Origin of the sequence: Paenibacillus nanchangensis (genome assembly GCF_046543445.1) — a bacterium.
Classification (GTDB): domain Bacteria; phylum Bacillota; class Bacilli; order Paenibacillales; family Paenibacillaceae; genus Paenibacillus_AQ; species Paenibacillus_AQ nanchangensis.
This window is the reverse complement of record NZ_JBHOFD010000037.1, coordinates 1-57,671: the sequence shown is the minus strand read 5'-3', so window position 1 is coordinate 57,671 and position 57,671 is coordinate 1. Positions and strand designations below refer to the sequence as shown.

49 protein-coding genes (1 of these 49 running past the window's edge) are annotated in these 57,671 nt (G+C 54.8%); 17 read left to right on the top strand and 32 right to left on the bottom strand.

Annotated features, from left to right (window positions below; genetic code table 11):
• The 4 genes from rhaD to ACE6ED_RS24310 all read right to left on the bottom strand — a co-directional run.
• Positions 1 to 705, bottom strand: the 5' portion of a protein-coding gene (rhaD, locus tag ACE6ED_RS24325; protein WP_410830020.1) for a rhamnulose-1-phosphate aldolase. It extends 144 nt beyond the left edge of the window; 705 of the gene's 849 nt are visible here — the first part of the coding sequence; the start codon lies at positions 703 to 705; the stop codon falls past the left edge of the window.
• 600 nt (positions 706 to 1,305) lie between these two features.
• On the bottom strand, positions 1,306 to 2,562 hold the full coding sequence (gene rhaA, locus ACE6ED_RS24320; RefSeq protein WP_410830019.1) for an L-rhamnose isomerase: 1,257 nt from the start codon (positions 2,560 to 2,562) through the stop codon (positions 1,306 to 1,308).
• A 16-nt stretch (positions 2,563 to 2,578) separates the two neighbouring features.
• Positions 2,579 to 4,048: a rhamnulokinase gene (rhaB, locus tag ACE6ED_RS24315; protein ID WP_410830018.1), complete on the bottom strand. Its 1,470-nt coding sequence runs from the start codon at positions 4,046 to 4,048 to the stop codon at positions 2,579 to 2,581.
• A gap of 126 nt (positions 4,049 to 4,174) precedes the next feature.
• The gene (locus ACE6ED_RS24310) at positions 4,175 to 5,326 is read right to left on the bottom strand and encodes an iron-containing alcohol dehydrogenase (RefSeq protein ID WP_410830017.1); all 1,152 of its coding nucleotides are present in this window, start codon (positions 5,324 to 5,326) and stop codon (positions 4,175 to 4,177) included.
• 352 nt (positions 5,327 to 5,678) lie between these two features.
• Between ACE6ED_RS24310 and ACE6ED_RS24305 the strand changes: the two genes are divergently transcribed.
• From ACE6ED_RS24305 to ACE6ED_RS24295, 3 genes are all read left to right on the top strand, one after another.
• On the top strand, positions 5,679 to 6,434 hold the full coding sequence (locus ACE6ED_RS24305; protein ID WP_410830016.1) for a DeoR/GlpR family DNA-binding transcription regulator: 756 nt from the start codon (positions 5,679 to 5,681) through the stop codon (positions 6,432 to 6,434).
• Between the two features lie 22 nt (positions 6,435 to 6,456).
• Positions 6,457 to 7,335: an aminoglycoside 6-adenylyltransferase gene (locus tag ACE6ED_RS24300; RefSeq protein WP_410830015.1), complete on the top strand. Its 879-nt coding sequence runs from the start codon at positions 6,457 to 6,459 to the stop codon at positions 7,333 to 7,335.
• A gap of 1,021 nt (positions 7,336 to 8,356) precedes the next feature.
• The gene (locus ACE6ED_RS24295; protein ID WP_410830014.1) at positions 8,357 to 8,650 is read left to right on the top strand and encodes a hypothetical protein; all 294 of its coding nucleotides are present in this window, start codon (positions 8,357 to 8,359) and stop codon (positions 8,648 to 8,650) included.
• A gap of 370 nt (positions 8,651 to 9,020) precedes the next feature.
• Here ACE6ED_RS24295 and ACE6ED_RS24290 read toward each other — a convergent pair whose 3' ends face one another.
• From ACE6ED_RS24290 to fucU, 4 genes are all read right to left on the bottom strand, one after another.
• Positions 9,021 to 9,680, bottom strand: coding sequence for a class II aldolase/adducin family protein (locus ACE6ED_RS24290; protein ID WP_410830013.1), 660 nt, complete (start codon positions 9,678 to 9,680; stop codon positions 9,021 to 9,023).
• Between the two features lie 76 nt (positions 9,681 to 9,756).
• On the bottom strand, positions 9,757 to 11,259 hold the full coding sequence (locus ACE6ED_RS24285; protein ID WP_410830012.1) for a rhamnulokinase: 1,503 nt from the start codon (positions 11,257 to 11,259) through the stop codon (positions 9,757 to 9,759).
• A 21-nt stretch (positions 11,260 to 11,280) separates the two neighbouring features.
• Positions 11,281 to 13,071, bottom strand: coding sequence for an L-fucose isomerase (locus ACE6ED_RS24280; RefSeq protein ID WP_410830011.1), 1,791 nt, complete (start codon positions 13,069 to 13,071; stop codon positions 11,281 to 11,283).
• A 60-nt stretch (positions 13,072 to 13,131) separates the two neighbouring features.
• Positions 13,132 to 13,551 carry an L-fucose mutarotase gene (gene fucU, locus ACE6ED_RS24275; protein ID WP_410830025.1) on the bottom strand — a complete coding sequence of 140 codons (420 nt, stop codon included), beginning with the start codon at positions 13,549 to 13,551 and terminating at the stop codon, positions 13,132 to 13,134.
• 155 nt (positions 13,552 to 13,706) lie between these two features.
• Between fucU and ACE6ED_RS24270 the strand changes: the two genes are divergently transcribed.
• The 3 genes from ACE6ED_RS24270 (at position 13,707) to ACE6ED_RS24260 (ending at position 15,457) form a co-directional block, all read left to right on the top strand.
• The gene (locus tag ACE6ED_RS24270; protein ID WP_410830010.1) at positions 13,707 to 14,729 is read left to right on the top strand and encodes a LacI family DNA-binding transcriptional regulator; all 1,023 of its coding nucleotides are present in this window, start codon (positions 13,707 to 13,709) and stop codon (positions 14,727 to 14,729) included.
• 144 nt (positions 14,730 to 14,873) lie between these two features.
• Complete coding sequence (gene ytxJ, locus ACE6ED_RS24265; protein WP_410830009.1) at positions 14,874 to 15,200, top strand: bacillithiol system redox-active protein YtxJ; 327 nt, start codon at positions 14,874 to 14,876, stop codon at positions 15,198 to 15,200.
• A complete protein-coding gene (locus ACE6ED_RS24260) occupies positions 15,197 to 15,457 on the top strand; it encodes a glutaredoxin family protein (protein WP_410830008.1) in 261 nt (86 codons plus the stop codon). Before ytxJ ends, ACE6ED_RS24260 begins: the two co-directional genes overlap by 4 nt.
• A 137-nt stretch (positions 15,458 to 15,594) precedes the next feature.
• Here ACE6ED_RS24260 and ACE6ED_RS24255 read toward each other — a convergent pair whose 3' ends face one another.
• Both ACE6ED_RS24255 and ACE6ED_RS24250 read right to left on the bottom strand, forming a co-directional pair.
• Positions 15,595 to 16,296, bottom strand: a complete 702-nt coding sequence (locus ACE6ED_RS24255) for a Crp/Fnr family transcriptional regulator (RefSeq protein WP_410830007.1) — start codon at positions 16,294 to 16,296, stop codon at positions 15,595 to 15,597.
• Between the two features lie 182 nt (positions 16,297 to 16,478).
• Positions 16,479 to 17,264, bottom strand: coding sequence for an ABC transporter ATP-binding protein (locus tag ACE6ED_RS24250; RefSeq protein WP_410830006.1), 786 nt, complete (start codon positions 17,262 to 17,264; stop codon positions 16,479 to 16,481).
• 333 nt (positions 17,265 to 17,597) lie between these two features.
• Here ACE6ED_RS24250 and ACE6ED_RS24245 point away from each other — a divergent pair, with 333 nt between their 5' ends.
• Positions 17,598 to 18,962 (top strand): MATE family efflux transporter, encoded by a 1,365-nt coding sequence (locus tag ACE6ED_RS24245; RefSeq protein ID WP_410830005.1) that lies wholly within the window; start codon positions 17,598 to 17,600, stop codon positions 18,960 to 18,962.
• A 130-nt stretch (positions 18,963 to 19,092) separates the two neighbouring features.
• Here ACE6ED_RS24245 and ACE6ED_RS24240 read toward each other — a convergent pair whose 3' ends face one another.
• The 5 genes from ACE6ED_RS24240 to ACE6ED_RS24220 all read right to left on the bottom strand — a co-directional run bounded on the left by ACE6ED_RS24240 (position 19,093) and on the right by ACE6ED_RS24220 (position 24,036).
• A complete protein-coding gene (locus tag ACE6ED_RS24240) occupies positions 19,093 to 19,503 on the bottom strand; it encodes a bacteriohemerythrin (protein ID WP_410830004.1) in 411 nt (136 codons plus the stop codon).
• Positions 19,504 to 19,723: 220 nt separating this feature from the next.
• Positions 19,724 to 21,334 carry a sensor domain-containing diguanylate cyclase gene (locus ACE6ED_RS24235; RefSeq protein ID WP_410830003.1) on the bottom strand — a complete coding sequence of 537 codons (1,611 nt, stop codon included), beginning with the start codon at positions 21,332 to 21,334 and terminating at the stop codon, positions 19,724 to 19,726.
• 326 nt (positions 21,335 to 21,660) lie between these two features.
• A complete protein-coding gene (locus ACE6ED_RS24230) occupies positions 21,661 to 22,158 on the bottom strand; it encodes a hypothetical protein (protein WP_410830002.1) in 498 nt (165 codons plus the stop codon).
• 134 nt (positions 22,159 to 22,292) lie between these two features.
• Positions 22,293 to 22,796: a signal peptidase I gene (gene lepB / locus ACE6ED_RS24225; protein ID WP_410830001.1), complete on the bottom strand. Its 504-nt coding sequence runs from the start codon at positions 22,794 to 22,796 to the stop codon at positions 22,293 to 22,295.
• A gap of 346 nt (positions 22,797 to 23,142) precedes the next feature.
• On the bottom strand, positions 23,143 to 24,036 hold the full coding sequence (locus ACE6ED_RS24220) for a glycerophosphodiester phosphodiesterase (protein WP_410830000.1): 894 nt from the start codon (positions 24,034 to 24,036) through the stop codon (positions 23,143 to 23,145).
• Between the two features lie 178 nt (positions 24,037 to 24,214).
• On the opposite strand from ACE6ED_RS24220, the gene ACE6ED_RS24215 reads away from it, so the two are divergent.
• On the top strand, positions 24,215 to 25,138 hold the full coding sequence (locus tag ACE6ED_RS24215; RefSeq protein WP_410829999.1) for an AEC family transporter: 924 nt from the start codon (positions 24,215 to 24,217) through the stop codon (positions 25,136 to 25,138).
• Positions 25,139 to 25,313: 175 nt separating this feature from the next.
• Here ACE6ED_RS24215 and ACE6ED_RS24210 read toward each other — a convergent pair whose 3' ends face one another.
• From ACE6ED_RS24210 to ACE6ED_RS24190, 5 genes are all read right to left on the bottom strand, one after another.
• The gene (locus tag ACE6ED_RS24210) at positions 25,314 to 26,297 is read right to left on the bottom strand and encodes a diacylglycerol kinase catalytic domain-containing protein (protein ID WP_410829998.1); all 984 of its coding nucleotides are present in this window, start codon (positions 26,295 to 26,297) and stop codon (positions 25,314 to 25,316) included.
• A complete protein-coding gene (locus tag ACE6ED_RS24205) occupies positions 26,294 to 27,343 on the bottom strand; it encodes an SPFH domain-containing protein (RefSeq protein ID WP_410829997.1) in 1,050 nt (349 codons plus the stop codon). Before ACE6ED_RS24205 ends, ACE6ED_RS24210 begins: the two co-directional genes overlap by 4 nt.
• Positions 27,344 to 27,606: 263 nt before the next feature.
• Complete coding sequence (locus ACE6ED_RS24200; RefSeq protein ID WP_410829996.1) at positions 27,607 to 28,347, bottom strand: GTP pyrophosphokinase; 741 nt, start codon at positions 28,345 to 28,347, stop codon at positions 27,607 to 27,609.
• Positions 28,348 to 28,597: 250 nt separating this feature from the next.
• A complete protein-coding gene (locus ACE6ED_RS24195) occupies positions 28,598 to 29,632 on the bottom strand; it encodes an HD-GYP domain-containing protein (protein ID WP_410829995.1) in 1,035 nt (344 codons plus the stop codon).
• A 547-nt stretch (positions 29,633 to 30,179) separates the two neighbouring features.
• On the bottom strand, positions 30,180 to 31,913 hold the full coding sequence (locus ACE6ED_RS24190) for a methyl-accepting chemotaxis protein (RefSeq protein WP_410829994.1): 1,734 nt from the start codon (positions 31,911 to 31,913) through the stop codon (positions 30,180 to 30,182).
• A gap of 261 nt (positions 31,914 to 32,174) precedes the next feature.
• Here ACE6ED_RS24190 and ACE6ED_RS24185 point away from each other — a divergent pair, with 261 nt between their 5' ends.
• From ACE6ED_RS24185 to ACE6ED_RS24175, 3 genes are all read left to right on the top strand, one after another.
• Positions 32,175 to 32,960, top strand: a complete 786-nt coding sequence (locus ACE6ED_RS24185) for an ABC transporter ATP-binding protein (RefSeq protein WP_410829993.1) — start codon at positions 32,175 to 32,177, stop codon at positions 32,958 to 32,960.
• Positions 32,961 to 32,962: 2 nt separating this feature from the next.
• On the top strand, positions 32,963 to 34,648 hold the full coding sequence (locus ACE6ED_RS24180; RefSeq protein WP_410829992.1) for a hypothetical protein: 1,686 nt from the start codon (positions 32,963 to 32,965) through the stop codon (positions 34,646 to 34,648).
• Between the two features lie 435 nt (positions 34,649 to 35,083).
• Positions 35,084 to 35,914, top strand: coding sequence for a hypothetical protein (locus ACE6ED_RS24175; RefSeq protein WP_410829991.1), 831 nt, complete (start codon positions 35,084 to 35,086; stop codon positions 35,912 to 35,914).
• A 103-nt stretch (positions 35,915 to 36,017) separates the two neighbouring features.
• Here ACE6ED_RS24175 and ACE6ED_RS24170 read toward each other — a convergent pair whose 3' ends face one another.
• The 6 genes from ACE6ED_RS24170 to ACE6ED_RS24145 all read right to left on the bottom strand — a co-directional run bounded on the left by ACE6ED_RS24170 (position 36,018) and on the right by ACE6ED_RS24145 (position 39,793).
• Positions 36,018 to 36,200 carry a hypothetical protein gene (locus ACE6ED_RS24170; protein ID WP_410829990.1) on the bottom strand — a complete coding sequence of 61 codons (183 nt, stop codon included), beginning with the start codon at positions 36,198 to 36,200 and terminating at the stop codon, positions 36,018 to 36,020.
• A gap of 110 nt (positions 36,201 to 36,310) precedes the next feature.
• Positions 36,311 to 36,508: a hypothetical protein gene (locus tag ACE6ED_RS24165; RefSeq protein WP_410829989.1), complete on the bottom strand. Its 198-nt coding sequence runs from the start codon at positions 36,506 to 36,508 to the stop codon at positions 36,311 to 36,313.
• 323 nt (positions 36,509 to 36,831) lie between these two features.
• Complete coding sequence (locus tag ACE6ED_RS24160; RefSeq protein ID WP_410829988.1) at positions 36,832 to 37,494, bottom strand: HAD family hydrolase; 663 nt, start codon at positions 37,492 to 37,494, stop codon at positions 36,832 to 36,834.
• 3 nt (positions 37,495 to 37,497) lie between these two features.
• Positions 37,498 to 37,695, bottom strand: coding sequence for a DUF4177 domain-containing protein (locus tag ACE6ED_RS24155; RefSeq protein ID WP_410829987.1), 198 nt, complete (start codon positions 37,693 to 37,695; stop codon positions 37,498 to 37,500).
• 291 nt (positions 37,696 to 37,986) lie between these two features.
• Complete coding sequence (locus ACE6ED_RS24150) at positions 37,987 to 38,850, bottom strand: cation diffusion facilitator family transporter (protein ID WP_410829986.1); 864 nt, start codon at positions 38,848 to 38,850, stop codon at positions 37,987 to 37,989.
• 166 nt (positions 38,851 to 39,016) lie between these two features.
• Positions 39,017 to 39,793 (bottom strand): SIR2 family protein, encoded by a 777-nt coding sequence (locus tag ACE6ED_RS24145; RefSeq protein ID WP_410829985.1) that lies wholly within the window; start codon positions 39,791 to 39,793, stop codon positions 39,017 to 39,019.
• A 203-nt stretch (positions 39,794 to 39,996) separates the two neighbouring features.
• Here ACE6ED_RS24145 and ACE6ED_RS24140 point away from each other — a divergent pair, with 203 nt between their 5' ends.
• The 4 genes from ACE6ED_RS24140 to ACE6ED_RS24125 all read left to right on the top strand — a co-directional run bounded on the left by ACE6ED_RS24140 (position 39,997) and on the right by ACE6ED_RS24125 (position 43,535).
• Positions 39,997 to 40,482 (top strand): DUF6803 family protein, encoded by a 486-nt coding sequence (locus ACE6ED_RS24140; RefSeq protein ID WP_410829984.1) that lies wholly within the window; start codon positions 39,997 to 39,999, stop codon positions 40,480 to 40,482.
• 222 nt (positions 40,483 to 40,704) lie between these two features.
• The gene (locus ACE6ED_RS24135) at positions 40,705 to 41,592 is read left to right on the top strand and encodes an ABC transporter ATP-binding protein (RefSeq protein ID WP_410829983.1); all 888 of its coding nucleotides are present in this window, start codon (positions 40,705 to 40,707) and stop codon (positions 41,590 to 41,592) included.
• Positions 41,589 to 43,295 (top strand): hypothetical protein, encoded by a 1,707-nt coding sequence (locus tag ACE6ED_RS24130; RefSeq protein WP_410829982.1) that lies wholly within the window; start codon positions 41,589 to 41,591, stop codon positions 43,293 to 43,295. The genes ACE6ED_RS24135 and ACE6ED_RS24130 overlap by 4 nt, the downstream gene beginning before the upstream one ends.
• 69 nt (positions 43,296 to 43,364) lie before the next feature.
• Positions 43,365 to 43,535 carry a hypothetical protein gene (locus ACE6ED_RS24125; protein ID WP_410829981.1) on the top strand — a complete coding sequence of 57 codons (171 nt, stop codon included), beginning with the start codon at positions 43,365 to 43,367 and terminating at the stop codon, positions 43,533 to 43,535.
• Positions 43,536 to 43,705: 170 nt separating this feature from the next.
• Here the strand turns inward: ACE6ED_RS24125 and ACE6ED_RS24120 are convergent, their stop codons facing one another.
• The 6 genes from ACE6ED_RS24120 to ACE6ED_RS24095 form a co-directional block, all read right to left on the bottom strand.
• Complete coding sequence (locus ACE6ED_RS24120; RefSeq protein WP_458782640.1) at positions 43,706 to 46,081, bottom strand: glycosyl hydrolase family 95 catalytic domain-containing protein; 2,376 nt, start codon at positions 46,079 to 46,081, stop codon at positions 43,706 to 43,708.
• Positions 46,082 to 46,234: 153 nt separating this feature from the next.
• Positions 46,235 to 47,734 carry an extracellular solute-binding protein gene (locus ACE6ED_RS24115; protein ID WP_410829979.1) on the bottom strand — a complete coding sequence of 500 codons (1,500 nt, stop codon included), beginning with the start codon at positions 47,732 to 47,734 and terminating at the stop codon, positions 46,235 to 46,237.
• A 135-nt stretch (positions 47,735 to 47,869) separates the two neighbouring features.
• Positions 47,870 to 48,742 carry a carbohydrate ABC transporter permease gene (locus ACE6ED_RS24110; protein ID WP_410829978.1) on the bottom strand — a complete coding sequence of 291 codons (873 nt, stop codon included), beginning with the start codon at positions 48,740 to 48,742 and terminating at the stop codon, positions 47,870 to 47,872.
• Positions 48,743 to 48,769: 27 nt separating this feature from the next.
• The gene (locus ACE6ED_RS24105) at positions 48,770 to 49,741 is read right to left on the bottom strand and encodes an ABC transporter permease (protein WP_410829977.1); all 972 of its coding nucleotides are present in this window, start codon (positions 49,739 to 49,741) and stop codon (positions 48,770 to 48,772) included.
• A gap of 416 nt (positions 49,742 to 50,157) precedes the next feature.
• A complete protein-coding gene (locus ACE6ED_RS24100) occupies positions 50,158 to 52,500 on the bottom strand; it encodes a helix-turn-helix domain-containing protein (RefSeq protein ID WP_410829976.1) in 2,343 nt (780 codons plus the stop codon).
• 130 nt (positions 52,501 to 52,630) lie between these two features.
• Positions 52,631 to 54,187, bottom strand: coding sequence for a glycoside hydrolase family 43 protein (locus ACE6ED_RS24095; RefSeq protein WP_410829975.1), 1,557 nt, complete (start codon positions 54,185 to 54,187; stop codon positions 52,631 to 52,633).
• Between the two features lie 811 nt (positions 54,188 to 54,998).
• Here ACE6ED_RS24095 and ACE6ED_RS24090 point away from each other — a divergent pair.
• Both ACE6ED_RS24090 and ACE6ED_RS24085 read left to right on the top strand, forming a co-directional pair.
• Positions 54,999 to 56,306 (top strand): hemolysin family protein, encoded by a 1,308-nt coding sequence (locus ACE6ED_RS24090; RefSeq protein WP_410829974.1) that lies wholly within the window; start codon positions 54,999 to 55,001, stop codon positions 56,304 to 56,306.
• 127 nt (positions 56,307 to 56,433) lie between these two features.
• Positions 56,434 to 57,510, top strand: a complete 1,077-nt coding sequence (locus ACE6ED_RS24085) for a hemolysin family protein (RefSeq protein WP_410829973.1) — start codon at positions 56,434 to 56,436, stop codon at positions 57,508 to 57,510.
• Positions 57,511 to 57,671: the final 161 nt, after the last annotated feature.

Here is a 57,671-nt window from a genome sequence, read left to right as displayed (position 1 = left end):
CAGACCAAACGTCTCCTCCATGCTGGAGCCTGTGCCGAAAATCCCGTGCTGCGGCCAAATGACGACGCGGTGATCCTTCATCTTTTTAGCCGTTTCCCGCCCGATTTCGCTGCTTCCCGGGACCATCCACGGCAGCACACCGACACCGTCGGGGAAAACAACCAGGCATTCGGTGCACATTTCCCACAGCGTTTTTGTGAACTTGCGCTCATCCAGATCGTGAATGAACGTCATGGCGATTACGTTGGTGGCATGTGTATGAATCACGATACGGTGAGACGGATCCACTTTGAGGCGTTCCATATGGCTCATAAAATGCGAAGCCAGCTCGCTGGTCGGCACCGCGCCGTCGCGGAGGCCCCACAGCACTTCAACACTTTCGCCGTTCTCCGAGACCCGCAGCACGCCAAGGTTCGCTTCCGGATCCGTGATCACGTTGCGGAAGTATTTGCCCGAACCGGTCACGATAAAATACCGTCCCGCCAGCTCCTGCACAGGGAATGTCAGCTTGATCGTCCGGAGCGGCCCTTCGGGTTTAATGTATTTGGTTACCTCTGCTTCTTCCAAAATGCAGCTGATATTGCCGCCATTACGTTCATCCCAGCCGAGCTTCCACATATGATGCGTGATTTCCTTCATCTCTTGGATGAAAGGAGCTTCCTCTTGCGAAATATAACCTTTGGTTTGGATAATTGATGCGCTCATCGCCGTTTCTCTCCTTATCTAATGCGCAGCTGCTTTTCCCCGGTTCAATGCCCTCGGTTATTAAGTGCAAGCTGCGGTACGGTTTATATAGACTGAACTTGTGAAGGACAGGTTAGACGGAGCTGGCACTGCGGCGAATTTAGACTTCCGGCCCGCTGTTATTTTCGGAGTTCAATGATGTTCAGTATAGTCTGAACTTAAAATGTCCAGGTAGAGCGGGGCTGTCACTGCGGCAATTCGGGACTTCCGGTTGCTGTTATTTTCGGAGTCCTTGATTGGTATTCTTGATTTAGCGGGGGAACTCCGAAAATAAAGGCAATCGCGTTCGCTCCTCCATCTCCAAATTCCCTCCGTGCCATCCCCGCCATTCTGTACTTCAACCGCTCAGTCTGTTAGAACGTAATACTCCGGAAATACAGGCAACTTCGCTCCTACAGCTCCAAATTCCCTCCGTGCGGCTCCTCTATTCTGTCATTCAATGATCTAGTCTGTTTAACTCCTATCCTTGCCTTGCAGATGCTTGCAGTATGGCGCTGAGAGGCTTGCAAAGCCGGGAAAAGTCAGACCAAAACCGGGTCAATCCCGTCCTTCACTTCCAAATCAGCGCTTGGCCAGTACATCCCGTTCATAGGCTTTAACTTCATCCAGCCACTGCTCGCGCACCGGCATTCCCTGCGACGCACAATAATAATCCCAGATTGCGCCAAACGGATACGACTTGAACTCTTCGGTCAACGCCAGCCGCGACGTATAATCCCCGTCCAGCTCCGCCTTCCGGAGCAGATCCACCGGCTCTAACATGGCGCGCAGCAGCGCCTTGATTGTATTGCGCGTGCCGATGACCCAAGCGGCTACATGATTGATGCTGCCGTCAAAAAAGTCCAGGCCAATGCTTGTTCTCGGCAGCAGATTGCCGCGTACCAGCTCACGCGCAATTTCCAGCAGCTCATCGTCCATCGTCACGACATGATCGCTGTCCCAGCGCACCGGGCGGCTGACATGCAGCAGCAGATGCTTGCTGAACATCAGCACGGAAGACAGCTTATTCGAAATAACTTCGGTCGGATGGAAATGTCCGGCGTCCAGACAAATCGCTTTGCCCCGCGTCAGGCCGTATCCCATATAAAATTCATGTGAGCCGACCACGTAACTTTCGGAGCCAATGCCGAACAGCTTGCTTTCGACCGCGTCAATGTTGTATTTCTCGTCGATTTGCTCGCTGAACACTTCGTCCAGCGCGTCGCGCAGCCGCTCACGCGGAGTAAGCCGGTCTACCGGCGTGTCCTTGTAGCCGTCCGGCACCCACACGTTGGTCACGCAGGGCTGCCCCAGCTCCCGGCCAAAATGCTCCGCAATCCGGCGGGAGGCTTTGGCATGGCGGATCCAGAACTGGCGGATTTCCTCGTTCGGATGGCTGAGCGTAAACCCGTCGGCCGCTTTTGGATGGGAGAAGCAGGTCGGGTTGAAGTCAAGTCCAAGTCCATTGGCTTTAGCCCAGTCCACCCAAGGCTGAAAATGCCGCGGCTCCAGCTCATCCAAATCTACCGTTTCGTCCGTGTCGGCGTAGATTGCATGCAGATTCACTTTATGTTTGCCGGGAATAAGCGACAGCGCTTTGTCCAGATCCCGCCGCAGTTCGTCCGGCGTACGCGCGCGTCCGGGGTAGCTGCCGGTTACGGCAATGCCGCCGCTGAGCTCTTTGTCCCGGAACAGGAAGCCGCGCACGTCGTCCCCCTGCCAGCAGTGGACGGAAATCTTGATTTCCGAAAGCCGCTTCAGCACCTCATCCACCTGGATGCCGTGCTGCTCGTATAGTTTTTTTGCTTCGTTGTAGCTGTTCTGTACCGATTGATCCATGATGGAACCCTCCCGATTAATGAATTGTTGATTCCGTTTGCTGCAGCCTCTCCCAACGTTTCAGCGCATCTTCCAGTCCCTGAACCGCAGCCGGTGTGTAAGACCGGATATCAAACGAATCCGCAATGACCGCTCTAGCTCCGTCCAGGTCGGCGAACTCGCCCGAGCTGATCATCTGGACGGCCAGATTGCCGAGCGCCGTTGATTCCGTCGGTCCGGCAAGCACCTCGATGCCGGTGACATCCGCCGTCAGCTGGCACAGAAACGTGTTGTTGGCTCCGCCGCCGACGATCTGCAGCACATCGTAAGTGGCGCCGGTCAGCGACTCCAGCTCACGCAGATAGCTGCGGTACGAAAGCGCCAGGCTGTCAAATACACACCGGGCAAGCCGCCCGATCGTATCGGGCGCAGGTTCGTTGGTCTCCGCGCATGCTGCCCGGATTTCGTCGATCATATTGTCCGGATTCATGAACCGGGGATGATTGCAGGGAATCAGGCTGCGGAAGGGTTGTTCCCGCTCCGCCATGGCGGCCAGTTCCGCATAGCTGTACCGTTCTCCGTCTAACCGGCGTACTTCCTGAATGAGCCACATCCCCATGATGTTTTTCAGGAAACGGTAGGTCCCGTATACGCCCCATTCGTTGGTGTAGTTCGCTTGTCTCGCCGCTTCTCCGGTGACCGGCGCCGTACGCTCCACACCCAGCAGCGACCAGGTTCCGCTGCTGAGGTACGCCCAGGAACGGCCTTTGCGCACCGGCACGCCCGCTACCGCGGAAGCTGTGTCATGTGTCGGCACACTGACCAGCTCGCATTCGGGAAGGTTATGGAGCTTCACCAGCGATTCGCGGATCGGGCCAAGGGAATGCCCAGGCTCAACAAGCGGCGCAAACTGCTCTCTCTTCAGCCCAAGCAGCGCCAGCAGATCTTCGTCGAACTCCCGCGTGCCGAGGTTCAGCAGCTGCGTGGTCGAAGCGTTCGTTACTTCATTCATCTTTTTGCCGGTCAAGAGATAATACAGATAATCCGGCACCAGGAGGATGGTTTCCGCCCGGGACAATTCGTCCCGGTCATGCACATACAGCTGATACAGCGTGTTGAAGGTTAACTGCTGAATTCCCGTCTTCTCGTACAAAACAGCCGGGTCCATCTGCCGCGCGACTTCTTCCGGCGCATGATCGGTGCGGCGGTCGCGGTACGCATAAACATCGCGGATGCGGGCGCCTGTGCGATCAAGCAGCACATAATCGACCGCCCATGTGTCGATCCCCAGCGTACAGCGCTCAATGCCCTGAGCTTTTGCTTTGCGCAGCCCGTGCAGGATATGATCGAACAAGTTGTCGATGTCCCAGTAGCAGGACCCGTCTTTTTCCGTAAAACCGTTGCTGAAGCGGTAGATCTCCTCAAGCGAGAGGACTCCCTGCTGCAGGGTGCCCAGAACTAGCCGCCCGCTGGAGGCGCCGATATCGACGGCAATATGATGATTCATAAGGGAAGCTCCTCTCTTCTAGGATGGGTGATGCCGCTTGAAGCTGGCTTAAACTCCAGTCATAACTGCCAAGACACGGGCGGCACCCCGCCGCCTGCACCTGGCTAATGAATTTGGATTAGAGGACTACAGGATTTTCTTGAACAGCTCAATCACTTCTTCTTTTGTCGGGATAAACGGATTGCCGGGCGCGCAGGCGTCTTTCATCGAGTTTTCGGCGAGCAGATCCAGGTCGACTTCCTGAACGCCCAGCTCCGACAGCTTCGCCGGGATGCCGACTTCCTTGGACAGGTTCTTGAGCGCTTCGATTACGAAATCCGCACACTCTTTGTTGCTTTTACCTTTCTCTTCAAAACCGATGGCTTTGGCAATCGCCCGGAATTTGCCGGGAACATGCTTCGCGTTCTCCTCTTCCACATACGGCAGCAGCATGGCGTTGCAGACACCGTGCGGCAGATCGTATACGCCGCCGAGCTGATGCGCCATAGCGTGCACATAACCGAGTCCGGCATTGTTGAATGCCAGGCCGCCAAGGAAAATGGCATATACCATCTGCTCACGGGCTTCAATGTCATGTCCGTTTTTGACCGCGCGGGGCAGATAATTGAAGATCAGCTCCACCGCCGCCAGGGCGGTCGCATCAGTTACCGGGTACGCGCCGGGGGTGACCAGCGCTTCAATCGCATGGGTCAACGCATCCATGCCGGTGGCGGCGGTCAAGTCGGCAGGCTTGTCGACCATCAGTTCAGGGTCGTTGACCGAGATGGAAGCCAGGCTATTTTTGTCAACCATCACCATCTTGACTTTGCGCTCTTCGTCGGTGATGACATAGTTAATCGTAATTTCCGCGGACGTGCCCGCCGTCGTATTCACCGCAACAATCGGCAGCGATTTATGCGCCGATTTATGCACGCCTTCATACTCCTTGATGTGGCCGCCGTTGGTCGCGATGATGCCAATTGCCTTGGCGGTATCCTGCGGCGAACCTCCGCCGATCGAAACCAGGCCGTCGCAGCCGTTTGCCTTCAGGAAGTCCACGCCGTCGTGCACATTTTTACAGGTCGGGTTCGGCTTCACTTCATCGTAAACCACATAATCAAGTTCCGCTTCTTCCAGCACCTTCAGCACCTTGCCCGCAATTCCGCTCTTCATCAGGAATTTGTCGGTTACGACCAGCGCCTTCTTGAGCCCAAGCTCACGGACATAAGGAACGATCTCCGCAAGACAACCTTTGCCCATAATATTTACCGGGGGAACATAATACACATGCGCACTCATTTGACCAGCCTCCACACAAAATAAAATTTCGCGCATCACTTTAGCGGCAGAACGCCATCTTTCCGGTAAGCGCCTCTCGCGGTCGGGCTGGCCTCCGTACCCGCGGCGGCCGCCCCGATCCCCCATGATATGCGCTTTCACAGGGTTTACTCTTTCATCCTAGCCGCACGAATCTTTGTTGTCAACGAAATAAACGTTATTTATGTTGTTTTTGTTTGTTTTTAGTCTGGTTTGTGAATTTTTCTTCAATGTTTGTGTCTCTCTCCGTCCCTTATTGCAGACCCCGTCTCCTATTGGCTACAATGGAATTGAATGACTCCTCCATGTAATGGAAACGAAAAAAGGTGAACTTATGCTGGCAGCCGAAAGACGCAAAAAAATCATCGATCTCGCCCATCAAGACAAAAAAGTGCTGGTGTCCGATCTGGCCCGCATGTTTGAGGTCACCGAAGAGACGATCCGCCGGGACCTTGAGAAGCTGGAGAAAGACGGCATCGTCAGCCGGACCTACGGCGGCGCCATGCTGAACCGGCATACAAACGAGGACCTGCCTTTTGTCACGCGCAACGCCATCAACACTGAGATTAAACGCAATATCGCGCTTAAGGCGCTGGACTTGATCAAAGACGGGGACACCCTGATGGTTGATCCAAGCTCGACCGCTTTCGAATTTCTGAAAATGCTGGGCAGCAAAGCCAACTTGACCGTCATTACGAACTCCATCAACATTTTGCATGAGTTTGCGAATTCGAATATGAATATCATCTCCACCGGCGGGTCGCTGCGCTACCGCTCCCTGTCACTTGTCGGCCCCGTGTCCCATGAGACAATTCAACGCTATCATGTGGATACCGCCGTGATCGGTTGCAAGGGCATCGATCTTAATAAGGGTGTCACCGACTCCAATGAGCCGGAATGCGAGCTGAAAAAATATATGCTGCGCCAGGCGGATAAAGTGATTTTGCTTGCCGACCACACCAAATTCGATAAAACCGCTTTTGCCAAACTGACCGAACTCAGCGGCATCGATTATTTGATCACGGACCGCAAACCGCCTGCGCCATGGCTGGACCGGCTGGAGAAGCTGAACATCGAAATACTGTATTAGAACTGGGAAAGGAGCGGGTAGGGTGCAAATTTGGGACGACTTGCTGGAGAAGGTTCTACGTTATGCGGAGGCTGATGGGCGGGTCCGGATGGTTGCGCTTGAAGGGTCTCGTACAAATCCGAATATTACGCCGGACAGGTATCAGGACCTGGACATCGTTTTTTTTGTAGAGGATCTGGAATCGTTCAAGCAAGACGACGGGTGGCTGAATGTGTTCGGAGAACGCCTGATGATGCAAAAGCCCGAAGATATGGAGCTGTTTCCGCCAGACCTGGAGAACGGCGTATTTTCTTATCTGATGCTGTTTAAGGACGAAACAAAACTTGATTTGAACCTGGTTCCCCTGGCGGAGACGGAAGCCTATATCGCGGATAGCGACGGCCTGTTTCGCATTCTGCTGGATAAGGACGGCCGGGCCAGCCAGCTTGGGCTTCCCCCATCGACCGACCGCGCTTATTGGATCAAACAGCCGACCGCTCGAATGGTGGAGGACTGCTGCAATGAATTTTGGTTCACCTCGACTTATGTGGCCAAGGGGCTGGCGAGACATGAATTTTTGTACGCGGTGGATCACCTGCACGGCATTATGCGTCCAAACCTGCTGCGGATGATGGCTTGGAGAGTTGGAGCGGAGCACGGTTTCACGTTCAGCTTGGGCAAAAACTACAAATTTCTGCCCCGTTACCTTCCTGCGGATACATGGGCAGCGCTGCAATCCACCTATGCATGCGGAGGGGAGCAGGAGATGTGGCGTTCGCTGTTCACGTGTATGACGCTTTTTCGCGAAGCGGCTGTGGCCGTTGCGGAACACTTGGGCTGTGAACTGCCGGATTACGCTGAAGGTGTCGCCTCTTATATCGGAACGCTTTACCGCCGAACGGGCCAGGAGGCTTCTCGATGAGATTTGACAATAAGATTTGACAATAAGATCTGACCATGAGATTTGACGATAAAATTAGTGATATGATTAGGGTGTGTACGCAAACTGTAAATTAAGGAACTAAGGGTCAGTCAAACGATTCCGTAATGGGTTACGAAATGCTATCAACCCTGGATCTACACCTGTTTATTGTCAGATCGATCTCCATTATACATAACGCTTTGGAACGAATCCCCTTCCTGTGACACACCCGCAGCGGGTTACCACAGAACCGCGATACAGAGGTCTTTCCGGACCCAGAGGACGTTATTTCTGAAATTCTTGGGCTTTTGGTATGCCTTGCGGACTCAAGGGCCGTTATTCGTACCGAAAACATCCAAACTATGGATTCTCCGCGTAAATAGGCGCATCTGAGTCCGTAACTTTGCCAAAACACGGAATAGTCAGCAAATAGGGTCCTCTGAGTCCGTCAACTTGTACCTACGCTTTGATTTCACACCTGGACAATCACTCGATTCCGTAATGGGTTACGAAATGCCTTCAACCCTGGATCTACAGAACCACGAAGTGTTGGCCGGTCGGTCTTACGACACCGGTGTAATTCTTGCCTTGCTAAAAAAACAAAACGCAACTCCCGTCATTCCGAGCAAGCGAAACCGGTATAAGAATCGAGCTTACGACAAGGATACTTATAGAGAACGGTATTTAATCGAATGCTTTTTTAATAAAATAGAATCGGCGCTTGCCAACCCGCTATGAAAAAACAGCCAGCATGTTCAAGGCTTTTTTGACGTTGATTTCGATGAGGTTATGGCTGAAATAAGTTTGCGTACAGACTCTAGGCGATAACTTTTGACGAAACCATTTAATGTTGGCCCTTCATGCAGGCCGGCTGGTTTTTCAGCCGCTAAGCGGCTGTCTGGGTTTTACCCTATTAAGGAGGGGATCACAATGGCATTTTTTCAATCAGCGGACAGATTTCGGAAGGATAGCGTCTAATCGTCCCATAAACCGCGTGGTTCCTTTCTTAGGAGGGTATGGAATGCAAATATTTCAAATTGTACCGATGAATGATTACGCTCAAAGCCAGATTGACCGGATCGCCGCGCTGGAACAGCGGTGTAAGTCGGCCGACAAATCGGGGCTGCGGATCGGCGTGGCCAACCTGAAGCCTGGAGGAGACGAAGCGTTTCTCTGCTATTATGGGCAGGAGCTGATCGGCTGTCTCGCCTGGTCTACTTCGGATGGCGAAGAAGCGAATGTGAATGCCATGGGCATATTCTTGCCCGGACAGTTGGGCTGCTGCTTGAACGAAGTTGTCCCCTTATCCGGTTGAGCGTGGTAACAGAAAATACTCGGGCTTTACGACTGTACCTGTCGGCCGGGTTTAAGACAGTTGGCGAATTTCAGTATTACACGGAGTCGGTCGGTACGCTGCGATATAAAAAAAGCGTGAAGTAATGAAGACGCCGGCACGCTGGCATGAAAGCAAATTCCCGGTTTCCAATCGGAATAACAGTACGGGGCAACCTCTTTGGGGAACCTAATAAAGCCCGCTGCCTAACCGGCACGAACGCCAACAGACCGGCCAGGAAATCCTTGGCCGGTCTGTTTTTCTTTTATGGAATGTTTAAGAGCTGGCCGTCTTTCCGGCTAACCTGCTCTGAACATCGCTGTTAAACTTTGAGGCCCCATCAAAGGACACTTTACTTCATATTTTGCAGCAGCTGAACCCGGTACGCTTCACTCTCCAGCCCCTGGATTTCCTTATACTCTTCTTCAGTCAGTCTTCTTGGCGTGCCGACGGACTTTGCGATCAGATAAATTTTGCTGCTCTCCTCCATCACCTCTGTCCGGTAATAGGCTTCGCGGAGGTTTTTGCCCGTCGTCACCAGACCATGATTCTTGAGCAGGATGGAATTGTACCGGTCGGCCTGCTCCGCCACCAGATTCGCCAGCTTGTCGGTTGTCGGAACGACATACGGCACAAAGGCCACTTCTCCGACCAGCGCCGCCTGATCCGGGAACAGCATCGGCAGCTCATTGTCCACTAGCGTCAGCGCAATACAATATGCCGGATGTGTGTGAACGATAGCGGTAATGTCAGGGTTGACCCGGTAGCAGAACAGATGCATCAGCACCTCGGACGACGGCCGGAAACTGGAATCCAGAATCTCCCCAGTCGAAATCCGGACCGGTACCCACTGCTCCGGTTCGATGTCTTCCAGAGCAAATCCGCTTGGCGACAAAAACATCGTATCTTCATATCTGGCGCTGATATTCCCGCCGGGTCCCACCACAAGCCCTTTTGCCACAGTCTTGCGGGCGTATTTGGTTAATTCCTCTCTTGTTTGCTGTTCGGACATGTTCCCCACTCCTTTAGTTCAATCCAGCGTATGGTTTGATTCACTTCAATTCAGTCCTATATCGGCTGACCTCAACTTAGCCATCAATACCGCACACTTTGCGGTACTTCGCGTAAGCCGCGTCCCAACCCTCACCGCCGGCCGGCGAATAAATGTCCGGCGGGAAGGAGCCGCGGACCACCTGCCGGATTTCGGCGGTGCCGCTTACTTCGCCGTGCGCCAGCGCCTGCATCATGACATTGCCGATTGCGGTCGCTTCCGCCGGGCCGGCTACGACCGTCCGGCCGCAGATATCGGCGGTCAGCCTGCAGAGCAGCTTGTTGTGGATGCCGCCGCCGACCATATGCACCGCGCCAGCCTTCCGGCCCGTCAGCGCTTCCGTCTCTTCCAGCGTCTGGCGGAACTTCATCGCCAGACTCTCCACTACGCAGCGCACCAGCGCGCCGCGTCCTTCCGGAACCGGCTGCCCGGTTCTCCGGCAGTACTCCGCGATTCGCTGCGGCATCCGTCCCGGCGGAAGGAACACCGGATCTTCCGTGTCGATGTAGCTGATCCTTCCGCTCTCCGCCGCAGCGAACTCCTGCATCTCCGCATAGCCGATGCTGACGCCTTCAAGCTCCCACTGCCGTTTGCATTCCTGCAGCAGCCACAGTCCCATGATATTTTTCTGAAGCCGGATGCCGCCGTCCGCGGCGCCTTCATTCGTAAAACCCCAGGCTAGGCTGCGGCTGTCGATAACCGGCCGATCCGTCTCGACACCCATCAGCGACCAGGTGCCGCAGCTGATATAGACGCTGCCCGTCTCCTGCGAAGGAAGCGACAGGACAGCGGACGCCGTGTCGTGGGATGCAGCCGCAATGACCTTAAACCGGCCGGTGCCAAGCTCATCCGCGATGTCCGCCCGAAGGAGTCCTCCGGCCGTTCCCGGCAGGACGACCTCACCCAGCACGGAGGCCGGAATCCCCAGCTTTGCCAGCAAATCATTGTCCCATGAACGGCTGCCGGCACGCAGCAGACCGGTCGTGCTGGCAATGGTGTATTCTGTTGTCCGGTCACCCGACAAGTAATACCGGAACAAGTCGGGCGTGAGCAGCAGCTGGACAGCCGAGCCGGCCGCCGCCGCTTCCGCCAGGCGCTCACGGGCGGCGAAGAGCTGAAACACCGTATTGAAGGAGGCGGGGATAACGCCCGACCTCCGGTACAGCTCCTCTTCGCCAACTGTCTCCAGCAGCTCCTTCATCGCCGCTTCATTTCGCGGATCCCGGTAATGGACCGGGTTGCCGAGCAGCTCCCCCGATCCGTTCACCAGCCCGTAGTCGACACCCCAGGTGTCGACGGCGATGGAGGCCGGATCCTGTCCGGCCAGCCTCCGGTGCGCATGAATGCCGCGCTTCAGCTCGTGAAACAAGCGGAGAAAGTCCCAGTGAAGCGTGCCCCCAAGCTGTACCGGCTCGTTCGCAAAACGGTGAACTTCCTCAAGCGCAAGCTTCGATCCGTCGAAGCTGCCGAGCATCGTCCGTCCGCTGCTGGCGCCAAAATCCACGGCCAGCATGTGTATAGACCGGTTTCCCGTTCCCATAGTCATCCCCTGCCCGCCGGTTTATTTGTACAACGGTCCAAAGTTATGGCATGCGCGGAAATCGGCGGCTTCCGCATCGTTTGTGCCAAACGAACCCCAGACGCGGGGGCGGAAAATCCGGCTTTCATCCACGTTGTGCATCGACACCGGAATACGCAGCATCGAGGCCAGCGTAATCAGGTCCGCGCCGATGTGTCCGTAAGAAATCGAGCCATGGTTAGAGCCCCAGTTATTCATCACCGAATAGACATCGGTGAACGCGCCGCGATGGGTCAGCACAGGTGCAAACCAGGTTGTCGGCCAGGTCGGATCGGTCCGCTTGTCGAGCGTATCGTGCACCTCCTGCGGCAGATCAACTGTGTAGCCTTCGGCGAGCTGAAGCACCGGTCCCAGGCCTTTGACCAGGTTAATCCGGGACATTGTCACCGGCATTCCGCCGCGGGTCAGGAAATCCGAAGAAAAGCCGCCGCCGCGGAAGTACTCAACCGAAGCCGGGCGCCACGAGGTCGCCTGCAGGCATTTGTCCGCTTCCTCCTGTGTAATCTCCCAAAACGGCTTCATCACCGGCTTGCCGTCTTTTGACTGTTCGCCCGTTCCGTCCAGCGCCGCCGAGCCCGAATTGATCAAATGCAGAATGCCGCTCGCCGCCTGGCCTTCCAAGGTGTGCCCCGTGACCCGCTTCACCGCGTCCGGGCTCCAGTAGGTTCGGACATCCGCGAAAATCTGCGCCGTATTGGTAAGCAAATAACCAAACAGCATCGCCACGCCGTTCAGGCTGTCGTTTTCAGTGGCGACCAAGTAAGGCGCACGAATACCGTTCCAGTCAAAAGAGGAGTTCAGCACCGCTTCAAGGAAGTCGCCATTCGGAAAATGGTCCGTCCATTGGCGTTGACCTTGGAAGCCGGATACAATCGCATTATGGCCGCCCGCCTCTTCGCCAAATCCAAGTTCTTTCAGCTTCGGATTGCCAACCATGAGATCGCGGACGATCAACGTCATTTTGGCGACCGTCTCCCAGTTCCGGTCCTTGGTCTCCCGGCTCTGCTGCAGACGTTCCGGGTTGTTGTCCGGGCCTTCCTTACAGTTCTCCTTCACCCACGCAAGCGCCAGCTTCAGTTCTTCCGGATCATAGATTTCCTCTTCGATGCGCCGGACCAGCTCCGACATATCGACATATTCATTCCGCATGCCCAGGTAATTCTGGAACAGCTCCTCGTTGACTACGGAACCCGCGATGCCCATCGAAACCGAACCGACGGACAAATACGATTTGCCCCGCATGTAAGCGGCTGCAAGGCCGGCCCGGGCGAATCCGATCAGCTTCGCGCGGACATCCGCCGGGATGGCCGTATTATCGGAATCCTGCACGTCTTCGCCGTAAATGCCAAAAGCCGGAATCCCCTTCTGCGCATGGCCCGACAGGACCGCCGCCAGATAAACCGCGCCCGGGCGTTCGGTGCCGTTAAAACCCCAGATCGCTTTTGGCGTATGCGGGTCCATGTCCATCGTTTCCGTTCCGTAACACCAGCATGGCGTTACGGTGATGGACACGCCAACGCCCTCCTTCGCGAACTTCGAGGCACAGTCCGCCGCTTCGGCCACTCCGCCAATCGTGCTGTCCGCGATGACGCATTCAACCGGTTCGCCGTTTGGATATCTCAGCTCGGCGCTCAGCAGCTCGGCGACCGCCTTCGCCATGTTCATCGTCTGGTCTTCAAGGGATTCGCGTACCCCCATACGGCGTCCGTCGATTGTCGGGCGGATTCCGATCTTGGGAAAACCTTGTTTCCATCTTACGTCCTGATTTGTCATGGATTGATTCCTCCGTTTATGAAAGTTATCGATAACTCCAAACTTGCAGCAGTACCCCTGTCACACAACGCCTTTCGTCAAAATCAGATTTGCGTACAGCGCCTTCTCTCCCGTAGCAACAACGGCATAAGCCGCCTTGGCCCGCTCATAGAATTGAAAGCGTTCTACATTCTCGATGCGAAAATCGCCCTGCTTCCCGATCAGCTCCCTGTACACGTCCCAGATCGGCGTTTCTACGTTATCGCCAGGAACAACCGCCATCAGTGCGGCGGGACTGTTGCTGTAAGTATCAAGCGGGAACAGGGTAAGCACGGCTTCGAGCAGCTCCGGCATCCCGTGCCCGTCACAGCGGATCAGCCGCCTGGCATGGCTTGCCGCCGGGAAGTTGCCGTCCGCCAAAACAATCTCGTCCCCATGCCCCATCTCCGCCAGCACCTTCAGCAGCTCAGGCGACAGAATCGGGGGAATCCCTTTCAGCACCATCCATCAACTCTTTTCTTAAATTAGTGTTACCGATAACTCAAAATTAACAGTCTGGACTCTTGCTGTCAATCCTTTTCTTAAGATACAATGGAGAACAATGACGAGCGGCAAACGCTCAGGACCGCAGTAGAGAGCAGAAAGGGGGATGCGCGGTGGTCACCATTTACGACATAGCGGAGAAAGCCAACGTGTCCGCCATGACCGTCTCCAGAGTTATCAATAACACAGGCAGGATCAGCGACGCGACGCGCAAACGGGTCAAGAAGGTCATGGAAGAATTGAATTATGTGCCAAATTCGATGGCCCGAAGCCTGGTGCTGCAGAAGACAAAGATGCTGTCCCTGCTGATTACCGATATTACCAACCCGTTTTATACAACGCTGGCCCGGGGAGCCGAGGATATCGCTAAACAGGCCGGCTACAAGCTGCTGTTCGGCAACAGCGATGAAGATTACGCCAAGGAAAAAGATTACGTCGACATGATCCTTTCCACCCGGGTAGACGGGGTGCTGTTTTCCCCGGCGGGCGACCGTTCGGCGGAGCATCTGCAACTGCTGCAAAATCACGGCATTCCGTTTGTGCTGCTGGACCGCGAAATCCCCGGCATGGACAGCGACCTTGTGCTCGGCGACAGCCGGGACGGCGCCCGGCGGCTGGTGGAGCATCTGATCGGACTGGGCCACAAGCGGATCGCCTTGATGGGCGGCGCGCCGGACGCTTCCACCGCGCGGCTCCGCCATGCCGGCTACCGCGAAGCGCACCTGCTGGCGAATGTGCCGCTGGATGAAGAGCTGGTGATCCATCACGGGTACCGGGAGCTCCAGGATGCATCGGCGCTTGATACGCTGCTGGACCGGCCCGAGCCGCCAACCGCTATTTTTGCGGCAAACAACCTGCTGGCGGTTGGCGTGATCCGGCGGCTGCGGGAACGAGGACTGGACGTTCCGCGCGACATGTCGGTCGTCTGCTTCGATGACCTCGGACCGGCGGAGGCAATTAACCCGTTCCTCACGGTCGCTGCCCAGCCCGCTTACCAGTTCGGGCAGCTTGGCATGCGCCTTCTGATCGAACGGATTGAAGGCGGCCAGCCGCAGCATTCTTTGCAGCCGCTGCGCCGGATCATTTTGCCGTCCGAGCTGCTGATCCGGGCATCGACGGCACCGCCCCGGGTTTGAGCCGCAGGTTTGAGCGGCAGTCTGTCAGGCCGACGGCAGGCGGCGCGCTTTAGCCGCTTCCCCAGCCTGAATTGCATTAAATTTAATCTATGCTACAATCAAGATTACAAGTAACCAGTAACTATAAATAGGAAGGTGATTTGAATGTCCATCCAACAGCTCCACTCCGAACAGGATTTGGAACAATATTTGTCCCAGCCCGGCAAAAAGCTGCTGTTCAAGCACAGCACGACCTGCCCGATCAGCGCCAAGGCTTACGAAGAATTCCAGGCTTACGCCCGCGACAATGATACGCCGGCAGCAATCGTTCATGTGATTGAAGACCGTCCGCTGTCCAACAAAATCGCGGAGGATTTTGGCATCAAGCATGAGTCCCCGCAAATTTTCCTGGTGGAAAACGGCGATGTGCGCTGGAACGCTTCGCACTGGAAAATCACGCAATCCGCGATCAAAGGGGCCGTCAGCGAATGAGCGCGCAGGTTATCGTCTACTCCACTGACGGCTGCAGCGACTGCAGCCGGGTCAAACAAATGCTGGCGAGCGAAGGCATTCCGTACGAGGTGCGTGATGTCATGGCCAGCGCTGCATATCAGGAGGAAGTCGAAAAGCTCGGTTTTATGGGCATCCCTGTTACTGTTGCCGGCGGCCGGGCGGTCAAGGGCTACCAGCCTGACGAGCTGCGGCAGCTGCTTAAAGAAGCCGGTTTGACGCCGGCTGCGGGCAATTAAGCCAGCACGTATGCCAACCTCCAACCGGAGGATTGCCAATACGGGTTTACCGGAATCCGTTATATAATCTGAAAAAGGCAGCTATCGCCGTGGGAAACGGCGGCAGCTGCCTTTTGTGCAAAGAATCCCGAACTCCGCTATTCATACATATTGCCGCTTGCTAAATCCGTCAGCCGCGCTTCATCCAGCACAATCAGCCTGCCCCGCCTGCGTTCGATAATGCCCTCTTCCGCGAACCTGCGGACGACACGGTTCAGATGCCTGTAGCTGGTGCCGAGCATTTCCGCCGTCTCTGTCATGCTGGAGGTGGACAGCTCCTCCCGCCGCTTCCCGCCTTCATTATCCGTCATCAGCGACAGCAGATAGCTGGCGAACCGGTTCTCGACCGGATACAGCAGATTGATTGCGGAAGACTGGCCCAAGGTGTAGAGCTTGTGACTCAGCTCCCCCACCAGGAAGCGCAGGAACGCCGGATTGCTCTCCATTTCGCCGAGCAGCAGCTTCCGGCCGGCATGCAGCAGCAGGCAGTCGCCGACGGCTTCCACCTGATTTTTTACCGGATATTCGTTCATCAGCTCCACATCCCCGATCACGGACACCGGCCGGGCAAAACGCATCAGCATCGACTTGCCGTTGGGCAGCAGGGTATGAATTTTCAGCTTGCCTTCAACCAGCACCAGCAGGCCGTCAAGCCGGTCGCCGACGCTGCACAGCGTCTCGCCGTGCGTATAACGGCGCAGCTCCATCGCTTCCAGCACTTCGCGGCTGAAAATGCCGCTTAGCCGGCCGCCGGACTTGGACCACTGCTGCACGGCCTCCTGTGTCTGGATAATCTGCATTGTCTACCCGCCTCCTGTCCACCAGTTTACCTGAAAAGCGGAGCAACGCAAAACCTATTGCTGCGCAGCCGCTCCCCAGCACAGACCAGCCCCTATGGCCTTCCTCGTTCTCCCGAGATACGTATAGGTGTGCGGACACAACTGAGCTTCAAGAAGAGCCACAGGGAACAGAGTACAAGGAATCAATGATCAGGTACTGACAGCCAAAACCGGTCCTTCTGGCGGCTCGCCTGCACCGGCGTTTCAAAGAAATCGGACAGCATTCCGCTGCTAAGCACCTCTGCCGATGGTCCCTGGGCAAACACCTGACCGCGCCGGAGCAGCAGCGTATGGCTGAAAACCGGCAAAATTTCTTCAATATGATGCGTAACGAACAGCAGCGTTGGGGCATCTTCGCCTTCCGCCAATTTGGCCACGCTGGACAGCAGCGCTTCCCGGGACAAAAAATCCAGCCCGTTGCACGCTTCGTCGAGAATAAGCAGCTTCGGCCGGGCCATCAGGGCCCGTGCGATCAGCAGCTTTTGTTTTTCCCCCTGCGAACAGGTCTGGTAGGCCCGTCCCGCCAGGTGCCCGGCGCCCAGTTCAGTCATCAGCCTCTGCGCTTTTTCCTGGTCCTCCTCGCCGACTTTGACGTAAAGACCGATGGAGGCGTGTTTGCCGCTGATTACAACCGATTCCGCCAGCTCGCTTGGACGAATCCGTTCCTGAAGCGATGAGCTGACCCAGCCGATCGACTTGCGCAGCTCGCGCAGATCCACTGTTCCAAACGGATGTCCCAGCACGGAGACCGACCCGTTCGTCGGCCATATGTACCCGTTGATCATATTCAAAATCGTCGTTTTGCCTGAACCGTTTAGTCCAAGCAGCGCCCAATGTTCTCCGCTCCGCACCCGCCAGTTAATGTCCGACAGGATGGTTTTGCTGTCCCTTCTCCAGGAAACGCCGTTCATCTCAATAACCTGTTCCATTCCGGTAACCCCTCTCTGAACCTCCAGGCACAGCTGCCGCCGGGGAGCCTGCCATGGTGGTGTAAAATTGCTTTATTCAGCAATATAGCACGATCCGCCCGCCCAGACCACCCCCCGTCCAAAAATCAAAATCCTGCGATATTTTAAGAGAGTGCGCTTAAAAAGTGTAAGACAAACCGGGGAAACGTGCGGTACAATGAGCAGGATGCTTATTGAGCGAACCCTATCAACAAGGAGGAACGCCAGTAACGCCCGGGATTTATGCCACATCTTCAATCTCCTCCGGGCGCCAATGCGTGTAACGTCACCATGAACTCAGAATCTGCTTCAACGATGAAAAAAATGACCGTCTTCGCCATCACCTGGCCGATCTTCATCGAAATGCTGTTCCACATTCTGATGGGAACCGTCGATACGTTTATGCTCAGCCATATTTCGGACGAAGTCGTCTCCGCGGTGGGTATTTCCCGCCAGCTGATCGAATTCTCCATCATTTTGTTTAATCTGCTGGGTTTGGGTGTTGGCGTGGTCATCGCCCAGTTCCTCGGCGCAGGGCAAAAAGAAACCGTCAGCCGCACCGCGGCCTCCGCACTGACCTTCAACCTCGTGTTTGGACTGGCGATCAGCCTGCTGTTTATCGTCAGCCGCGACACGCTGCTGAGATTCTACGAGGTGCCGGAGCGGGTGCATGAAGACGCGGCCGTCTACATGATGCTGGTCGGCGGCTCCCTGTTCCTTGAAGCGCTGATGCTGACCGCAGGACCCGTAATCCGGGCGCACGGCCATACCCGGGACACCATGTTTGTCGGGATCGGCATGAACGTGCTGCATCTCATCGGCAACGCGCTGCTGATTTACGGCTGGTTCGGTCTGCCGCAGCTTGGCATTTTGGGCGCGGCCATCAGCACAATTATCAGCCGGATTATCGCGTGCATTGCGATTTTTATTCTGCTTTACCGGCGTGTGGAAGCGCCGATCCGCCCGGTCTATTATCTGCAGCTGAAATGGAGAGAGCTGCGGGCCATTTTGAAAATCGGCATTCCGTCCGGGTTGGAATGGCTGTCCTACCACTTCAGCAACATGGTGGTCACCCGGTTCGTCAGCATGATGGGGCTAACCGCCGTTACCGCTCACGTGTATGCGAACAGCATCGTCTACTTTTTTATGCTGTTCGGCATGGCCATTGGGGAAGGCACGGAGATTATCGTCGCCCGGCAGATCGGCTCGGGGCAAAAGGAAAAAGCCTACCGCCAGCTGCTGACCAGTCTGCGGTGGGCGCTGCTGATTACGATCGGCGCGCTGCTTGTCGGCAATCTGTTCCGGCAGCAGCTGTTCGACCTGTTCACCGACGATCCCGCCGTCATCGCGACCGGCGCCTCCATCCTGCTGCTCTGTATCGCACTGGAGCCGGGCCGCGTCTTCAATCACGTGGTGATCAACTCGCTCCGGGCGGCGGGCGACGTACAGTTCCCGCTGATGATGGCGATCATCTCCATGTGGGGAATTAAGGCGCCGCTGGCTTATTTTCTGGGCATCCATATGGGTTACGGCGTGCTTGGTGTCTGGATCGCCCATGCCGCCGACGAGTGGGTGCGCGGAGTCTTTCATTACTTCCGCTGGCGGGGGCGCAAATGGCAGCAGAAGTCGCTGCTGTCGCCCGACTCACTGCGGAGCGACACCTTGTCTGCGGGGTCTTGACGCCGGCGTGCGGCAGGTATACTCTGATGTGTCTAGCCTGGCAGGATACGATCTGACCGGGAATCACAAAACCAGCCCTTTACCGGAGTTCCCGGTCAAGGGCTGGTTCATTTCTGCGCGTAAATGGGGGTTAAGCCGAAGCGTCTTTCCGCGAAATACACTCCCCGATCAGCTTATCGCAGCGGGTGATATGCTCCGTCAGCCAGTCGGTCAACGTCCGGTTCAGCTTCATCGTAGACAGCACGCTTGTCCCCTTGGTCTTCACCGTCTCTTCGATCTCCAGCACCGTCCGCACAAAATCCGCATGAATCTTGCGGTGCGCGTTCAGTTCGGGAAAGTCGATGCTCTCCATCAGCGCCTCTTCGTTACCGAAATGCTCGATCGTATACTCTTTCAAAAAACCGAGCGTCTCCATAATTTTGTCCCGTCCCTGCTGGTTGACGCATGCTTCAAAAAACTCGTTTAATTTCGCAAGAAGCTGCCGGTGCTGGCAATCAATACTCTCGACCCCAATGTCATAAGAATCCCGCCATGCGATCATTCTGACTTCCACTTCCTTTATCTTCAGCTTGCACACAGTTGAACTCATTGTCGGATAAAGGAAGAACAATGACAGTTAACAACGTCACAGGAGGCGAAATGACTTACGTATTCGGACCTGGTCGTCTCAATGAAGCGAGGGCACAGGATAGGCTGCGCCATCCACTGCGGTCCATTTGGACTTCCGGCCGCTGTTGGTTTCGGATTTCCTGATAGCCATCTTAATCCGGCTTGTCCGCACCCCCGGCCGGATCGTCCGCAATCCTCGTCCGGTTGCGGCCAAGCTCCTTCGCCTGGTAGAGCGCCTGATCAGCCTTGGCGATCAGTTCTTCCGGAGTCAGGGCGTGGTCCGGGTAAGCGGCGATGCCTAGCGAAACCGTAACTTTGAACGGATAACCGGTGCCATGATTCTCCACCGCCAGCCGGATCCGCTCCGCCACGGTATAGGCAGCCTTAACTGACGCCCCTGCAAGCAAAATAATAAACTCCTCTCCGCCGAACCGGCAGCAGATATCGCCCGGTCTGACGGAAGCGGACAATACCTCCGCCGTCTCGCGCAGCACTGTATCGCCCGCCTGGTGGCCAAGGGTATCATTAACCAGCTTGAACCGGTCAATATCGGCGGCAAGCACGGAAAAAGGCCGGCCGGCGGCGGCCCAGCCCGCAAGCTGCTGCTCCAGCACTCTCCGGTTCACAAGACCGGTGAGCGGATCAGTGCTTGCATCCCGCTTAAGTTCGTCCGTCTGTTTGCGCATCTGTTCGAGCGCCGAATACACCGTCCTGGTCAGCAGATCCGCTTCGCGGTTCCAATGCGGACGGGCAGCGGGCAGCGACATTTCGTCTGAAGCCACGCTGCCCGCCAGATCGGCCAGGAAGACAAACGGACGGGCCAGCCGCCTGGCCACCATGGTGACCGCAATCAGCAAAATCCCGGACGGAATCAGCATATAGATGAGGATCTTTTGCAAATTCTTAAACAATTGTTCCTGAACGACCCGCAGCGGCGTGACAACGACGACTCCCCAACCGTTTGCGGCAACCCGGGAATAACCTGCGATCATCGGAATCCCCCGGGTATTGACCATACGTTCCTTGCCGCTGCTGCCGCGGATAAGCTTATGTACGACGGGATTGCGGCTGACATCCTCCCCAATCCGGTTTTTGTCAGGATGATACAGCAGATAGCCATCCGAATCGACCACATAATAATAGGAATCCGGATTGGCGGCATTGTTCCCAAAAATCATATTAATCACATTCATCTCCTGCAGGTAAAGCGTTCCGCCTACTATGCCTTGGTAGGTCCCGTCCGCACTGTAAAGCGGATGGCTCATGAATACCAGCAGTTTTCCCGTGACCGGTGAATAATACGGTTTGGAAATGAAAGGCTCCTTAATATTCAAAGCCTGCCGTAAATCCGGCGAAACCGGCTTTGGTGACGATGTAGCGATTGAAGCGGGCGCCAAATACCGCAGCTTAGCATCCTCGCTGATAATTGAAACCGAGTTAAAATAATTACTGCTGCTGCGCATCAGCTCCAAGTAACCTTCAATGGCTTCCGGCTGCTGCGACAAACGAGGATATTCGGCGGCTACATACTCCAGACTGTCTTTCATGGAGTGGAACAAGGTTGCCATCGTCTGGCTCATTCTTTCGGCGCTGGCATAATTCTGGACGAGATTCGTATAGATTAACGAGCGTTTCTCGGATTGATAAGAAGCGATCAGCACAATGGTCAGTGTTAGGATCACCGCCAGTGTAACGAGTCCGGTCAGAAGGGTGGTCAAACTGACCTTTTTGCGGTTGGCAGGGTTCGGTGAATGCTTCGACATGATGCACCCCTTTAAGGTGGAGCCTTTGGCTTATGCCATTACCCATATTATTTGTAGAGATTGATTGTTGACTATAGATTGGATGACATCTCACATAGACATTACAAGTATTATATACAAAAAAACAAACACGCGCTAAATGTCCGGCCCGCGCGTCATACGTCTGCCCACCTCTGAAAACATCTCATTCAGCAATTAATCAATAAATAGTAACAAGCCCGACTTTCAGTGCACGCCTAACTTCGCACTAGAAAACCGGGCCGGAAATACTTAATGGAGTTATAGGTGAAATATTTTGTCGGCTGGCCAGTGGCGGCAAAAGGCACTCACGGACGCCGCTCCTCCGGCAAAATCCGGTGGCCTTCCACGACAAAAGCGGCCGTCTCGGGGGTCAGCGGCTCAAGCGCGGGCACAAAGTCGCTTTCGGTCCGGTCGAGCGTTACCTCAGCCACGACGATCCCTTGTTTGACGAAGACCAGCTTCTGCTGCGTAGCGTCCTTCAGCGGATCATTTCCCAGGCGCAGCCGCTCGGCCACGTAAGCCGCAAACGACCGGCTTGTCGTCCACCTGCGGCCTACCTTTTGTTCCATTTGTCCTCTTGTTGTATAAGGCTGGAATACATAGAGATGGTCCCATTCAAACGGGGTGATGTCCCGCATGCGCAGTACCGGCCCCTCGCTCAATGCTCCCAGCAGCCGGCGGTACAGCACAGGGCCGGATTCATTCCCGATCCGGACGGACCGGTAATCCGCATAAGCCAAGACAGAAATAAGGGCAAGAAGGGCTGCCGCGGAGATCATGATCGTTTTGATGCCGCGTTTCATCCATTTCTCCTCCGGTCCGGACAATAGATCTGTGATCCATTCTCTATATTCGGCCCGGATTCGTCATAGACCTTCTTTTATCGACAAATTTCCTGATCCCTTTTCCCTGTCCGCTGCCCGCATCTTCCAGACGGTCAATACAGCAAATGAGTCGGCAGCTCGAATAACACCTTCCCGACTAAACGCTCCTCCGGGATAAACGGGTCCGGCCATAAATGGGCGTCATAGCTCACGTTCCGGTTGTCCCCTAAAAAGAAATAATGCCGTTCCGGTACGGTCACGGGGCCAAAATTGTAAGTCATCGGCTCCGGTATGTAGCTTTCCTCCACAGGTTGGTCATTCCGGTACAACTGTCCGTTCTTGATCTCGACCGTATCGCCCGGCAGGCCGATCAGCCGCTTTACGAACCGTTTTCCCTCCTCGCCGCTGACCGTCGGCCGGAAGACGACAATATCGCCGTGCTTCAGTTTGGTCAGCCAAAGCATTTTCTCCACGATAACCCGGTCATGAACCTGGATGGTCGGCAGCATCGACTCGGTCGGAACGCTCATTGCCTCGGCTACATAAGCCCGGATTCCGAGGTTCAGCACAAACGCGATCCCTAACACCGGTATCCATTGCCTGATCCACTTCTTCATTCCTTTTCCTCCTCATTCTTACACGAACCTGGCGGCGGTGCGGTGTACGGCGATTACCAGCCCGGTGCGGGAGGCGGGGCCATCACCTCGGCGGTGTGTGTTTTCGGACGCGGCTCGCGCGAGGTGGGTATCCCCGTACATCGGCGCAGATGCGCTTCCGGCAGCTCGGCGATGTTCGTTTCCGGCCGCACCTGCGGGATGTGTTTCCGGCACATCGACTATTCGCTTGCGGCCCCAATCCTTTTTTTCCGGCGTGCCGCTTACTCGTTAGCGGCCTCAATTACATTGTTTCCGGTTCGCCTCTTACTTGTTAGCGGCCTCAATTACATTGTTTCCGGTTCGCCGCTTACTCGTTAGCGGCCTCAATCACTTCCGTCAGCCGGTCGGGATAATCGGTGTGAACCCCGTCCACTCCCCAGCCTACCGCTTTCGCCATGTTCACCTGATAGTTTACGGTATAAGCATACACCAACAGGCCGGCGGATTTCACCTTTTCCACGTACTCCCGGTTCAGCCGCTGAAAGTTCGAAGCAATTCCTGTCCCGTACCGGGCGAACTCCGCCAGCTCCCTGTCGGAAATATTCGCCTGGTTGTTGTGCCAGATCAGCAGAAACAGCGGAATTTTGTCACTCAGCGTGTGGATGGTGCGCAAGCTGTCCTTACTGAATGATTGAACCGCCACCCGGTCTTCCAGACGATATTCCTTGGCCAGTTCAACCAGCCTAGCCTCCAGTCCCGGCGATGCCGCCGGCTCCTTCGTCTCCAGCATGTAGTGGACCTCGTCACCAAATTCCTCGAACACTTCCCGTAAAGTTGGCACTTTTTCTCCCGCATACTCCTCGCGGGCATACATCGGGTGTTTTTTGTTAAACCAGGCTCCTGCATCAAGCTTCTTGAGCTGCTCCAGGGTCATCCGGTTCACCCGTCCCCGTCCGTTTGTGGTCCGGTTCACTGTCTCGTCATGCATCAGCACGATTTCGCCGTCTCTTGTAAGCTGCAGATCCATCTCCAAATAATTTGCGCCCATCCGCTGGGCCAGCCGGAAGGAAGCAAGCGTATTCTCGGGGGCATATGCCGAGGCGCCGCGGTGGCCTACCGCAGCAATCTCGGGACCGGAGTTAAACAAACCGGCCAGCGACAGCCCGCCGCCTGCAATTTGCAGGGACAAGGCAAGGATTAACCCTCCTATCAGGGCATGCAAGGTGTAGAAATATAGGGCAGAAACTTCTTTTTTGGCCATGGCGGTGCCTCCTGTCTTCATTCTCTCGTCTCTCTCCGCCTATCGCCTAAAGTCCGGCAAACCGGAAACGGCGTATCTCGTGAAGATCATCCTGATTCTATCAAAACGCAGATTATGATATAATGGCCGGGTAAAAAACCATTTTCTCCATTATGATAACAGAAAGCGGGTCCGGGTGATGATAGTAGATATTTTGATCCAAGTGGTGCTGCCCGTATTCATTTTGATAGGCGCCGGCTCGCTGCTGCAGCGGCTGTTTAAGCTTGACCTCTATACTTTAGCCAAAATCAATTTTTATTATATTACCCCGGCGGCCGTCTTTATGAGCTTGTACCAGTCGGAAATGTCCTCCGGACTGCTGGGCACGATCGTTTTGTTTTATGCGCTGTATATCACCATCCTCTACGGCTTCTCCTTTGCCGTAACCCGTCTGCTTAAATACAAGTCGGGGATGAGGGCCGCTTTTACGAACAGCGTGCTGCTGGATAATGCGGGAAACTACGGGATGCCGGTCAACGAATTGGCTTTCCGCGGCGATCCGCTTGCCGCCTCACTGCAGGCTTTAATTATGTCGCTTCAGAGCCTGCTGACCTTCACCTACGGCGTCATTTCGATCCAGCGGGCGAAGCTGAGCGGGCGTTACAGCGTGGTGCTGATCGGTTTTCTCAAAATGCCTGTGCCTTATGCCCTTGCGCTGGGCCTGCTGATGCGGGCGCTGGATGTGCCGCTGCCCGGTTTTTTTGCCCAGCCGCTGACTTACGCGCAGCAGTCGATGGTAGCAGTGGCGCTGCTTACGCTGGGCGCGCAGATCATCAAGTACCCTCTGCGGCTGTACAGGCTGGACATCTACCTCAGCATGATCCTGCGGCTGCTTGTCGCTCCGGCCATCGGCATCGGCTTGGTGCTGGCGCTTGGATTATCGGGTATACCCGCCCAGGCGCTGATTATCGCATCCGGCATGCCGACTGGCGTCAATGCCTCTATTTTAGCCGAGGAATATAATAACGAGCCGGACTTCGCCGCCCAGACCGTCCTCGTCTCCACCCTGCTGAATGTGATTACAATTACTGGACTAATTACGCTGGCCCGTACATTTGCTTAAAACGATCTGGTCTCTTACATCAAAAAACAATAAGCCGGCGTGCAAGGAGCTGCTCCCTGCCCGCCGGCTTAAACGTATACATGCCCGATATGAATGTCCGAACGCCTTGGTGTTTTGCTGCGCACTAAAGACTTATCTCAGACACCGCCCTTATTCTGAATGGGCAAGTCCCCCTTTATACGACCAGCCGGCCCCGCTTGTCTGCCGGACCAATCCAGGCCTCGACGCCGGCGTTGAATTCCAGATAATCGCTTTCCACCCCGTCGCTAAAAATCACGCCGTCCTCCGGCATTTGCGAGACGATCCGCAGGGGACGGCGGGCATCAACGCTGCCGAACACCATCGACGCGCCGGTCGTCTGCGTGGGAAAAGGCTCCCGGACCGAATACAGCAGTTCCGGCGCGTCCCATGGAAGCATAAAGCCGCCGGGCGAGGCCGGACTGTGCTGCGTACCGCGGCCTTCCGGGTTTCCGCCTGCCGCCGCTAGCCGCTGTGAGCCGCGCACGATCCCGGCCGCACCTGCAAGCACGCTGCGCAGCCACCCGGTCGAGCCCAGCCCGGTCGAGACGATCACGCCGCTGGAGGACTGTCTTTCGCCCGTGTCCGCCTGCTTCAGCTCATAGCGGGCGGACACGTGGGTGCGGCGGCCGACAAACAGATCGTTAACGCCGTACAGCACCTGCCCGTCATTCAAACGAGCCATCGCCAGCGTGACTTCCCGAACCGTCCGCCGCTGTTGCAGCACGTCCCGCACGATAACGGGCAAATCCTTGACGGTGAAGGGCAGCAGCACCCCTTCGTACCGCAGCGGATCGGGATTAATGCCGATCAGCGGCTGCGCATTCAGATACTTCAATGTATTTGCAACCAGGCCGTCCTGGCCGACCACCACCACCGTATCCCCCGCCCCAAAAATAAAATTCGGCACATGCGTCCGGTCCAGCACCTGCACGCGGCCCGCCGCTTCCAGGCTCTGCACCGCAGCCTTAAGCGAGCTGCGGTACTGCTCGTCTTCGGCGGCGTATTCCTCAAAATCCGCGCCCAGCCGCTCGATGTAGAACTTCGCCTGCTGCACCGTATTATAGCGGACAATCAGCTCTTCCAGCCGGGTTTTCCGTTTCACGACAATCAGCTTGCGGTCTGAATTACGCTGGGTCATCGAGCCCCGCCTCCCCGGCCGTTCACCGCTTGCGCGGGAGCATTCATCAGACCCTGCAGCAGGTCGGGCGTAATGTTCAGCTGCCCGATTTTGCCCGCATTTTCAGCAAGCTCCTGGAAAGCGATCGCAATCAGCTTATCCGGCTGCATGCCCAGGTTGGCCATCGACTGCAGCACGTTCGGCTCAACTTCACGCAGTGCACCCATCACGGCGGTAAGCTCATACGCTTTTGCATCGGCCCGTGCCCGTTCGTTGGCGGCGGCCAGTTCAACCAGCTGCTGTTTCTTTTCCTCAAGCTCCGTGTCGAAGCGAAGCTGTTCTTCCTTCATCTCGTTTTGCTTCCGTTTTACCGTCCGTTCCGCTTCCAGCTGGGTTTCGCGGATTTGCTTCTTTTTCGTCTCCACGGCAATTTCGGTGTTCAGCTCGTTTTCCCGGACTTTGCGCTCCTGTTCGATCGAGGCGTTGCGGCGGATGTAAAGCGCATCGTCCGCGCTGCGCAGAATTTCCTCCCTCGCCTCCGCTTCCAGCGCCCGCAGCGTCTCCTTGTTCGGCAGCACCGCCAGGATGGACAGTCCAAGCAGCTCAATCCCCAGCGCCGTAATTTCGGGGTGGGAGCCGATCTGGGCGGTGGTTCCCTGAGCCAGCCGTTCGGTCGACTGCAGCGCCTCTCTTAGCGGCATGCGTTCCAGCTGTTTTTTGACGAGCACCTTCGTAATATTGATCACCCGCTGGGCCAGCTTGCCCGGGTCTTCCGACAGATAGGCGTTTTTCTTCAAATTGTACGTATAGTTCATGATGCGGGTAATCGTCTTGTAATCCACAATCCGGTAGGTCAGCTGTCCCTGCACGGTTACGGTCTGATAATCGCTTGTCATTTCTTCGAACATGAAGGGTACGTCAATCGAAGACACCGGAACAACAACCACCGAAGTAGTCGGCTCATAGTAATAAAACGACAACCCGATGCCTTCCTTGACCACTTTCCCATTTTTCATTTTCATCACATATTCACTTGGTTGAAACTTCACGTATCGAATACCAAACATCGCGATCCCGTCCTCTCTCTGCGGCTTGTTGCCCCTCGGCTGGTCTGCCATGGTATCCTGGAGCAGAAGCTGCATTACTTATTAACAATTTGTTATTAAGTAAAAGATAACACAGATTTTTCTTTTTATCAATATGTTATTAACAAAATATAAAAAAGAAGCCGGTGTCCGGATTTCTCCGTGACTCCTGCTTCTGCGGTTTCAGCGCCTGAGACGCTGCCATTCCTGCACCGAAAGAGACTGCCAGTGTTTATGCCTGACGCCTATGCTTCATTCAGCAGTTTGATAAAATGGGCCGGCAGATTAAACTGCTGGTTGCCCATAATAATCCGGCGCAGTTCTTCGATCGAATCGTCCTCGTCTTCGTCTTTGATCTCGCGGATTTCGTGATGCAGCCGCTCCATCTGCCGGTCGAGCGCCGCCGCCGAGTCAGCAGCCATCTTCAGCTCCCGGGTCAGCCGCTCGGGGACGGTTTTGTTGTACTTATAAAAAATTTTGTGCTCCAGACTGGCCCAAAAATCCATCGCGATCGTCCGGATCTGCACTTCCACCCCAACCCGCTCCGTGCGGTCCGACATAAAGACAGGGACCTCCACCAGCAGATGCAGGCTCTGGTAGCCGTTTGGCTTCGGATTCGCAATATAATCCTTTACTTCCAGGACGGTCAGATCGTCCTGCTGCTGCAGCATCTCGCTAATCCGGTAAATATCGGACAGGAATGAGCAGGTAATCCGCAGGCCGGCGATATCGCGGATATTCGCGCGGATGCTGGCGATGCTGGGTTCGATTTGCTTGCGAAGCATTTTATTCATTATGCTCTCCGGCGATTTCAGCCGGGATTTCGTATGTTCGATTGGGCTGTAGTCGTGCAGGGTCTGAAATTCCTGCTTCAGGATTCCGATTTTGGTCTCCATTTCTTCAAGTGCAAACTTGTAGGTCATCATAAAACGGGTGAGTTCGTCGCGCAGCTGTTTCAACTGCCCCAGCTGAATTTGTGCGTTCATTTCCAATTCTCCTTGTCTCTTCTGAGCTTGCTTATCCCGAAATTCTACGTTTTCCGCTTCGTCCAGGTTCCCGAAAATTCTGTGAACAAGTTTGAACACAACCAGTAATTCCATCTAAAAGAAGCTCTTGAGAGTCACGGAACGGACCCTGGTACTGGACGGGCCGCTTCCTTGACGAATTAAAAAACCGGCGCCTTGGGTTAGCAAGACGCCGGCCGTTTACGCCTTAAAATGATAACAGAAACTCCGGTTAAATATACATTTCCTCAATCACCAGATCCCGTTCTTTGGATAAATCGCGGAAGCTTGTCTCCACTTTGACCAGCGGCTTAAAAATATCCAGCGGATTGTTCATGATGATTGTGCCGGTTTCTCCATTGCTGAGCTGCACGCTTTTCCCGATAAAATTCGGCATCAGATGGTTGATCAGCGCCTGCACCGCATTGCCGTTCAGCTGGCCAAAACTCATATCGCGCACCTGGCGCAAAACGGACAGGTAACTTGATTTCTGCCGCTGGCTGTTCGAGGTGCTGAGTCCGATAAATACGTTCGCCACGCTGACAATTTCGGTGTACGGATGAATTTCGGACCGGCCGCAGCCCCGGGGATATCCCGAACCGTCGCCAAATTCATGGTGCTGCAGCGCGACTTTTGCCGTAATCTCATCATTCAGCGAGCGGCGGATAATCCCGTAACCGTATTCGGGATGCCGTCTCATCTCTTCCTGTTCTTCCGCAGTAAGCTCGCCTTCCTTATTCAGGATCGAGGCGGGCAGCTGGCTTTTACCGATGTCATGCAGGTAGCCGGCTTTGCTGATTTCGTATTGCTCCTTTTTGGAGTGGCCGAGCCAACCCGCAAGGTAGTAGGACAACAAGCCGACCTGCAGCGAGTGGTTATAAGCGTCCACGTTATCGCGCTCCAGCATCAGCAGCAGCGTCACGACATCCTTTTGCCCTTCCAGACTCTCCAAAAGCGGCTGCAGGGTATCGTTCACCATGGAAGCCGTGAATTTGCCCTGCGTCAGCGACTCCAGAAAAATCGACTCATATCCCTGAACCGCCAGATCAAGCACAGCCTGGAGATTGCCTTCGACTTTAAAAAACGCCGGATGCTCCGAGCCGCCGGAACGTTCAATATCCACATAGTCGATGCTGTGGCGGATCAGCAGGGCGATTTCCTCCTTCTGCAGACTAGTCCCGCGAGGGAGAATATGCAGACCTACGCGGTTAAACGTATCTGTAGTGAGACAATCGCCAAGTTTGAGATCCGTAACATGAACCTTCATGAACCAGCACCTTCTTTATGTAAAAATTTTGATAATCGGGACTTTTCCAATTAAATGGGATAATTTCCCTATCGAGTTACCTGAATCATACCTAATATTTCATGTCGTAACAATAAGTTTAAAGTCGCATGACCCGCGTCCCGATGCATCTTTGGGCGTCCGCCTTTGGATGCAGTAACATGTCCGGCTGCCGTTTGCTTTTAAGGCTTTTAGAACAGCTTACGCTTAAGGAATTGGTGTGGTTCTCACTGTAACTTAGCGCGCATCTGCATACCTATCGTGAGCCATGTTCCCTGGTTGAATACCACGTTCACCGCGGGCGGAATGCCTTGCAGGCATACAAAGGCAGGCAATCAGGGAAGGAGCGGGAAGAAGGTTTTGCCCTTTTTCGCCACATCTTGTCAATAATCCCGGCCCCCTCCTTCTCCCCCACCCAGATCCATGCGCAAACGCGAAAGTTTGGATGAGAATCCGTCCAACAATTTTTATTTATAAAAACCTGCCTGCGAGGCCACATTCGCCTGTTCTAATCTGTGTTGCCCTTTGATTACACTCTAAATTTCGAGGTCAGCTCCTCCAGGTCCCCGGACATTCGTTTCAAGCCATCGGCCGCATCGGAGATGGAGGCGAGCGACTGCAGCTGCTGCTCCGATGAACCCGCAATTTCCTGCACGCCTTGAGCGGCGGTCTGCGCCGTTGTTGCCAGCTCGGTTACGGAAGCATATACCTCCTCCGAGCTTGCCGACATTTCCTGGGTTACAGCGGACATTTCCTCCGTCTGGGCGGTAACCGTCCGGATCACTCCGCTGATTTTAGAAAAAGCCGCGTCGGTTCCGCTTGTGAGCTCCCGGCCTTCGTTCACTTCACGCAGCCCCGCGTTCATCAGGCGGACCGTCTCCTCCGTCTCGTGCCGGATGAGCGACAGCACTTCGGCGATCCGGCCGGCAGCCTGCGCCGACTGATCCGCCAGCTTGCGGACCTCCCCGGCGACGACGGAAAATCCGCGTCCTGCCTCGCCGGCCCGGGCCGCCTCAATCGCCGCATTCAGCGCCAGCAGATCTGTCTGCGATGCGATTCCCGTAATCAGCCCTGTCATCTCTTCGATCTGCGCCGATCTCGACTCCAGCGCGTGGACCTTGTCAGCCGATTGATGGACCGTTTCGCTGATCGTAGACATCTGGCGTACAAGCCGCTGGATGGATTCCATGCCTTGACCCGCTTCCCGCTGCATTTCTCTTGCGGATTCCGACACTTCATAGGCCGTCTCGGCAAAGCTCTGGATTCCCTTCGACATCTCTTCCATCACCCGGGCGCTTTCGGAAGCCGACTGCTCCTGGGAAGCGGCTACGGCCGCAATCGATCGAATCGTCTCGTTAATTGCCTGGTGCGCCTCAATGTTGTTAGCGACCGTGTCCGCGAGGCCCTGCGACGAAGAGGAAGCCGTCGCCGCTTTGTCCTGCACGCCCGAAATCATCCTGCGCAGCTCCTCCGCCATCGCGGCAAATTTGCGGTTCAGAACGCCAAAATCATCGCTGCGGTCCGTACGGAGCGATACGGACAGGTTGCCTTCGCTTACCTCGTCAATCGCCCGGAACAGGTCTTTTACCGGAGCAAGCGTGCGGCGTGTGGCCAGGAACTGGAAGGCGAGCAGAACCGCCAGTACCGGCGCCAGAATGAGCAGTGAGCGAATCCAAATTTTGCGGATGTTGTCATTCAGGATATCGGCATCCACATCCATCCCCATGGCAGCCACCACTTCCCCGCTGCTCCCAATGATAGGCCGTATAACGCTGACCCATGTCCCGTAGTCGTCGGTGTAAGCTTTTGTCTTGGACGGGGTCCGGTTTTGGACAGCATCATTAATCGCCGTCTGAATCGTCTCCGGATTTTCGTATAGCGTCCCGGGCGTCAAACCCTGCTCGCTTAAATGGGTTGGTGTGGCGAGCACCAGACTTTTGCCTTCCACTGGTTTTGGTCCAAAGAGATACACCTGAGCGACATTGGGATTATTGGCGGATACGGAGTTCAGCGCCTCCACTATCCGTTTTGCCTCTTCCCCAGAACTGGCCGGATTTGCAGCAACTCCCTCAACGTCCGCAGTTCGCAGTAAACTTTCTGCCATGGCCGCAACGCCATAGGATTGCTGATACAGACTGTCCAGCGCCAGACGCCGCTGAATTTCCACATTGGCGATAGTCAATATCATTCCTACCAGCAGGATGCTGACAAAAGAAGATATAATGGTCTTGGCAAAAAAAGAAAGTGTCCCGCGGCGTCTCATTCACATGTTCCTTTCCTCTACCTGAATTTGATAAATACAGTTGTTCTTTACATCGGCAGGATAGGCAGCGGAATGAATTGGTTTTTTCGTATTTTTTCGTTTTTTTAGCCGATATTTTCGCGACTGCGAAGATCAACACCCTTTTTTCATCCTTTTCAGCCAAAAAAAGGGGTTCGTTCCGTCCGGACAGAATGTAATCATTAGAGGCCGCTGGGCTACAGTAAAATCCATGCATTTTAAGCTGCAGAGGAGGCAATACCTATGAGTTCAAACACACCAGTGATCGAAATTGCGGATTTGTGGATGAAATACGAAGACAACTACGTACTGCGGGGGATTAATCTGGACGTACATCCAGGCCAGATTATCGGGTACATCGGTCCAAACGGGGCAGGCAAAAGCACGACGGTCAAAATTATGCTCGGACTGGTCCAAGGCTACCAGGGAATGGTAAGGCTGTTTGGGACCGATATCGCCCAGCAGGGAACGGAGTACAAACGGCGGATCGGCTATGTCCCCGAGACTGCTGATCTCTATGACACACTTACGGCCAGAGAGTACTTGAGTTTTATGGGCGAATTGTACGGATTGAGCGGAGATGAAGCGGACTACAAAGCGTCGCGTATGGCTTCCCTGCTTGGGCTCGGGCAAGTGTTTGACGCGCGGATTTCTTCCTTCTCTAAAGGCATGAAGCAGAAGACGCTGTTGATCTCCAGTCTTTTGCATAATCCGGATTTGATTTTTCTGGATGAGCCTTTGAGCGGGCTGGACGCAAACAGCGTGATGATTGTGAAGGAGATTATGGCGGGATTGGCCGCCGAAGGAAAAACCATTTTTTATTCTTCGCACATTATGGAAGTGGTTGAGAAAATCAGCAGCCGGATCGTCTTGATCAGCGGCGGTCAAATCGCGGCCGACGGGACGTTTGAGGAGTTGAGCAGCGCCAATCATGAAGGGTCGCTGGAGCGGATTTTCAATCAGCTGACCGGATTTACCGATCATGAGGACATCGCCCGTTCACTTGTGTCCGTAATGAAAGAAGGGTAGTTATGGATTCATTCCTCACACTGAGAATATTGGACAGATTCGAGCGTCTGTTTGTACGGATGGGCGTAGATTATCCGATGATGCGCCGGATTATCCAGGTCAAGCTGACGATGGATCAAAGGCGGACACCTACTGTCTTCGCCGGGAACGCAAAAAACGGTAAAGCGCCCGTTTACGAACTAAAAAATGGCCGCATCACCAGCACCGACGGAGGCAGTGTCACCAGTTCCTTTTTAAAAGCGATGGGGTTTTATTTGCTGATCGGGGGCATCGGCATCGCGCCGTTTCTGCTGATCGGCATCAATTATATGATGCAGCTTGCCCTGATTTTTGCAATCGTGCTGTTTATGCTGACGACAACGCTGATTTCGGATTTCTCCTCCGTCCTGCTCGATTTGAAAGACAAACAGATTTTGCATACCAAGCCGGTGGATTCCCGTACGCTGAACATGGCCAAATGGATGCATATCGCGAGCTATATGACCTCGCTGACCCTGGCGCTGACGGTGATTCCGCTTGCGGTTGCACTGATTAAGCACGGGCCAGTTTTTTTCGCGTTGTTTCTGCTTGAGACCGTTTTGGCTGTCATCCTTGTGATGGGGCTTACCTCCCTGCTGTACCTGCTGATCCTGAAGCTGTTCGACGGGGAACGGTTAAAAGATATCATCAACTATGTTCAGATCGGCTTGTCGGTTGTCGTTTTGGCCGGCTACCAGCTTGTAATGCGCGTATTTGATATCGTGCATTTTGCTGCTGAGTTTGATGCAAAATGGTGGCATCTGCTGCTGCCGCCGCTGTGGTTCGCCGCCCCCTTCGAATGGCTGTTAGGCGGCAATTCCAGCGGACTGATCCTGGCTCTGGCGGTGCTGTCTGTGCTGGTTCCCTTGCTGTCGGCCGGTCTGTATATGCGGTATGGGGGATCGTTTGAACGCTACCTGCAAAAAATGCAGGAAGGAAGCGCCAAACCGATGCGCAACCCCCGCCGTTTCCGGAATCCGCTGCCGCGGATGCTCTGCCGCACGCAGGCGGAACGGAGCTTTTATTCTTTTGGCGTACGAATGATGTCCAGGGAAAGAGATTTTAAGCTTAAGACGTATCCGATTCTCGGGTTTGCATTGATTTTTCCGTTTCTGTTTCTGCTGAATGCCATTAGCGGCTCCGATTGGAATAACGTCCGCGAAAGCCGGATGTATCTGGTAATTTATTTAAGCGCGATATGCATTCCTACCATTATCCAGATGCTGCGTTATTCCGGTAATTATAAAGCGTCATATATTTACCGTACGACCCCGCTGGAGGATATGAACGCAGTCTACAAAGGAACATTGAAAGCCGCCCTCCTGCGTCTGTTTGTTCCGCTGCTGGTGCTGCAGGCGGTCTTCTTTATCTGCTTATTCGGCTTACGGATCATCCCGGATGTGATCTGTTTGTTATTAACCGCTTCACTGTATTCGGTTATCTCTTTTCGTGTTTACGGCAGGGAGCTGCCATTTTCGGAATCTTTTGCTAACAAAGGGCAAGATGATTTATTTAAGTTCCTGATCGTCGCACTTTTCCTTGGCGCCTTTGCGGGTATGCATTATGTATCTTTGAATATTCCCTTTGGGGCGTACGGTTATGCTGTTCTTTTAGTCTGCGCCAATGCGGCGGTGTGGAGCGGAAATTTTGAACCCGGACCTGGTAAATAAACAAGGGCAGGTGACGTGAGAGTTCACTACCCAGGCCGGGATGTGTGAGTTCACACCCAGGCCGGGATGTGACGAAGTAGGTGAGCTGGAGTGTTCAGCCCCAAGGTGACAAGGCGGTGAACTCAGTGTTCACTACCCAGGCCGGTGCGGCGAGGCAGGTGAGCGGGAATGATCACTGTCCAGGCCGGTACGGCGAGGCAGATGCAATCAACTTTCTGCTCCGTCATGCCCGCAGCATGAGGCAGTACAAATTTAAGAACTAATGTTCCTTAATGCTTGACTGATGGAATCTTTTAGGATATATTGGTATCAAATTCGTCGACAGCGGGAGAAGCACCCCGCGAGCAGGCTTACACAGCCTGTCTCGCGGGGTGCTTTTTTGTGTCTATTGGCGGATGATCATGTTATCCATTCGTATGGAGGAGGACGAGGCGAATGTCTAGAATGAAGGAACAACTGCCCGCAGCAGAAGGAAACGGACGGACCGGATTGGAGAGGTATATAAAAGGGCTAAGCAGGTGGTTGCTCGCAATCCTGCCTTTGGTTTTGCTGATAGGCGCTCCCTCTTCAGCATCAGCGTCAGGAGACTGGGATGCGGCCTGGAACGGAATGGACGCCGTATTCCGGCAGGTGGAGACGCTGGAGAGCGCCGTCAAGCTGGAAGCGCTGGAGATTCAGGCGCTGCGTAAGCGAAATCAGACTGCCTTGTCCGAGGTGAATACGGCGATCAAGCAAATTGATGCGCAGAAGCTCAAGACACTGAAGGCCGCTGCCGAGCAGATTCAGCGCAAGCATGATCCGCTGATCAAGCAGTACAGCGATTTGGGGAAACGGGCGGCCGCCGCCAGAAGGGGGAAAGACCGCAGAACCGCCGAGCTGCTTGACTTAAAGCGTAATCAGATCAAGGCATCCGTGACAGCGGCCCGCACGGAGATCGGCCGGGCGAAAGACGCCTATTCGGCTGCCCGGAAGGAAGCCGCCGCCAAATCGAAGCGCATTAAGGATGCCATCCAGCCCGTGCAGCCGCTGAAGAAGCAGGTGGCGGCGGAGAATGCAAAGATTTCCGGCGCGAAGAAGCTCCGCACCGCTGCCGAGAAGCGCTACCGCAGCGCGGTCAAGCAGGGCAATGCGGTTGCCGCTATGGCGGAGATTGGGCTGATCGCCAAGGAGCTGGGCAGCATCCATGCTTCCCAGCAATCGGTTTACGGCTGGGAACAGCGGATCGGGCAGCTTGCCGCCGGAGCCAAGGCAATGATCCCCCGCTAGCTGCGGATAAATGGTTTACGCTAGGGACTGGTGGCGCCCGCAATATACCAAACAGGCCGGATCCATGCAGGATCCGGCCTGTGAGCCCAAAGTCTGGGGCCCTCTATGATTTTTTCGAATCGACTGTCGGGTCGGGGTGCGCCGAAGGAGCAGGTTTCGCTTCCCATTCATCGGCCTCCGGCTCGATATCAACGCCATTCTCCATCTTCTTGCGTTCCGCCAAGGAATCCTGGTTCGGGTCCACTTCGTTACGCAGCTTCGCTTCGTCGTGAATATGTTGATCCATCGTGATTCCTCCTCCTTCCGGATTATCGGTTAATGTTCATATTTATAGTTACCCAATGTGTCCTTTTGCAAACATTAACTTCGATTTCCGCAAGGTGAAAGGTCTCCCGGTTAATCCACCGGACGCTGTCCCCGCTGTTCCTTCATAATCCGGGTGAGCGACTGGTATTCGTTTTGTCTTCGCATTGTTTCCAGCCGAATGTCGCTATAGAGCCCTTCCGTGATGCCGCCATACAGTTTCTGCCGATCTCCCGCCGTCTCCAACTCGCGTCTGTTACGGTAACGTGCATTTCCATCGCGATCGCGCATTTCTGTACCTCCTTCATGCGTAGTCACCCTTATACCGTCATTATAACCAAGAATGAATGCGCATACAAGCCGCTTGCTGCGGAGGTATTGCCCGAATTTTGTATCCTAAACGCTGCTGGGCTGCCGCCCCTGCCAGCTGCACTTATCTTCTGACTGAAAAAGCGCCGCCGAAACAGGCGAGGCTGTAGTGACGCCGTATTTATGTATGGTTTAGATTAGTCTGAGGCAACGTCCAAGCAGCCGTTTTTCAAGCAGGTGATTGTTGACCTGTGATCGCTCCGACAGCGGGCTTTCTGGCAGGCAATCTAACGGCAGCCTCTCATTCAAACAGGAGTTCTCTGCCGGGCAAAGCCCTCCCGGAGATCCTCCAGGGTCCGGTAATAATGTACCGGATTCCAGGCTCGCAGCTCTTCTTCCGTACCATAGCCGTAACCGACTGCAATGGCGTCGATGCCGTTTTTACCGGCGCCGATCAGATCATGCTTCCGGTCTCCGATCATCACCGAATCTGCAGCGTTTAGCGCGTGCTTATCCATGACGTAGGCAATCAGTTCTCCTTTATCCGAACGGGTTCCGTCCAGCTCGCTGCCGTATATACCGGTAAAGTAACCCTCAAGCCCAAAATGGCGGACAATCTCGGCCGCATACACGATCGGCTTGGACGTTGCCACGTACAATTCACGGCCCTGCTCCTTCAGCAGACATAGAAGCGTATCGATCCCTGCATAGGGTTCATTTTCGTACATGCCGCGGGTGCCAAAGTATTCCCGGTAATAACCGACAGCTTCCCAGGCAGCCGCCTCCTGCATGCCATAAAAATCCATAAAGGAATTCAGCAGCGGCGGTCCGATGAACGGAATCAGTGTGTCTGGATCAGGCTCCACGATCCCAAACTTCGCCAGAGCATACTGCACGCCGCCGGTAATACCGAGCTTGGGGTCTGTCAGCGTACCGTCGAGATCAAACAAAACATGTCCATAGTTCATGGGTTAACCCAGCTTTCTTTTAAAAACAGCAATAATATCCCGCGAAGCCCCCTGGCCAAGGCTTGTATCAAAGCAGGAAACCAGTTCCCACCCCTCGCTGCCGAACGAATTCAGCAGTTCCTCAAATTCACCTTGGTCGATTTTGCCGCCTAAAAATCCTCCAGTTTGGTATTTGGCGGTACGGTATTCCCATCGCTCCATGTTCCCCACTCCTTTGGTCGCATATTGTTGGCTGCATGTTATATTGGATACCTTAAGTGCGAAATCCTGCGCGGAGTGGTAAAAAGGCGGGATGTGGACTTCATTCGACTCCGTAAAAACACTCCCTCTCTAGGCTTCACTGCTTGGAGGGCAGTGTGTTTTGGTGACGCAAAACAGCGACCCTCCAATGGAGAATCGCTGCTCTGCTCACCCCTTATGAGAGCTATACGGTAGCGGTCAATGCTCGTGATACCTATGCCTCACTACAGGACCGCGCCCGCAGACAAAAATTCAAAACGGCTCAATATGAACATGCGTCTGCCGGATATTATATTTATCCCGGAGCTTCTCTTCGATGCTGTCGGATAAGGCATGGCTGGTCAGTACTGTCATCTCCTGATCCACCTCAATCGTCAGATCGACGATAATCTGGTTGCCGTATACCCGCCCCCTGATGTCCTTAACCCGGTCTACCCCTTCCATGGAACTGACCGTTCGTTTGTATTTCTCGAGTTCCTCCACGTCAAAACCGTCCGTAAGCATATGCGATGCCTCGCGGAATACTTCCCAGGCGGTGCGGCAAATGAGAAGGCCCACAATCAGGGCGGTCAGCGCATCCAGCCACGCCAAACCCCACGCGCTGCCCGCTATGCCGATTACCGTACCGAAGCTTACCCAGGCGTCCGAGCGGTTATCCGCCGCGGCCGCTTTGAGTGCATGGCTGCCCGTCTCACGCGCGAGACGAAGATTATACCGGTACACCCCGTACATGGCCAGACCGCTTACCCCGGCGACTGCGGCAGCCCACAGGTCAGGCGCCGTATGCACCGGATGCATCAACTTGCCGGCCGCTCCGATCAGCACCTGGATGCCGACGGCCGCCATTATAAACGAGGCTACCAGCGAGGCTACCGTCTCCGCCCGGAAATGGCCGTAACGGTGGTCCGCATCGGCGGGTATTTTGGAAATGCGGAGTCCAATCAGCACCGCCAGCGAAGCCAGGATATCTGTCGTATTGTTCAGTCCGTCGGCTGTCAGCCCCTGGGACCCTGCCCAATGTCCGGCGGCAAGCTTGCCTGCGGCCAAAATCAAATAAACGATAATGCTCAGTATCGCGCCGGTCTCGGCCCGTCCTGCAGTTGTTTCGGATTGCACAGCGATTCAGTCTCCCGTCCCCTATGTAAGATAGGTTTCCATTATACGAAACCGGGATCGTGTGGGTCTAGAGAAACAGTCTTTCGCTGTCCAACAAGGTTTCGCATGCTTCAAGACAATTTCGAGCGGCTAACTATGTTTCGCCAGGCCAACCTTTGCGTCTGCGCTATTTTACACTTGAGCGGGAAGCCAGCTTCCGGAAATAATGCAGCAGCTGCAGTGTGTCGCCTTCCACAATGTTAAAGCGGAGTGCTTTGAAATACTGGATGTCCTCCTCACGCGGGTCTTTCAGCACAATCCATTTGGGCTTATGCCGGTCATGCTGACCCGAAAACAACGTATGCAGCACCCCCGCATCCTGCAAGCTGTATCCCCAGAACAAGGTCGGCGTGCTTTGGATCGAATCACGGAGCAGCTCCCAGGCCTCCCGGTCATTGCCGAAGGTGCTTGCAAGATCCGTAGAGGCAAAAACAAGCGGCCGGGTATCGTCATTCACGGAGCCGTGCAGCGGGATGTAATTGATTTGCCCCTGCTCATGGACGAGCGGACCATGCTGGGTGAAATCCACCACATCGGGGTCTTCCCCTTTTTCATAAATCCGGTTAATCAAATTATCGATATTGGTCGTAAAAATATTGTAAATCGCAATCGTTTTAAGCGCGCTGTACGCCTTGTCATAACTGCCTACCCGGAAACGGGCGCGCAGATATTCCTCAAACTCCTCCTGGCGGTTCACCTTCAAAATGGTGGACATCTGGGGCAGGGACATATTCGGCGAGACGCTAAATTGCTCCGACAGCTCCCGGGTTAACGCATCCCCGCCTGGAAGCGGCTGGCCTTCCTCGTCACGGGCATACAGCGAGAAGCCCGCCCCCAGGAACAAATTGATTCCTCCGGCAAGCGCCTGATGAAACAAGTCGGTTTTTTCAATTTTTATCGTCATATGCGCCACCTCTGTTTGCGGTTCTTTGGCTGTGTATTCGGTTCTGTTCGGTAAAGGGTCTTACCCTCCTATTCACCCGGCTGAACCCGAGATAACCGGTTTACGGACATTTCGTTTCCGTTTCCCTCCCCAGCCACACACTTTCCACAAATCTTTTGCATAAAATGAGGCTTGTACAAATTACAATGTTGGGGGAAAACAAAATGAGTATGACGCATTATATGTCCCTGCTTGCGGACAACCAGCCTTGGAACCTCATCCTGTTTATGGCCATTCCGGTTTTGTTCGCCGAGACGATCACCGTCACCGAATTTTTTATTTTGTTCGGCAAAAAAACAGCGGGCCGTCTTAAAGCCTTTAACCGGATCTGCAGTATCGCGGCGGGACTCTATTTCACCGGCATCTTCCTTTACCTGTTCCCCACCGCTTTTATTCCGCTTACCATAAACGGTGGCTGGCACACTTGGGTGGACGTTGTGGCCGTCGGCTTTTACCTGAGCGGCGTTCTGTTCCTGCTTCCGCTTGCGCTGCTAGACTTCGGGCTTATCGGGCGCAGGCGGACCGAAGAGCAGAAGCTGAAGCTGCACTTCCTGCTTGTCTCAGGGTTCCTGGTCGTCGCCCACATCGCGATGATCTTCGGCATGGTCGACCCTGAAATCGTCGGCGGCATGGCCGGCATGCAGCATTAACCAACCAAGATATAGACCTCCCGGCCGGAACGTACACGTTCCGGTTTTTTCCCGTTTCTATAATAAAAAAAGCAGTTACCCTCGGGCGGCCGACAGGATCGCAGGTTTTAGAAATGTGTCATTCCGGCGAACACCGCAGGGGGAAGCGGCTGCTCTCCGTCCAACGAACTGAAAAAACCGGTGCGGATGCATGGCACCGGCTACTACCCAAGGAGGATGGCTATGCTACTTGAATTACAGCAATTGGAGCTGCAGCGGGGAACAAAACACGCGCTGTACCCGCTGAATTTGAAGCTGGAAAAAGGAATAACAGGCCTGCTTGGCCCAAACGGCGCGGGGAAATCCACGCTCATGAACGTGCTGGCGGGCATTACGCGGCCGACTAAGGGCACTCTGCGGCTGGATGGACGCGAGATTTCGGGAAGAGACCGCGCCTATCGCAGCCTTATCGGCTATTTACCCCAGCAGGCCGGCGTGATCCCGCAGCTGACCGGCCGGGAATTTCTATTGTACATGGCCGCGCTTAAAGGCTTGGACCGGGCGGAAGCACGGAACAAAGGCGCGGAGCTGCTGGAAATGTTCCACCTGACCGCCGTGGCGAATCAACAGATCCGGACCTACTCCGGAGGGATGAAGCAGCGGCTCGCCATCGCCCAATCCCTGCTGAACGCCCCTCGCCTGCTGCTGCTTGACGAGCCGTCGGTTGGCCTCGATCCGGACGAACGGCTGGCCTTGAAGCGCGTACTGGCGGAAACGGCAAAAGAAGCGGCCGTGCTGCTGTCCACGCACATCGTCTCCGACGTGGAGAACGCCGCCGGACGGCTGCTTATTCTGAAGCAAGGACGGATGCTGGCCTGTGGAACGCCGGCCGAGCTGATAGGCTCGCTCGCAGGAAAGGTCTGGGAGCTGAGGCTGCCCGAGGAGCGCGCAGCGGATCTGCAGCATCGCTACGTCTGCGGCACGGTTCTGGCTTCCGGCGGCGAAGCGGCAGTTCATGTCCTCTCGCCAGTGAGGCCCCACCCGGAGGCCGCAGCCGTTCAAGCAACTATGGAGGATGTCTATTTGCACCACATCCACCGGGAACGTATTGAAGGAGCGGCAGCGCAATGAGAAACCGCCGGAGCTTTTTTCCTTCCCTGACCGTACCGGACTTCAAAGCCCGGTTCCGCAGCGCCGGCTGGATGTACCCGCTGATGGCTCTCGCCTTGCTGACTTATTTTTATTTCCCCGCCGAAAACTCGCTACACAGCTTCTCCGCAGCAATCCGGGCTCCAGAGATTGATGGAGAGTTCCGAGGCCTGTACAATTCGGCATGGATGGGACTGGTGACCGTAATGTTCCTGCATACGGTGCTGCTGGCTTTCGGGATACTGCTCGTCCGCTCCTCTATCTCGCGGGACCGGAGCCTGGGGCTCGGCAGCTATTTCTTGTCTTCGCCCGTCTCCATTCACCGCTACGTTGAGGTCAAACGGCTGTCCAACTTCATCTATCTCGCGGGTATCGCGTTTGGCGTCGAGCTTATGGCCCTTGTGATGCAGCTGAGCCGGGGGGAAAGCCTGCAGATTCGCATCCTGGATTACGTTATTCCTTATATCGTTTTGATTCTTCCGTTTCTGTACGTCATCGCTACCGCAGCCGTGGCGCTGGAGCTGTTCCGGCCGCTTCGGGGGATGGCGGGCAACGTTCTGATTCTCGTCGGGGCAATCGCATATCTTGGCGTAATGCTCGGCGGAATCGACAAAAAAAGCATAAATCCGAACGCCGACTTTACCGGTCTGCTGTTCGTAGTCGATCATGTCTCCAGCGAATTTATCCGCAATCTTGGACTAAGCAGGTGGGAAGGCGACTTTTCTTTTTTTCAGAATATCCGGCAGTATGATCATCATTTTGTCGTTCATTCCGTCCATTGGAAAATGGAATTTCTGCTCAGCCGCCTGCTGGTCATCCTATCGGCCGGGGTGCTGCTGCACGGGATCGTCCGTCTCACCGGCTGGGAGCGCCTGTTTCGGGAACCGAAACAGCCGTCCCGGCGGGACGATACACAATTGGCGGCTTCAGCGGACCAGGCTCCGCCCGTCCCTCTGGCGCCCGGCGCCTTAGATGCTTCAGCCTCCTTGGCTGCACACGGATCGTCGGTTGCGACCGGCGCCTTAGCTCACTCTGGCTCCTTGCGGTCCGGCTCTCATACGCGGCCCGGCACTTTTGCATCGCCCGCCGCGTCTGGTATCGCCTTCTTACGCCCGGCAAAGCTGAGGGCGTCCGCACTTAAGCTGCTCCCTTATGAGCTGCTGCTCGCGGTTCGCGGCCTCGGGCGGGTTAAAGCCATCGCGCTGCTTGGCCTGCTTCTGCTGTCCTGGCTTCCCTCCAGCGGGGACCTGTCCGGGTTTAATTTTCTGCTGGTCGCGGCGGGTCCCCTGCTGCTCCTGCCCGGCATCGAACTGCACGGGGGCGATCCCGCCATCCGCTGCGCGCTTGGTTTCAAACGCAGTTATTTTGCGGCCAAAGCTGCTGCCTTTGGCGTACCGCTTGTCCTGCTGTTCACCGTTCCGGCGCTGCGGCTGATCGCTGACGGCCAATCCGGCAGCGTGCTTGGGCTGCTGTGCGGGCTGTGCTTTGCGCTGGGACTGGGGCTTATCGGCGCCTTTTACAGTCCGCATCTTGTTGGAGGCGTATATTTGTTCCTCTGGTATACGGGTGTCGTGCAGGGGCTGCCGGCAGCCGATTTGTTTGGCCTCCACGGGGGAATCGCAATTCCGGCACTCTACGGCGCAGCAGGTGTACTGCTGATGACCGCCGCATACAGGAAGCTGTAGGCCGAGGCGGCAGGATAAAACCTTCCATTTCGTTTCATACTATGGTCAATGCCAACGGAGGTGAACGTCTTGCCCAAAAACAGCGCCGATGCCAAACACGACCGTGCCGACAACCGCGCGGACAAAAAGGACAATCAGCAAAATCACGATCATTTTACAGAGGAACCGCAGACGCTGAACAGCGTAAAAGCCGCCGACTATGTGCCGAGCTTAAACCGGATTCCGAAAAACGAAAGCTAACAAGGGACTGGCTGCCCCGAAATAAAAAACAGACAACAAGGCTATCGCGCCGGAAGTATCCCGGTGTGATAGCCTTGTTTGTGAGCCTGTTCATGCAGCCCGTGTACTTCTAAACAGTACACTTATGAACTGTACGTTTCTGTATTGTGCCCTTCTGAGCTATGCGCTTCTTATCTCGACAACGGGACAAGACGAACTTCCCCGCCAGGCTTCATAAACAGCCGGATGACGGCGGCTCCTGAAGCTTCGGCGGCTCCTGAAGCTTCGGCGGTTCCTGAAGCTTCAGTGCTTCCGGCATTACGTGCCACTCCTCCGGATATACCGGCCACCTCAGCCTGAACCGGTTGTTTGGTCCGGATCACGCATTCTCCCTTATGATCCGCGCGAATCCGGGCTTCCAGCAGCACGCCGTCCTGCCACTCTATGTCTACCTCAAAACCGCCGCGCGCCCGCAGTCCCTTCACCTGTCCTGTACTCCAGGCAGCCGGCAGCGCTGGGAGCAGATACAGCGTCCCCTTGTGACTCTGCAGCAGCATTTCCGCGATCCCCGCCGTGCCTCCGAAATTCCCGTCGATCTGAAACGGCGGATGATTGTCCAGCAGATTGGGCAGCGTCGAACGGCGCAGCAGCTCGCCAACATGGTGCGCTGCCTGCTCGCCGTCGTGAAGCCTCGCCCAGAAGTTAATGATCCAAGCCCGGCTCCACCCGGTGTGTCCGCCGCCATGCGCCAGCCGCCGTCCCAGTGTCACACGGGCGGCCTCCGCCCATTCTGGTGTATTATCCGGATCAATGGCTCCGCCTGGGTGAAGCGCAAACAGGTGGGAAATATGCCGGTGGCCCGGATCGGCTTCCTCGTAATCTTCAAGCCATTCCTGGATCTGCCCGTACCGGCCAATCCGAATCCCCGGCAGACGTTCCAGCGTATGCTGCCACTGCCGCCGCAGACTGTCGTCGACGTTCAGCAGCTTGGAAGCTTCAATACAAGCCCCGAACAGCTCGGTCAAGATCTGGCTGTCCATGGCCGGGCCATAACACAACGTGCCGGTTTCGCCGCTTTGCAGCACATAGCGGTTCTCCGGCGAGACAGAAGGAGCTGTGACCAGGCTGCCGTCCGGCGACTCGACCAGAAAATCGAGAAAAAAGTCCGCCGCCTCTTTCATCGTCCCGTATGCTAGCTGCAAAAAAGCGGTATCCCGTGTAAAGCAATAATGTTCCCACAGATGCAGGCACAGCCATGCAGCCCCCATCGTCCAGTACGTTGCCGGAGGATAAATATCCTGCGGTGCTGTATCCGCCCAAAGGTCCGTGTTGTGGTGGGCAACAAACCCCCGGCATCCGTACATAAGCTCAGCAGTCACCCGCCCTGGCTCCCTCATTCGCTCAATTAAATCAAATAGCGGCAGGTGGCATTCGGACAGATTGCAGACTTCCGCAGGCCAGTAGTTCATCTGCGTATTAATATTGATCGTGAATTTACTGTCCCAAGGCGGTGTCATTTCCTCATTCCAGATCCCCTGCAGGTTGGCTGGCAGCGAACCGGGACGGCTGGAGCTGATCAGCAAATAACGCCCGTAAGCAAAATATAAGGCGATCAGCTCCGGATCATCCGCCCCTCTCTTAAGCGCTTCCAGCCTTGCCGGAGTCGGTATATTCCGCTGCGTTCCGTCTCCGCCAAGCGACAAACTCACCCGGCTGTACAGGCGGCGGTAGTCCTCTGTGTGGCGCTCCAGCAGCTCGCAGTAGGAGCGAACCGCCGCACGTTCCAGCCTCAGCCGGCATTCGGACTCCGGATTCTCATGCCGGAACCGGGTAGCCCCCGCGATCAGCAGCGTCACGGCGCGGGCGCCTTCCACGATCAGATGCTGTCCGGACGGATGCATGGTTCCGCCGTCCGGTATGGCTTTTAGCATTAAGGCATATTCCCCTGCTTCGGCGCCGTAGCAGCTGTTCAGCATGACCAAACCGTCCCTGTCCCTGGGCTCCGTCCGTTCGACGAAACGCCCTTTTTTGCGGTCAAATCTGAGCGACAGGGTCAGACCGTCAGGACAGTCCGTTTCCAGCCGCAGGCAGAGCACATCATCCGGATAACTGGCGAACGCTTCGCGCCGGTATTTCCACCCGTCCGCTTCGTATTCGGTCACCGCGACAGCCCGCGCCAGGTCCAGCTCGCGGCGGTAGTTCAGCGTCCCGCTTTCCGTCCCGCTCAGCTCGATCAGCAGGTCGCCAGCGGTCATATAATGCCGCTGGCTTGGCGGCATTCCCGACAACGCCGTTTCAGCCAGCCGGTGCGCCTCACGTAGTCTGCCGGCGAACAGCAGCTCCCGGATTTCCCCCAGTCTGCGGCGCGCATCCGGATTGTTGCGGTCCCGGGGCCCGCCGTACCAGACGGAATCCTCGTTCAGCTGAATCCGTTCCTTCAAGACTCCCCCAAAAACCATCGCACCAAGCCGTCCGTTGCCGAGCGGAAGTGCCTCGTTCCAATTTTTGGCGGGCTGGTCAAACCATATTTTGCTGTCGATAGGATCGATATTGTCTAAGGTGTGCATGTTGTCCATGTTGTCCATGTTGTCCATGTTGTCCATGTTGTCTACGTTGTCTACGTTGTCTGTGTTGTTTACGCTGCCCCTGTTGTCTGCGCTATCCATAATATCCAAATACCTTCCTTTCACGCCTCACAGCGCCGCAAACACTGTCCCGGTTTACTTGCTGCTTTCATAAGATTCCTTGTATTCTTTGGCGATTTGGTCGCCGCCCGTTTCCCGCCATTTCTTCACTTCCGCTTTCCAGGCTGCCTCGTCGATCTGCCCCATAATAAATTTGGTCTGCGCGTCGGTAATCATCTGTTCCAGCTCGCCGCCCCGTTCGTAGTAAGTATCCGAGTTGAGCGTCAGCGCCGGGTTAGGCACCACGTATTGTTCATTTTCAAAAACGATTTGTCTGCTGCGCCGGGAAAGCTCGGTTTCCTTGGCTTTTTTCTCCATATTATACCGCTCTCCGCGCTGCGGGAACGTATCCCGGTAAGGTTTAACCTCCTGCGCATCTTTGTCTTTATCGATGACTTCGGTAAATTCGCCGGCCACTTTATAATGAGTGCCTTCAATTCCTTTGTTGATCACATTCACCATTTCCGGGTCCAGCAGCTTGTCGACGAACGTTAAAATCTGACGCACTTCTTCTTCCGTTGCTACCTTGGATTTCGGTATGGCCAAAAATCCCGTATTGCCGCTTTCGCCCGGCACCCGGATGCCGTCAGGTCCCTGCAGCGGAGCTACGCCGACCACGGCGCCCGGCACAGCCGCATCAAGCTTGGTCTGCAGCGACTGCGCGTTGCCGCCCGTAATCCGGATGTTGGCCCGGCCGGATTCATACACTTTGTTCAGTTCGGACGCATCAACCACAGCAAAATCCTGGTTGATTAACCGTTCCGCGTACATTTTTCTGAACATTTTCATCACCTCAAAAAACGTCTCATCCTCAAACTCGGGATAAAAATTGCCTTGTTCGTCAATTCCCCATTTGTTGGGCGCGCCAAGGGAAACAGCAAGACGCGATAGCGTGGATGCGGTCCCGACATTGTACGCTTTATCCAGCATCATGCCGTACGTATCGCGTTTTCCGTTTTTGTCCGGATCTTCTTCGGTGCTGAATTTGATGATGTTATACCAATCCTCAACCGATTTCGGCGGCTGCAGCCCGGCTGCATCCAGCCAGTCCTGCCGGTAGGTTACCACAGCCCGGCCCATGTCCCGGTAGAGCGGTATGCCGTACACTTTTCCGTCCACCTTGATGTTGTCGTAATATGCCTGAGGCTGCGCGGCCAGGTTCGGGAAATCTTTTAGCATCGGACCGATCTCCCAAAACAAATCCGACTTGATTGAACTGATCATCGTAGGCGTATAATTCAGCTTAATCAGCTTTGGCAGCTCGTCGGACGCGATCATCACGTTTACCTTCTCGTCATACGCGGAGTAAGGAATCCATTGGATGCTCAGATCCGTATTCGTATACTCGCGAATTTTGTTTTCGATGGGATTGTCTGCATTCGGAATCTCTCCGACCTGGTTCACTACCAGCGTCAAAGGATAAGGCCCTGACGCTTCCCCTTGTGCCGCGGGTTCATTCCCGCCGCATGCCGACAAAACGCCGGCGGAAAGCGCCAAGGATGCCAATACCGATGCCCATTTGCGTGTTTTTTTCAACTTGTACCCCTCCAATTATCTATGGTTTATCTATTCCAATTCTCCTCAACAGCAAGTTGTATCCAAGCCATTTTATTATAGAAGAAAAGAATACAAGCGTCGTCTCCCCTCAACATAGCGCAAGCCCAACTGGAGTTACCCTTTGACGGAACCCAGCATGACCCCTTTGGCAAAATGCTTCTGCAGGAACGGATACACCAGCAAAATCGGCACAGTAGCGAATACTATAACGGCCATACGCACCGTAAGCGGCTGAATGTCTGCTTCGTCAAAGCCGGTGTCGCCGACACGCGATTGGGCCAAAATGACAATTTCCCGCAGCAGCACTTGAATTGGCCATTTGGTATTGTCGTTGATATACAAAATGGCGTTAAAAAACGTGTTCCAATGAGCCACGGCGTAAAACAGCCCAAACGTGGCCATGGCCGGCAGCGACAGCGGAATGACAATCCGCAGCAGGACGCCGAAGTCGTTGCAGCCGTCGATTTTGGCGGAGTCCTCCAGTCCGTCGGGAATCTGCTGAAAAAAGTTCTTTAGCACAATCAGATTAAAGGCGCTGATCGCCGAAGGAATCATAAGCGACCATAACGTATTGGTTAAATTCAGTGAGCTGACCACAAAATAAGTCGGAATCATGCCGCCGCCAAACAGCATCGTAAACAGTACGCCAAAAAGGATGATCTGCCGGCCGCGCAAATTGGGTTTGGACAGCGGGTAGGCCATCAATGAAGTGAACACCAGATTGATTAGCGTGCCCAGCACCGTAACATAAATCGATACGGCCAGGCTTCGCGGCAGCGTCGCGGAAGATAAGATGTATTCATAAGCGACAAACGAAAATTCTTTGGGCCACAAGATGATCCCGCCTCTGGCTACTTCAGCCGGCGAAGCAAAGGAAACACCGAGCACGTATACAAAGGGCAGCACACAAATGATCGCAATAATAAACAGCAGCGACATGTTGACGATGTCAAACAGGCGGTTTCCCCAAGTTTTATCCTGTTTCATAAGTTTTTTTCCTCCTTTCGGGTAAAATCAGTAGACGCCTTCTTCGCCGAACTTTTTGGCAAGCCAATTCGATCCCAGCACCAGCACCAGTCCGATCAAGGATTTGAACAACCCGACGGCCGCGCTGTAGCTGTACTGCGCCTGCGTCATCCCTTTGGTGTAGACATACGTGTCGAATACCTCGCCCACTTCCCGGTTCGTCGGCGCAATCATCAGGAAAATCTGTTCAAACCCGGTATCCAGGAAGTTGCCCAGCCGCAAAATCAGCAAGATCACAATCGTACTGCGGATAGCAGGCAGCGTGATATGCCACAGCTGTTTCCATCTTCCCGCGCCGTCGATCCGGGCCGCTTCATACTGCTGGAGATCCACACCGGCAAGGGCTGCCAAAAAAATTACCGTTCCCCAGCCGACTTCCTTCCAGATAGACTGGCTGACGATCATCGTCCGGAACCAGTCGGATTCGAGCAGAAACGGAACCCGGTTCCCCGTAATCTGGTAAAGCAGCTCGTTGATAATCCCGTTTTCCGTCGTGAACAAAATGTAAAAAATCCCGACAACGACCACCCAGGAGACAAAATGGGGGATGTAAATCAACGTCTGCACAAACCTTTTGAAGCGCTCCCGCCTCAGCTCGTTCAGCATCAGGGACAAAATAATCGGCAGCGGAAAAAAGAAAATCAGATTGTACAGCGCCAGAATCAGCGTATTGCGAAACAAAGTCCAGAACTGCGGTTCGCTGAAAAAGCGCTCAAAATGCTTGAACCCCACCCACGGGCTGCCTGTGAAACCCAAGTGGGGTTTGTAATCCTGAAACGCCATCGTTACCCCATACATAGGCACATACTTGAAAATAACAAAGTACAGCACACCGGGAAGCAGCATCAAATACATCCATTTGTCGCGGACCAGGTCCCGGATCAATGCCGACCGTTTTTGCCTGCGGAGCTCCTTTCGTACCACGGGTCCGGCCGCGGCCAACGTTTCCTGTGAACTCATCGTCTCGAATCCTCTCCTTACTGAAGTCCTGTTCAGCCCCTCGCGGGCAAATCGTACCGGAGGGCTGATTTCATTATTCCTTGGCCTGCGCGTGGCAGACTATAGTCCATCGATAACTTGCAAAAGAAACAAGGCGGCAGCACAGAAACGTGAGGGGTACGCAGCCGCGGACATAAACAGCGATAAGGCCGGCTTAACCTGCAATATGCCGGAGTTAACCCTATGTTTTTTGCCCCATTTGCAGCAAAAAAAGACGATCCCCCGGAGGCAGCCGGACGGAATCGCCTTGGACGCGTATTTGTCTGTGTTTTTGTCTGCTTCTTAGTCTGCTTCTTTATTTGCTTACTACGGATGCTGCACTTGGTTTGCTTATCTGCTTACTACGGATGCTGCACTTGAGTCTGCTTGTCTGCTTACTACGGATGCTGCACTTGGTTTTGCGTCTCCCGGTACTGGCCCGGGGTCATGCCAAAGGTTTTGCGGAACGTACGGATAAAGGCGCTGATATTGGTATACCGGATTTTTTCGCCGATTTCGGAAATCTTCATCTCCGTGGTCTCCAGCATCCTTTTTGCCTGGTTCATCCGGTAATCGGTCAAATATTCGCTATAGGTGACGCCCATTTCTTTTTTGAACACGCGGCTTAGATATACCGGATGAAAATTCATAACGGAAGCACAGTATTCCAGCGACAAATCCTGATCGTATTGCTCGTGGATCATCCGGGTCATTTTATGTGCAATATTAACGAACCGGGTTTCGGCCAGTTCAGACAGCAGCTCAATAGTGGGCACAAATAGTCTTGTACGGAACCAATGCGCAATTTCTTCGCGGGTCTGCAGCCGGAGCAGCAGTTTGATTTCTTTGTCCCCGCCCAGCACCTGGCGCACGGATACCCCCTGTTCCTGGACCACTTTAAGCACTTTCGTAGCCAGCTGGATCAGCAGCAAATGATGCTCCCTAAGCAGCTGCGGTTTGCCCAAAATTTCTTCAAGATACTGCCGGAAAATATGCTCCGCCTGGTCCAGCTGCAGGTCCTTTAATGCGGTGGCCAGCCGGTCTTCCAGCGTCCGCAGTCCGGTATATACCGCCGCCTGGCCGTTCCCGCTGTTTTCGACATCCTCAAAATGCACGATAATATCCGAGCCGAGATTGAAACGCGAAGACAGCGCCGTCAGGCTCTCTTCATAGGCATGAACGGTGTCCGGCAGCTTCCTAAAAGGCCGGCTGATGCCGATGCTGGCATGGAGTCCCAGCACCTGTTCCGCTTTTTCCTTGATCTGCTCAGCCGCACGGTAGAAACGTCCCCTGCATTCCTGCGGATCGTCCGAATCCGAGGTCACCAGCGTCACCTGGGCTTTGTTGATGACAATAGGCGTAAACCGGGTAGACTCCGGCAGCAGTTCGGCCACGATATTGCTTACGGCAAACAGCAGCAGCTCCCGGTCCTGTTCCTGAAACCGCGTATCCTGTATATTGTCGATCTCCAGCGTCAGCACGCCAAGCCGCTTCCATCCCGCAGGGTAGCCGTACCATCCGGAGCGGTACATTTCATAGTCTCCCGCCATCTGCCCGGTGAGCAGCTTCAGCACATAAAATTCGCGCAGATGTACCGATTGCGTCCGCATCCTCCGGTCGAGCTCTTCTTTGGAGTGCGCAAGCGAGTTCAGGCTGCTCTGGATGAACTCCAGCTCGTCTTCCCCGCCGCAGGCCGCGGCATTCCGCTCGGGATGAACACGGCCCGCATATTCGCGGAGCCTGCGGATTGGCTTATACATCCGGCGGCTGCCGAGAAAAGCCAGCACCAGAACCGCACCCAGCAGCAGAAGGCAGACCGCGGCAGTCAGCATGGCGATTTTACGGGTCTCCTGGGTCACTTTGTCCAACGGAACGACGGAAACATAGGACCAGCCATTGTAACCGGAGGGGGAATAGATGACACTAACCTTGGTCCCCTCGGCTTTTGCCAAAAAAGCGCCCTGCTTATCCCCTTCCTGTGCGATCTTCCGCATTACGGCTTCATTAATCGCTGCGTAACGTTCCTTTTCCGCCGCTGAAGACAAAAACGCTACGCCTTCCCTGCTTAAAATGAACTGATTGGCCAACATATCGCGATCGCGCGGCTTCAGCACACTGCGCAATTCCTCCGCATTGATCTGAAGCATCAGGAGACCGGACGGCCGGGAGGATCTCGGCAGCAGCGGGATTTTATGTATCAGCTGGATCGTATGCACCCTATCCTGCACGGACTCGGACGCCTCTGGTGCAGCACCTGCTCCGGCACGGCTCGTAACCGTTTTCATTTCCGTGTTCCAAAAAATGCTGTCCTGCTTCTGCAGCAGGCCGCCCCATCTGCGTTCGGCTTCCCCGGCCTCAAGCTGTTTCAAGCCGCTCAGATCCACCGACCAATGATAATCGAGGTTGATCAGATACACCTGATTTAGGACCGCTTGGCTTTGCAGGGCAAACATCTCGTTCATCAGCTTGCGGACGTCGATAAAATCCTTGCTTGCGAGCGGCTGATTCATTAGTGTTTTGACCAGACTCGATTTCTCAAACTGCAAAGCGGCATTTTCCATGGATCGCATGGTCTGCTCGACACGCATTTGGGTTTGGTTCAACAGATGAAGATTGCCCTGGTTGACCTTCTCTTCCACATCGTCCGCGGCAATCATATACGACAAAATGCCGATGATGACGGTCGGCAGGGCGCCCAGCAGCAGACTGAAAACAAGCATTCGGGTTAGGTACTTGTTCACTTTCGGCAGCTCCTTTGTTATGGGGACAAACATGCTGTTGTTCCGGCCGGCTTGGTTCCCGCCCCGCAGTCTGGCTGACGGGGCGGGTCTTTGCCACATAGAGAGGATAATACAAGCGGTCTATCCTTCCTTAGGCTAAATCGCCGGCAGGCTCCAGCCGGAACCAGTCAAAATCGGCATAACCTCCTGCGGCGGATTCCGTACCGCCAAGCAGGGAAAGCAGGCCGATTTTGGCTCCGACCCAGCCGCCGGGAGTAGCGGTAAAATCACCGCCGATCGGCGTATACGTCCGGTCATCCCAGCTGTACGCAAACGCAAACACCGCTTCCGGCCGGCATTCCGCACGAAGGTATACCGGGCCTTCCGGCGCGTCCCCTTCCGCAGCGGCAAGTGTGCGTTCCCAATTCTCCCCGCCGCCCCGTCCTTCCACCAGCACAAGCGCCAGACGGTCCCGCTCTTTACGCAAGGCCAAATAAGCATAAGCATGGCCAAATACGATCAGACCGGCGCGTTCTCCTTCGGCTTCCGGGTGAAACTCCAGTTTGGCCGTTACTCTGAAGCTTGGCGCGGGCAGCTTCTGGCACAGCATATCGGGAGAAGCGTACACCGTCTCCGCCGCGCCGGGCAGCGGCCGGCTGTAAAGGCGGAGCCAACCGGGCCGTTCAGTCAGGGAAGCACAGACCGCACCGGGATTGCCCTGCCACTGCCACTGCAGGCCAAGCGCATCCGCATCAAATTCATCCGACGTATCCGGAACCTGAATGGGGTGTATACCGCCCACGTCCGGTTTTTTATGTACACTGACCGGTTCGCCGATGCCGTCGCCGTCAATATCGATCCCCATAAGCGGCCAATCATCTTCCCACCGCATCGGCTGGAGGTGTACAATCCGTCCGTACGCATTCCGGTCCTGAAAATGAATAAACCAGCATTCTCCGGACTCCAGCTCAACATATCCCCCTTGATGGGGGCCGTTAGTTTCCGTACTGCCCTGCTGCAGCACGATTTTGTCCTCGTAGGGTCCGTATACGTCCCGGGAGCGGAGAATGGTCTGCCATCCGGTTGGCACCCCTCCCGCAGGCGCAAAAATATAATAATACCCATTCCGCTTATACATTTTTGGGCCTTCCATTGTGGGATGATTCAGCTCTCCATCATAAATAATCACCCCATCGTCCAGCAGCTCCGTTCCGTCCGGCTTCATGCCGCACATTTTCAGCCGGTGTTTGATGCCCGAGCGGCTTCTCGCAAAAGCGTGGACCAGATACGCCCGGCCGTCCTCATCCCAAAACGGGCAAGGATCGATCCAGCCTTTCGCTTCTTTGACGAGATGCAGCGGCGACCAAGGTCCTGCCGGATCGGTGGCTGTCGTCATATAAATCCCTTCGTCCGGCGCGCTGAAGAAAATCCAAAACTTCCCGTCATGATAACGGATGCTGGGCGCCCATACCCCGTCTCCGTGGCGAACCGGTCCGTCGTATTCACCCGGCAGGCGGTCCACCGCATGTCCGATCAGCCTCCAGTTCACCAGGTCTTTGGAGTGCAGGATCGGCAGCCCGGGCGTGTGCGCAAAGCTGGATGCCGTCATATAAAAATCCCCGCCGACTCGAATGACGTCAGGGTCCGAATAGTCCGCGTAAAGGATCGGGTTGCGGTAGGTGCCATTCCCGAGATCCGCCGTCCACATTTGTTGTCCTCCTGCTGTGCTTGTTTGATTCAGCATATCTAGTTCCCCTTTCTAAAACTCTCATCATTTCATTATTACCTGCTCCCGCGTTTCCTTCCATAGCCCGCAGACAACTTAGGGCGAATTTGCCCCCTAATGCTGCGAGATAAAGTGCGTAGCTCCAAATAAATCCGATGTGCCGGAAGCAACTTCGTTAGGTTACCGCTGCCTATCTGTTCCCTGCCAGCTTGTCCGAATGTATCGGGACTGGGCTGCCAATTTGCAGCATCAATGGTCCACAGTGCAGCCGCTCCCACTGGCCACGTTGCTGCCGCTCCCGCTGGATTCCAAGTTTGGCTGGCGTCCGCTCTCCCTCCTTCTACGCAGCCATCTACTCAGTATTCAACATACGATTGCATCAGACCATACTCATTAGATAACTTTTTCCTCAAAATCATAATCATTAGGACGGTTATCGGTGAAATGCTGCCCATACTCTTACATAAAAAGCTGAAATACTATAAATTTCCGTGATTGCGGGCAAGATATCGTATCCATGGTTCAAGTGTTGTTTGCAGCGGACCCTACCGGACAAAACAAAACCATGACGTGAAACTGGATGGTTTGGTTCCGATTATGCTATACTTTTGGCTATACCAATCGAGAGGAGGTTCGTCTGCATTGGGAAGGCGTTTCTGCAAGTGGATCGTGCTCCGAATCTGATCGGCCGCCTCCACCGGAGTAGTACCAGGATGAACCGCTATGAGGACATAGCGGATGGACGGAAGTCAACTTCAACTTGGAGGTGAATCCCTCTTTACGAGGGAAAGGATTGGACCTAATAACCATTACGAATTTATTTATTCTTGCCGTTTTAATAGCACTTACGGCGTTTTTTGTAGCATCCGAGTTTGCTGCCGTCAAAATGCGGATGTCGCGGATTGAACAGCTGATCGACGAAGGCAACAAAAAAGCGCTGACCGCCAAAAAAGTGGTCGGCAATCTGGATTACTATCTGTCCGCCTGCCAGCTCGGCATCACCATTACCGCGCTGGGTTTGGGCGCAATCGGCAAACCTGCCGTTGAACGGATCATGTATCCCCTATTTGATCTTTTGAATCTGTCGGATGCAACCGCATCGGTTGCTTCTTATGCCATTGCCTTTATTCTCGTTACCTTTCTTCATGTCGTGGTCGGCGAAATGGCGCCCAAGACACTTGCGATCCAATTTGCGGAGAAATTAACGCTGCTGCTGTCGCCGCCGCTGTATTGGTTCGGCCGCATCATGCATCCTTTTATATTGGCGCTGAACGGAACCTCCCGTATCATTTTGCGCGGCTTTGGCGTCAAACCCGCAGGTCATGAGGAACATTATTCTGAAGAAGAACTGCGCATCATTATGGCCCAAAGCTTTGAAGGCGGAGAAATTAACGAAACAAAGCTGGAGTACCTGGACAACGTCTTTTCGTTCGATGAGCGGATGGCCAAAGATATTATGATTCCAAGAACGGAAATGGTCGCTCTGGACAAAGAAATGACGTATGCGGAGATTATCCGCGTGCTGGATGGCAATAATTATACCCGTTATCCGGTAATTGAAAGCGGGAATAAGGATAGGGTTACCGGTGTCGTCAACGCCAAAAAGCTGCTTCCCCACATTATCGCGGGTACAGAGTACGATTTGCAGGATTTTGTCCGTCCGCTCCCTTCGGTACTGGAAGTTACGCCAATTAAGGAAGCGATGCTCAAAATGCAAAAAGAACAGCTGCATATGGCGCTTGTGATTGACGAATACGGCGGAACTGCCGGAATTCTTACCATGGAGGATATACTGGAAGAGCTGGTGGGGGAAATCCGGGACGAGTTCGATGCGGACGAGGTGCTGGACATCCAGCCGGCCGGGGACCGGGAGTTCCTGATCAGCGGACGGGTTCTGCTCGAAGAGCTGGAAGACCGGTTCGGGATTGTTTTTGACAATAGTGAAGAGATCGATACTATCGGCGGGTGGATTCAGCTGCGGGAAGGGACATCCGTCCAGCCCGGGTACAAGTTTCGCTATAGCGGCCATGACTGGAGCATTACGGAGACGGATCATTTCCGGATCAAACTGATTCGGCTGGTCCTCTCAAACGAGACTTAACAGCCGGTCCATCCGCATCGTTCGTTAGTATGGATGCACTTTATAGATGCCTTTAATTGATGGATGTTGTTTATTCATTTCATTTTAATTGATGTGGAGGTGAATCCCTCCTGCCCGAGGGAAATCATTGGACGGAATTCTAACGATCAATTTAATTCTGGTCGCCATTTTCATTGGACTTACCGCTTTTTTTGTAGGAGCCGAATTTGCGATATTAAAAGTCCGGATGAGCCGGATCGATCAGCTGATTGCGGAAGGCAACAAAAAAGCCGTCGTCGCCAAAAAAGTAGCCCATGACCTGGATTACTATCTGTCGGCGTGCCAGCTGGGAATCACCATTACCGCCCTCGTGTTGGGCGCTTTGGGCGAACCGACCGTCGAGCGGATTTTGCACCCGATTTTTGATGAGCTTGGAGTGCCGGCGGCGCTGTCGACGATCCTTTCCTATGCGATCGCCCTGGCGGTCATCACATTTTTGCATGTCGTGATCGGTGAACTTGCGCCCAAGACCCTTGCCATTCAGTATGCGGAAAAAATGACCTTGCTGCTTGCTCCTCCGCTCTACTGGTTCGGTAAAATCACAAGTCCTTTTATTGCCGCGCTGAACGGCTCCGCCCGCTTGCTGCTGCGCCTGTTTGGCGTCAAGCCTGCCGGCCATGAGACCGTCCATTCCGAAGAAGAGCTGAAGTGGATTGTGGATCAGAGCTACGAAAGCGGCGAGATCAATAAAACGGAACTGGTTTATTTGAACAATATTTTTGCGTTTGACGAACGGACGCTTGGTGAAATCATCGTGCCGCTGCACAAAGTGGTGACCGTCCGCTCCGGCATGCCGGTCGACGAACTGATCCGCCTGCTTAGCGAGCATGATTACACCCGTTATCCCGTAGTTCCGGCCGATTCGGGCGGCGCTTTTACCGGTTATATCAACACCAAAGAGATGCTTACGGGGATCGCAGCGGGGAGAGCCGCCGACTGGAGCCTGTATATCCACGAGATCCCTAAGTTTAAAGACACGGATTCGATCCGGGATGTGCTGCTAAAAATGCAGCAGACCCGTGTCCATATGGCCGCCGTGCAAAACACCGCAGGAGCGGCGGTGGGCATCGTAACGATGGAGGACATTCTGGAGGAAATCGTCGGCGACATCCGGGATGAAACGCTTGATGTAGATGTGCAGTCTGTACAGAGTGACACTAGGTAATTGCTAAAAAAGCTGTCTTCGGCGGTCTATGGGCCGCTGAAGACAGCTTTTATTCTTTAGTTTTATATAATTGCATTATTCCTGTAAAGTCTGCTACCGGGAATCCGATTTACTGTTTACTGTGCAGTACCGTCCGAAAAGAAAAAACCACCGCCGGAATC

Coding starts and splice junctions, on each gene's coding strand:
- ACE6ED_RS24120 (WP_458782640.1), bottom strand. CDS start 46,081: ATGCACACCTTAGACAATATCGATCCTATCGACAGCAAAATATGGTTT.
- ACE6ED_RS24245 (WP_410830005.1), top strand. CDS start 17,598: ATGAAAAAAATGACCGTCTTCGCCATCACCTGGCCGATCTTCATCGAA.
- ACE6ED_RS24240 (WP_410830004.1), bottom strand. CDS start 19,503: ATGATCGCATGGCGGGATTCTTATGACATTGGGGTCGAGAGTATTGAT.
- ACE6ED_RS24250 (WP_410830006.1), bottom strand. CDS start 17,264: ATGGAACAGGTTATTGAGATGAACGGCGTTTCCTGGAGAAGGGACAGC.
- ytxJ (WP_410830009.1), top strand. CDS start 14,874: ATGTCCATCCAACAGCTCCACTCCGAACAGGATTTGGAACAATATTTG.
- rhaA (WP_410830019.1), bottom strand. CDS start 2,562: ATGGATCAATCGGTACAGAACAGCTACAACGAAGCAAAAAAACTATAC.
- ACE6ED_RS24285 (WP_410830012.1), bottom strand. CDS start 11,259: ATGGGAACGGGAAACCGGTCTATACACATGCTGGCCGTGGATTTTGGC.
- ACE6ED_RS24235 (WP_410830003.1), bottom strand. CDS start 21,334: ATGTCGAAGCATTCACCGAACCCTGCCAACCGCAAAAAGGTCAGTTTG.
- ACE6ED_RS24165 (WP_410829989.1), bottom strand. CDS start 36,508: ATGCGCGATCGCGATGGAAATGCACGTTACCGTAACAGACGCGAGTTG.
- ACE6ED_RS24200 (WP_410829996.1), bottom strand. CDS start 28,347: ATGAACGCACAAATTCAGCTGGGGCAGTTGAAACAGCTGCGCGACGAA.
- ACE6ED_RS24135 (WP_410829983.1), top strand. CDS start 40,705: ATGCTACTTGAATTACAGCAATTGGAGCTGCAGCGGGGAACAAAACAC.
- ACE6ED_RS24310 (WP_410830017.1), bottom strand. CDS start 5,326: ATGAGTGCGCATGTGTATTATGTTCCCCCGGTAAATATTATGGGCAAA.
- ACE6ED_RS24230 (WP_410830002.1), bottom strand. CDS start 22,158: ATGAAACGCGGCATCAAAACGATCATGATCTCCGCGGCAGCCCTTCTT.
- ACE6ED_RS24185 (WP_410829993.1), top strand. CDS start 32,175: ATGAGTTCAAACACACCAGTGATCGAAATTGCGGATTTGTGGATGAAA.
- ACE6ED_RS24160 (WP_410829988.1), bottom strand. CDS start 37,494: ATGAACTATGGACATGTTTTGTTTGATCTCGACGGTACGCTGACAGAC.
- ACE6ED_RS24175 (WP_410829991.1), top strand. CDS start 35,084: ATGTCTAGAATGAAGGAACAACTGCCCGCAGCAGAAGGAAACGGACGG.
- ACE6ED_RS24220 (WP_410830000.1), bottom strand. CDS start 24,036: ATGGCCAAAAAAGAAGTTTCTGCCCTATATTTCTACACCTTGCATGCC.
- lepB (WP_410830001.1), bottom strand. CDS start 22,796: ATGAAGAAGTGGATCAGGCAATGGATACCGGTGTTAGGGATCGCGTTT.
- ACE6ED_RS24260 (WP_410830008.1), top strand. CDS start 15,197: ATGAGCGCGCAGGTTATCGTCTACTCCACTGACGGCTGCAGCGACTGC.
- ACE6ED_RS24305 (WP_410830016.1), top strand. CDS start 5,679: ATGCTGGCAGCCGAAAGACGCAAAAAAATCATCGATCTCGCCCATCAA.
- ACE6ED_RS24130 (WP_410829982.1), top strand. CDS start 41,589: ATGAGAAACCGCCGGAGCTTTTTTCCTTCCCTGACCGTACCGGACTTC.
- ACE6ED_RS24205 (WP_410829997.1), bottom strand. CDS start 27,343: ATGTTTGGTATTCGATACGTGAAGTTTCAACCAAGTGAATATGTGATG.
- ACE6ED_RS24195 (WP_410829995.1), bottom strand. CDS start 29,632: ATGAAGGTTCATGTTACGGATCTCAAACTTGGCGATTGTCTCACTACA.
- ACE6ED_RS24140 (WP_410829984.1), top strand. CDS start 39,997: ATGAGTATGACGCATTATATGTCCCTGCTTGCGGACAACCAGCCTTGG.
- ACE6ED_RS24190 (WP_410829994.1), bottom strand. CDS start 31,913: ATGAGACGCCGCGGGACACTTTCTTTTTTTGCCAAGACCATTATATCT.
- ACE6ED_RS24155 (WP_410829987.1), bottom strand. CDS start 37,695: ATGGAGCGATGGGAATACCGTACCGCCAAATACCAAACTGGAGGATTT.
- ACE6ED_RS24290 (WP_410830013.1), bottom strand. CDS start 9,680: ATGTCCGAACAGCAAACAAGAGAGGAATTAACCAAATACGCCCGCAAG.
- ACE6ED_RS24110 (WP_410829978.1), bottom strand. CDS start 48,742: ATGAAACAGGATAAAACTTGGGGAAACCGCCTGTTTGACATCGTCAAC.
- ACE6ED_RS24295 (WP_410830014.1), top strand. CDS start 8,357: ATGCAAATATTTCAAATTGTACCGATGAATGATTACGCTCAAAGCCAG.
- ACE6ED_RS24180 (WP_410829992.1), top strand. CDS start 32,963: ATGGATTCATTCCTCACACTGAGAATATTGGACAGATTCGAGCGTCTG.
- ACE6ED_RS24105 (WP_410829977.1), bottom strand. CDS start 49,741: ATGAGTTCACAGGAAACGTTGGCCGCGGCCGGACCCGTGGTACGAAAG.
- ACE6ED_RS24255 (WP_410830007.1), bottom strand. CDS start 16,296: ATGCAGATTATCCAGACACAGGAGGCCGTGCAGCAGTGGTCCAAGTCC.
- ACE6ED_RS24095 (WP_410829975.1), bottom strand. CDS start 54,187: ATGTGGACGGCGGATCTCGGGAATGGCACCTACCGCAACCCGATCCTT.
- ACE6ED_RS24145 (WP_410829985.1), bottom strand. CDS start 39,793: ATGACGATAAAAATTGAAAAAACCGACTTGTTTCATCAGGCGCTTGCC.
- ACE6ED_RS24215 (WP_410829999.1), top strand. CDS start 24,215: ATGATAGTAGATATTTTGATCCAAGTGGTGCTGCCCGTATTCATTTTG.
- ACE6ED_RS24280 (WP_410830011.1), bottom strand. CDS start 13,071: ATGACAAATCAGGACGTAAGATGGAAACAAGGTTTTCCCAAGATCGGA.
- ACE6ED_RS24170 (WP_410829990.1), bottom strand. CDS start 36,200: ATGGATCAACATATTCACGACGAAGCGAAGCTGCGTAACGAAGTGGAC.
- ACE6ED_RS24210 (WP_410829998.1), bottom strand. CDS start 26,297: ATGACCCAGCGTAATTCAGACCGCAAGCTGATTGTCGTGAAACGGAAA.
- rhaB (WP_410830018.1), bottom strand. CDS start 4,048: ATGAATCATCATATTGCCGTCGATATCGGCGCCTCCAGCGGGCGGCTA.